Below are 57,671 nucleotides of genomic sequence, written 5' to 3'. Positions count from 1 at the left end.
CGTTGCCGGAGGTTCCTTTGGCCTGAAGAGTTGCCTTACTTTTTTAGGCTTTTGACACCTGGGTATTTGGTGTATGTTCAATGGTTATGGACTGTTGATCGGAGGTTATGAATAACACCCGTCAGACAAGGAGCCGAGCATGAAGCTGGTGACGTGGTTGAAAAACGGTGATGAAGCAGCCCTTGGGGCGTTGACCGGAGACGATGATATCGTGGACCTGAAGGCCGCGGCCACTCTCTTCGGCGTATCGGATGAACCCTTTGAGAGCATGCTCTCTTTGATACGGAGCGGAGAGGGCGCCCTTGACGCGGCGCGTCATGTGATGGTTCGGGTGAGCGAGGAGGGAGCAGCGGAGCTGTGCACGCCCATGGCTTCGGCAAGGCTTCTGGCCCCCTTGCCGGTTCCCGAGTCCGTGCGGGATGCCATGGCCTTTGAAGACCATATCATCAACTGCATCCGGGTTCTGGGCTTGAAGCAGCTGGGCCTGCTGGATGAAAAGATTGAGAGGCGATGGGGCCGCCGCTTTACCCTTGCCCGGCTTATCAACAGGGCCTGGTACGATCGGCCTGTGTACTACAAAAGCAACCGTTTTTCCGTGGTGGGCCATGGTGCGGAGGTGCCCATTCCGTCATACTGCAGGCGTTTTGATTACGAGCTGGAGCTTGGCATCGTCATCGGGAAGGCCGGTGCCGATATCCCGGCGGCCCGGGCGGAGGAGCACATTTTCGGGTACACCCTCTTCAATGATTTTTCCGCCCGGGACGAGCAGATGCGGGAGATGAAGGGGCGACTGGGACCGGCCAAGGGAAAGGATTTCAACGGCGGCAACGCCATGGGGCCGGTGCTGGTGACCCGGGACGAAATCCTTGATCCCCGGAGCATCACCCTGACAGCCCGTGTCAACGGCCAGGAGTGGTCCCGGGGGTCCACCGCGGACATGCACTGGAGCTTTGAAGAGATTATCCAGGCGGTCTCCCGGGATGAAACCCTGTATCCCGGCGAGTTTATCGGCTCAGGAACATGCTCGGGAAAAGAGGGCAGGGGGTGCGGCCTTGAGATGGGGCGTTTTCTCTCCTCCGGGGATACGGTGGAGCTCTCCGCCGATGGAATCGGGACCTTGAGAAATCGGGTGATCTGATCCCCTTTGCTCCGGCCGAAGGCCCGTATGGGGCTGGAATCCGGAGTCACCGGGGGGCGGGCTGTGGTTTCCCTCTTGACACCCATCCTTTAATAATGAATAAATCCAAGCGTCGTGCCTTGATTGACGCGGGATTCTGCATTATCTTGCGTCCGGCTGCGGCTTGTAAGGCTGTTGGAAATAAATAGTTATACACTATCTTGCCAGAATGCCGCTGGGATTTGCCCCGAGGGACAAGGGGGAAATCCCAGCGGAAATGTGCTTTCAAGGTGGCATACCTATCCGCCGGAGGCATTGTTTTTTGTGCTTTTATTTTTTTCTGCGCCCTGAACGACTGAAACAGGTGACGAGGACGGCACCTTGCTGGTCATAATTTTCTCATGTGTACTGTGGATACTGATTAAAAGGAGAGACTATGGATTCCGCGAAAACCTTTTCCAAGCGGGCATTGTTATGGATTTTTCTGGTGATGGCGCTCTTTGTTCTTGCCGTGGACGTGGCCATCTACTTTGGTGCCAGCGTGGCGGCCATGAAAGCCGTTCATACCGCCGCCGATCCCGATGCCGCCAAGGCCTTCTCCTTTGTGTTTGAGAATTTTTCCCAGGTGGTGGTGCCCGTCTCCGTGGGTGCGGGCCTTGTGTTTGCCCTGCTCCTCTGGATGATTATCCGGGGCCTCTATGTCAACGCCGGGGTCCCCGAGGTTGCAGCGGCCCCCAAAGATGAAGGGCCCGTCGTCGACCCCGAGGTGGAGAAGCGAAACACCAGGCGGACCTTTCTCCATCTTGTTTCCGCCCTTCAAAAGGAGGGACGCCTCATTGACTTTTTCAATGAAGACCTCTCCATTTACAGCGACGACCAGATCGGGGCTGCCGTGCGGGGAATCCATGAAAACTGCGTAAAGACCCTGGGCAAATACGTCTCCTGCGGCCCCGTGGTGGATACCCCGGAAGGGGAGAGCATCACCGTGGAAGCCGGTTTCAACCCCGAGGAGATCCGTCTCACCGGCAATGTCTCCGGGGAGCCCCCCTTCACCGGCATCGTGCGCCATAAAGGCTGGAAAGCCACCAAGACCGAAGTGCCCACCCTTTCCGAAGAGTCCAACCCCGATGTGCTGGCTCCGGCTGAGGTGGAGCTGGGCTGATGGAGAAAGTGATGAGTTCATACATTGTCGGTATCGACCTTGGCACCACCAACAGCGTGGTGGCCTATACCGAGAGACCCGAAGACGGGGCGGCCGACGCTTCGGATATCCGCCTGTTCCGCATTCCGCAGCTTGTGGATGCCGGTGTGGTGGAGAAGCGTGAGATGCTTCCCTCCTTTATTTTTCTTCCCGAAGCCCATGATGTGGGCCGCGGGGCCACGGCCCTGCCGTGGGATGCGGAGCCCGACGCCGTGGTGGGGGAGTTTGCCAGAAAACGCGGGGGCGAGTTGCCCCAGCGCCTCATCTCTTCGGCCAAGAGCTGGCTCTGCAACACCATGGTGGACCGCAAGGCCGAAAACCTGCCGTGGAAGGGGCCACAGGAGGTCTCCAAGATGTCTGCGGTGACGGCCTCGGCTGCCATCCTGCGCCATATGCGCGACGCCTGGAACCACGAGATGGCAGCCGATGACCCGGCCCTTCGCCTGGAAAACCAGGAGATTTACCTCACCGTTCCCGCCTCCTTTGACGCCGTGGCCCGGGAGCTCACCGTCCAGGCGGCAGCCCTTTCGGGCCTTGCCCATGTGACCCTTTTGGAAGAGCCCCAGGCAGCTCTCTATGCCTGGATCGAGTCCATGGGGGATGACTGGCGAAGCAAGGTAAAAAAAGGGGAGACCCTCCTGGTCTGCGATATCGGCGGGGGCACCTCGGACTTCAGCCTCATCGGCATCTCCGAAGAGGACGGGGAACTCTCCCTGGAGCGTATTGCCGTGGGCGATCACCTCCTCGTGGGCGGGGACAACATGGACCTGGCCCTGGCCTGGTACGTAAAATCCAAGATGGACGCCAAAGGGCAGAAACTCGATGACTGGCAGATGCGGGGCCTCGGCCACTCCATCCGAAGCGTCAAGGAGAAGATCCTGTCCGGGGGCACCAACGGCCCCGAGCCCGTAACCATCCTGGGGCGCGGCTCCGGTCTTATCGGGGGCACCCTCAAAAGCGAGATGGACGAAAAAGAGGTGGACCAGGTGATCCTGGAGGGCTTTTTGCCCCTGTGCTCCGTGGGCGAGCGGCCCGTGCAGAAGCGCCGGAGCGGCCTGCGCGAGATGGGCCTGGTCTACGAGCAGGACCCCTCTATTTCCCGGCACATGGCGTGGTTCCTTGCCCGCCAGGGCGGCGACGGCTGGCAGAACGCCTGCATTCCCGACGCCGTGCTCTTTAACGGCGGCATCATGAAATCGGCGGCCGTTCGGGAGCGTATCCTGGGCGTGGTGGATTATTTCCGGGAAGAGGTGGGCAACGACACCCCGGTGCGTGAAGTGGAAGCAGGCGATTACGATCTCTCCGTTGCCCGGGGAGCGGCCTATTACGGCCTGGCTCGTCTGGGCAGGGGCATCCGTATCCGTGGCGGCCTTTCCCGTTCGTACTACGTCTCCGTGGAAGCGGCCATGCCGGCCATTCCGGGGATGCCCGCCCCCATGAAGGCCCTGTGCGTTGCCCCCATGGGCATGGAGGAGGGCACGGAAGAGCGCGTGGCCTCCGAAGAGTTTGTCCTGTATGTGGGCGAGCCCGTGGCCTTTGACATCATGGCTTCGGCCTCCCGCCGGGACGACGCCCCCGGGGACGTCATCGATTCCTGGGCCGACGGGGAGATGGAAGATTTAACCTCCATCGAGACCACCCTGGAAGGGGAGTGGGGCACCGCCATCCCTGTTCAGTTCGAGATCCGGGTGACGGAGATCGGCACCCTGGAGTTCTGGTGTGTCGCCACAGAGGGCGACAAGAGATGGAAACTCGAATTCAACGTACGCGAGAGGGATGATGCGGGATACTGAAACACTGAGATACATCATCGGGATCGACCTGGGGACCACCAACTCCGCGATCTCTTACGTGGATCTGGAACAGCCGGAGACAGCCAAGGGCCGCAAGAATATTCAACTTTTTCGCGTGCCCCAGCTCACCCGGGAGGGGGAGGTGTCACCCATGTCGGTGCTGCCCTCCTTTCTCTACATCCCCGGAACCTACGACATTCCCGATGAGTCGGTGATTCAGCCGTGGAACCCCATGGAGAAACGCTTTGCAGGCCTTTTCGCCCGGGAGCACGGGAGCAAGGTCCCCTCGCGCCTGGTGGTGTCGGCCAAGAGTTGGCTGTGCCACGACAAAGCAGACCGCAAGGCCAAAATCCTGCCCTGGGGAGCCGGCGCCGATGTGGGCAAGGTCTCCCCTGTGGAGGCCACGGCCTTCTACCTGGAGCACCTCAGGAAGGCGTGGAACAAACACATGGGAGGCGACGACGAGGGTGCCTTCCTCGAAAACCAGTTTGTGGTGATCACGGTGCCCGCCTCCTTTGATGAGGTGGCCCGGGACCTCACCGTGGAAGCTGCGGCACTTGCGGGCCTCAAACATGTGACCCTTCTGGAAGAGCCCCTGGCCGCCTTCTACAGCTGGTTGATCCGCCATGAGAAGAGCTGGGAAGAGCACGTCAAACCCGGGGAGCTGATCCTCGTCTGCGACGTAGGCGGCGGCACCACGGACTTCACCCTCATTACTTTGAAAGAGAGCAAGGGCACCCCGCGCTTTGAGCGCCTCGCCGTGGGGGATCACCTGATCCTCGGCGGGGACAACATCGACCTGGCCCTGGCCCGCAAAGCCGAATCCCTGTTCAAGGGCAACGCCAAAAACCTGTCGTCGGACAAATGGAAGACCCTCTGTCACCTCTCGCGCAAAGCCAAAGAGAAGGTCCTGGGCGAAGGCATGGAGACCGAGCGTATCATCATGACGGGCTCCGGCAGCAGCCTCATCGGCGGCACCCTGTCGGCCACCCTGACCCGGGAGATGGTGGAAGAGATCGTGTTGGACGGTTTTTTCCCAGACGTCACCAAAGAGGAGGCCCGGGAGAGGACGCGGCGCAAGGGGATCAGCGAATTCGGCCTCCCCTACGAGCAGGAACCGGCCATTACCCGCCATATCGGGTGGTTCCTGGAAAATCACAAAGAGGCCGTGGCAGATCTTTTGGGCTCCGATCACGCCCCGGACCACATCCTTTTCAACGGCGGCTCCTTAAAACCTACCGTGATCCGGCGCAAGATCAAGGGCGCTGTCCGGCACTGGTTCAACGAGCCCGATGCCTCCTTTCCCCGGGAGATGGACAACCCGGATCCGGACCTTGCCGTGGCCCTGGGCGCCTCTTATTACGGTCTTGCCAAGATCGGCAAAGGCGTGCGGGTGGGAAGCGGAAGCCCCCGGAGCTACTACCTTGGCGTGGGCTCCACCAACGGGGATGCCCACAAAGCGGTCTGCATCGTGGAGCGCGGTCTGGACGAAGGGGAGACCATCGAGCTCACCGACAAGAAGTTTACGGTCATTGCCAACCGCCCGGCAGAGTTTCCTGTCTATAGCTCCAGCTTTCGTTCCGGGGACCGGGCAGGGGACGTCATCACCATCGACGACACCCTCACCGAGCTGCCTCCCATGGCCTCGGTGATCAAGTACGGTAAAAAAGGCAACGAAGAGTCCATCCCCGTTCATATCAAGGCCCAGTACACCGAGGTGGGGACCCTGGTCATCGGATGCCATTCCCAGATCAGTGACCATCACTGGCGCCTGAATTTTCAGCTGCGGCGGGATACCGACCCCATGGCCGTGGCCGAAGGGGAAGTCCTGGACGATGGCCTGACCCAGGCCGCCCGCACCGTTGTGAAAGATGTCTTTTCAGGGGATAAAACCGGTCTCACCGGGGTGGTGAAGGCCATCTCGTCTGCCGTGGATATCCAGAAGAATTCGTGGCCCCTCTCTTTTATCCGGGATCTCTCCGACATCCTCCTTGACGAGAAAGCACACAGGGAACGCGCCGCAGAGTTCGAGGCCCGATGGCTCAACCTCACCGGATACTGCCTGCGTCCCGGCAGCGGCCACGGCATGGATGAGCAGCGCATGAAAAAGGTGTGGAAGCTCTTTCGAGGCGGGCCGGTGTTTGACAGGAACAACCAGGTGCGCGGCGAGTGGTGGATCCTCTGGCGTCGCCTTGCCGCAGGCCTGAACCCCGGCCAGCAGCGTCAGTTTTTCCAGGAGGTGTCTCCCCTGGTCTTTCCCGCCCGGGGCAACGGCGTGAAGATGACTCCCCAGGAACAGGTGGAGCTCTGGATGGCCCTTGCTAACATGGAGCGCCTCATCACCAAGGACAAGGTGCGCCTGGGCAATCAACTCGTGAAAGCCCTCTCCCCGAAAAAATCGCCCTCCCAGATGATCTGGGCCCTTTCCCGAATCGGTCAGCGCGAGCCCCTGTACGGCTCCGTGGATCGCGTGGTGGCCCCCAAGGACGCCTGGCCCTGGATCCAAAAACTCCTCACCGGATCATGGAAAGACCCGAAGGCCGTGGTCAACGCCCTGGTCATCATGGGCCGCAGGACCGGCGACCGCATGCGCGACCTGGACGACGACCAGCGCGAACAGGTCATCGCCCGTGTCCAGGCTTTAGGCGGCGGGAAGAAGGCGATCAAACCTCTCTCCGAGGTGGTGACCCTCTCCACCGGCGACGAAAAAGTGATCTACGGAGAATCGCTGCCCACGGGTATTGTGCTGCATGAATAAGTAAAAAGCGAAAAAGCAAAAAACGCCTCCGGCGGCCAGGGGATGATCCCCTGGACCCCAGGTTTTTAAATCACGGGCCTGAAATGATTGCAGATCATTTCCGGCCTGTGGTGTTTTTGGGGGCCGGGCTTGCGGTCCACACGGTTACCAATTCCCGGCCGACCACGCGGACTGTAGGGTGCGGCTCCCGCACCACCTGATGGAACGCGAGCCACCGGCCCTGCATTGCCCGTGAGCATCCCGAACGTCCTCAACATGAAACCGGTGATGGGATTCGATACGCTATGCGGTGCGCACGGCGCACCCGACAAAACCCCGATCGGCTTCGTGGATTGCCCTACCCGACCCCGCACCATAAAACCGCTCCCTATCTCCTTTGTCCTATCACCTATCTTCTATCCTCCTATGACCTTTTTTCTATCCTGCACCTCGCATCCAACGCAAGCACCCCCGATCCGTCTTCCAGAACCCGCACGGGATTGAGGTCCAGCTCCTGGATCTGCGGGAACTGGGCCATGAGGTGGGTGACGCGGTGGATGAGGTCGATGTAACCGCTTATGTCCCCACCGGCTTTGCCGCGTGTCCCGGCAAGGATTTTGGCTGATTTCAGGCGGGTGATTTTGGTTTCGATCTCATCCGGGGACGAGGGGCACAGCACGGTCTGGGCGTCTTGGAAGACCTCGATGTAGATGCCTCCGTAGCCGAAGAGGGCAACCGGGCCGAAGGAGTCGTCCACGCTGCCGCCCACGAACATGTCGTGGCCACTTCCTGCCATGGCCATGAGGCGCACGCCGTCGAAGCGGGCGTCTTTTTTGTAGGCCTCCAGGTTGGCCCAAATGGTATCGAAGCCATTTCGAACATCACTGGCGTCGTTGAGGCCCATAAGGACCCCGCCCGCTTCGGACTTGTGGACGGCATCGGGGCTGATGACCTTCATGACCACGGGGTAGCCGATGGCCTCGGCGGCGGCCACGGCCTCATCGGGGGTGGTGGCGGTCTGGTTTTTTGCCACGGGGATGCCGAAGGCGGTGAGCAGCTCCAGGGCCTCTTCACCGTGGGTGCCGGTGTGGGAGCGCACCCACGAGGCTGCGGCGTCCATGTCGATGCCGTGGGGCAGGGCGGTGGTGAAGGCGGGTTCGGCCTGCTTGGCATGGTAGCGCTGCTGGAGCTTCATGATGCGGATCATGGACTCCGGGGTGTTGAAGATGGGCACGTTGACGTTTTGTTTGACCCGGTTGATGGTTTTTGACGGGCCGTACAGGCAGGAGGCCATGGGTTTTCCCGAGGAGCGGATGGCACCGGTGACCTCTTTGGAGATGTCGGTCTTGAACATTTTGTTGAAGACGTCATCGTTTTTGGGCATCTGGGGGTTCTGGGTGAGGTAGACGGCCCCGTCCACTTTGTCGTTATGAAGGACAAGGTTGATGACGCTGGCCGTTGAGGACGGGTCGTAGATGTCTCCGAGGTCCAATGGGTTGGAGAGGGTGATGACCCCCGCGTTGGTGAACTCTGCGATCTCTTTGTAAAAGGCTTCTCCGGGGTCGGCAAACTCGAAGCCCGCTTTTTCGCAGAGGTCGGCCATGAGCACGGTGAACCCTCCTGCAGGGCTCATGACCATGATGCGGTTGCCTCGCATGGGGGGCAGCTCAAAGATTTTTGCGGCGCCGATGAAGTCGTCGAACTCTTCAATGCGGAGGATGCCGGCGCGTTCAAAGGCGGCATCGATGATCTCCTCGTTGTTGCTGATGGCCGCCGTGTGGCTCATGGCGGCTTTGCTGCCGGCCTGGGTGGTGTTGGCTTTGTAGATGATTACCGGCTTGCCGGCCTCGGAGGCGGCCTCCATGAGCTGCCTGCCGTCGGTGATGCTCTCCAGGTACAGGCAGATCACCTTGGTCTCGGGATCTTCTCCGAAGTACCGGATACAATCCACTTCGCTGACGTTGAGTTTGTTGCCGATGCTGGCGAACTTGGCCAGCCCGATGTTCTCGTCGGCCATGAGGTGCCAGAGGAAGAGGCCCATGCCTCCGCTCTGGGTAATCAGGCTCATGCCGCCCCGGGGGGTTTTGAAGGTGGGGGTGAAGGGGAGGCAGAGGCCGTTTGCGGTGTTTGCCACGGTGAGGCCGTTGGGACCGATGAACCGGATACCGAAGTCGTCGGCCACGGCCATGAGCTCCTCGGCCAGCTTTTCCCCTTCGGCACCGGATTCGTTGAAGCCCCCGGAGAGGATGGCAGCCCGGCGTACCCCGAACTCACCGGCCTCGCGAAGGGCCCCGGGGATGAGGCGCGCGGGAAGCAGAAAGACTGCCAGGTCGGGCTGTTGGGGGAGATCCTTAATGCTTTTGTACATCTTGACCCCGTCCACGTGTTTCTCATCACCCTTGGGGTGAATGCCGAACAGGCGGCCCTCGTAACCCCAGCGAATCAGGTTTTCAAGCATCAGCCTGGGGATGTTGTTTTCACGATTGGACAGTCCCCAGATGGCAATGGATTCGGGATAGAAAATTTTTTCCATGGTCCTCCGCAGTTCATCTCTTGTTGGTGATGCGTGTTATGTTTTGGGTACGATGTTTATGGTCGGATGTGATGTGTCTCATGTTTACGTTAACGTAAACTTTATAGGTGAAAGTGCCGGGGGTGTCAAGGGCGGGGAGCAGTTGCCCGGAAAAATTCGGTTTATCGAAGGGGCCGTAAGGCCCATGGGGTGGTAGGCAGTCCTTGACAAGAGCCCGTGCAGCGCATATGTAACGACGGAGTTCTCGCAGGGTTGACGCCGGTTTGTTGCGAGTCCATGATAAAAAGAGAGCAGACTAAGACGCCTTCCTGTTCGCCAGAGCAGGCGGGGTGATGAATAATCCAGGAGATCCTTGCATTGAAGCGCCAGGGCAAAGAAATATACTACACCATCTCGGATTTGGCCCGCGAGTTTGACATCAGCACCCGATCCATCCGGTTTTACGAAGAAAAGAACCTCATCTCTCCCCGCAGAACCGAAGGCAATCAACGCATCTACAGCCGCAGGGACCATGTGCGCCTGAAACTGATCCTGCGCGGCAAGCGGTTCGGATACTCCCTGGAGGAGATTTCCGAGATCATCGGCCTTACGGATTTCGACATCGATGAGGTGGAGCAGATCCGCAAGACCCTGGCCATGGGCCAGAAGAAGATCACCGACGTGCGGGAGCGCATCAACGACCTGAAGCTTCTGGAAGAAGAGCTTGTGTCGTTTCAGGCGAAGATGGATGCCCGCCTTCGGGAGCTGACCACTGACGAGTGAATGCCCCATGCCCCTTCGTTTTCTCTTCCTGGAACCCCATTTCAGCGGATCCCACAAAGCGTTTGCCGAAGGGCTCAAAGCCCACAGCCGTCATGATATCGACCTGTTGACCCTGCCCGGTGTGAACTGGAAATGGCGCATGCGGTCATCGGCTCTCCATTACGCCGGTGTGCTGTGCGATTTGAAAGGCGTTGACGGCCTCATCGTCTCCAACATGGTGGACCTTGCCCGGCTCAAAGGGTTGGTGACGGACTGCCCTCCGACTCTCGTCTACATGCATGAGAGCCAGCTCACCTATCCCCCGCCCAAGGGGAGCACCGTTGAGGTGGACCTGGTGATGCAGGAGATTTTTACGGTCTGTGCCGCGGATCGCGTGGTGTTTAATTCCAGCCATCACCGGGAGCTGTTTATCAACAGCCTGTCCCCGTTTCTATCCCGTTTCCCCGATGTTCTCCCAGAGGGCCTGGAAGAGGCCGTGGCCGAAAAGTCTCGGGTGATCTATCCGGGCTGCAGCCTCCCGAAGGCGTTGCCGGCCGTGGAAGAGAAGCAGACAGCTCCTCCCCTGATCATCTGGAACCACCGCTGGAGCTACGACAAGAATTTTCCCGCCATGCTCCACGTGCTGGAGAAAGTTGCCGCAGAAGGCGTTCCGTTTCAGGTGGCCCTTCTGGGAGAGTCTGCGGGCGGCAAGGCCGAGGCCCCGTTTCATCAGGCCCTGAAGACGCTGGGGGATCGGGTGGTCCATTTTGGGTACTGTGAAACAGCCGAGGTTTATCGGTCCTGGCTGACGCGCGGGGCCATCGTGGTGAGCTCCGCCGTACAGGAGAACTTCGGCATCTCCGTGGTGGAGGCCATGGCCTATGGCTGTCTGCCCCTTTTGCCGTCACGGCTGGCCTATCCCGAGGTGCTCCCCGAGGCGTTCCATGGCGATCATCTCTACACCAGCCGTCAGGACGCCATTTCCAAGCTTTGTGCTCTTTTGCGGGGCTGCGCCGAGCAGGGGACAAGCGTCTCCGCACTGGCACGGCACATGATGCCCCATGACTGGGAGCACCGCATAAAAACTTGCGATGAGACCCTTTCTTCCTTGATCCCACCCTCCTGATATTGCACGGTAAATCCGGAATTGTGCCGGGTTGACATTTCCCGGTGAATATGTCCTACTGAATTATCCGACATGCCCTGCCCATGAGCCATTCCTGTCCCTTTGAGAGGACAGGCATGTGGTGCATCCCACCTGCATCAAATCCCTTTGTCTTTTTTCCTGTTTTGTAACGGTTCAGGTTATGCCTCCGGCGGCCCCGCCGGGGGACACATTTTTGCCTGATTTAAAAAAACGGTTTAACAAACAGGTTTTAAAAAATCTTCTTGAATGAATTTTACTTTAAAGGCGGATGTGATTTGACCCGAGGAACGAGGGGCAAAACGCATCCGCAACCTGCTTTCAAGGTGGCACACCTTGCCGCCGGAGGCTTTTTTTGTGGTTCATTCAACTTTGTATGATCCCGTAAGGAGGCGGAACATCCATGGCGATTCATGGCAACCGGGTGGCTGTTGTGGACGGCTGCCGCATCCCGTTTCAGAAGTCCGGGACCGGCTACGCGTCCCTTATGGGGTGGCAGCTGGGGCAGCTTGCCGTCAAGGGGCTCATGGCCCGCACCGGGCTTTCCGGCATGGATGTGGATCAGGTGATCATGGGGTGCGTGGCCACGGACATTGCCACCACCAACATCGCACGGGAGATTGCCCTGGGGGCGGGGATCCCCCGGACGGTTCCCGCCCACACCTGCACCGTTGCCTGCATTTCAGCCAATCAGGCCATCACCAACGGGGTGGCCCTTATCGCCTCGGGGCAGGCTGATGCCGTCATCGCAGGCGGTGTGGAGACCTTTTCCGATGCGGATATCCGCGTGTCAAAGAAATACCGTAAATTCCTGATGGACCTTACCCTGCACAAACGCCCCAAGACCCTGCGGGGGAAGCTGTCGCTTTTGAAATCCATGAGACCCCTTGATTTTATCGTCCCTGAGTATCCGGCCATGGCGGAGTACTCCACGGGCATGACCATGGGCAAGGACGCGGACCGGCTGGCGAACCGCCTGGGGATTTCCCGGCAAGACCAGGACCGGTATGCCGAGATGTCCCATGGCCGGGCCCTTGAGGGTTGGGCCTCGGAGGTGCTCAAGGAGGAGGTGGTGCCTGTTGTGGTGCCGGAAAGCGGTGAGCTCTTGAGTTGTGACAACGGGCCGCGACGGGACGCGGATGTGGCGACCCTGTCGCGGCTCAGGCCCGCCTTTGCAAAGGGGTGCGGGACGGTCACTGCGGGAAACGCCTCGTTTTTGACGGACGGCGCCGCAGCGGTGCTGCTGATGCACGAGGAGAAGGCCCTTGCCATGGGGCTTATCCCCCTGGCCACGGTCCGTGATTTTTATTACAGCGCCCAGGATCCTACGGAGGAACTGCTGCTGGGACCGGCCTTCGCCATCCCCGGTGTGCTGGACCGGGCGGGGATTTCCTTGGACGAGATCGGGGTTCTGGAGGTTCATGAGGCCTTTTCCGCCCAGATGATCGCCAATATTCGCTGTCTTGCGTCCCGGACATTTGCCCGGAATCATCTGGGGCGAGACAAGGCGGTGGGCCGCCTTTCCCTGGATCGGTTGAACCGCAACGGAGGATCCCTCTCTCTGGGGCATCCCTTCGGTGCCACGGGGGCGCGCCTGGTGACCACCTGCTGCCGCCGCATGGTCCGGGAGCAGAGCCGTTATGGCCTTGTGGCGGGATGCGCCGCAGGGGCCATGGGCAGTGCCATTCTAATGGAGCGCACATGAACTCCGCCCGCTGCCCCTCACCCGAGGCACGCAGGGCAGGAGCCTGTCGCCATTTGATAAGGAGGCGAGGATGAGACACCTTCGTCTGGAGAAGAGGCCCGAAGAGGTGGCTGTGCTCACCATCGATTGCCCCGGGCGTTCGGTCAACACCTTTTCCTCTGCCTTTTTTGATGAGGTGGAGGCGCTCATGGACACCCTTGAGGAGGACAGCGGGCTTAAAGGGGCGGTGATCATGAGTGCCAAGGAAAGCTCCTTTGTGGCCGGGGCGGACCTTGTGGAGTTGGGGCGCATGGGGGATGAGTCGGAGATAACGGCTTTTCTCACCCGGGGCAACGCCCTGTTGAATCGCTTGTCGGGATGGTCCAAACCCGTGGTGTGTGCCATACATGGCGACTGCCTGGGCGGTGGCCTCGAACTGGCCCTGGCCGCAGACTACCGGGTGGCATCGGATGATGCGGTCACGCGGTTTGCACTGCCCGAGGTGAGGCTGGGGCTCGTGCCCGCCGCCGGGGGAACCCACCGGTTGCCCCGGCTTATCGGGTTGCCCGAGGCGCTGCCCCTGATGCTTACCGGCAGGGAGGTGAGGGTAAGGGAAGCCAAGAAACTGGGTTTGGTGGATGCGGTGGTTTCCCGGTACAGCCTCCAGCATGCCGCCGTGCAGGTTGCCCTGAAACTGGCTGACGGGACCATGCCGCGGTCGGGGAAGCGGCGACGACCCCTTCATTACCGTTTGCTGGACAAGGCGGCATTGGGACGCTCTTTGTTGCTGTCGCGGGCAGAGAAACAGGTGCGGAAGCAGACACGCGGTCACTATCCGGCGCCCATGGCGATCCTCGAATCGGTGCGCCACGGGTATGACCACGGCATCGCAGAGGGGATCCGTCAGGATATCTTTCGGTTCGGGCGTGTGGCCCTGACCCCGGGGTCGCGGTCCCTTGCCACCCTCTTTTTTGCCATGAACAGCCGCAAGGCCCATGCGGGCAGGGCACGGGCCGTGCCGGTCAAGAAGCTGGGAATCCTGGGAAGCGGTCTTATGGGGAGCGGCATTGCCGAGGTGTCGGCGGAGCTCACCGAGACCCTGCTCCTGAAAGACCTCACCCTGGAGGCGGCGGCAAAGGGGGTACGGGAGGTGATGAAGGGCCTTGAGGCCCAAAGTCGAACAGGTGCCATCACTGCCTTTGAGCGCGATGCGTTTTGTGCGCGGGTGCTTCCCTGTACCGATTACAAAGCCTTTAAAAACAGCGATCTGGTGGTGGAGGCTGCCTTTGAGGATCTCGCCCTGAAACGGACCCTGCTCCGCGAGGTGGAGGAGGCCACCTGTGACCGGGCCATCTTTGCCTCCAATACCTCGTCCATTCCCATCTCGGCCATTGCCGAGGGGTGCCGTCGCCCGGAGAACGTCATCGGGATGCACTATTTTTCTCCGGTGCGCCGCATGCCCCTGCTGGAGATTATCACCACGGACCAGACGGCGGACTGGGTGACGGCAACGGCCCTTGATTTCGGTATCCGGCAGAAAAAGACCTGTATTGTGGTCAAAGACGGACCGGCCTTTTACACCACGCGAATCCTTTCCGTCATGCTCAATGAGGTGATGCTGCTTCTGGAAGAGGGGGTCTCTCCCCACATTCTGGACGATGCCATGACCCGTTTCGGCTATCCCGTGGGGCCGGTTGCCCTGGTGGATGCCGTGGGGATCGATGTGGGCATGCATGTGGCCGGGGTGATGAAGGCCCCGTGCGCGGCCCGGAACATCCGGATGTCGACCCTTCTTGGGAGACTCCATACCCGGGGATGCCTGGGGCGGAAAAGCGGCAAGGGGTTCTACGATTACACCAAGGGCAGGAGAGGGGGGCAAAGGCGGGTGAACTCGGTGTTGTCCCACCTTGTGGTTGCCCGGCCGTCGTCCCGGGTGGACCGGGAAGAGCTGCAGAATCGCATGGGCCTGATGCTGGTCAACGAAGCGATTCTCTGTCTGGAGGAGGGCATCATCGCATCCCCGGAAGACGGGGACGTGGGAGCGGTCCTGGGGCTGGGCTTCCCGCCTTTTCTCGGCGGTCCGTTCCGGTATGCCGACGCCATGGGGGCCCCTGCCTTGCTGGAACGCATGGCGTCCCTTGAAATACGCCACGGAGAGCGGTTCAGTCCCGCAGGGCTCCTGCGGGACATGGCCGCTTCGGGGGGCTCGTTTTACGCCTGACCCGGGCCATCTGGCGGGGTCTATTTGTGAATGCTCGCCACCTTGGCCCCGGTGGCAGCGATGAGATCTTCGGGGGAGAGCTCGATCTCAAGGCCCCGCTTGCCCCCGCTGACCATGATGGTGGGGTGCTCCATGGCCAGGGCGTCCAGGAGCAGGGGAATGCGTTTTTTGTGGCCCACAGGGCTGATACCGCCGGTGATGTAGCCGGTGGCCCGTTCCGCCTCTTTGGGGTCGGCCATGGCCGCTTTTTTGGCCCCGGCAGCCTTGGCCACGTGTTTCAGGTCGGTGAGCCCGGTGACAGGGACGATGGCGCCGCAGAGGTTTTTGGGCGTGCCGTCCAGGGCGACGATGATGGTCTTAAAGACGCGCTCGGCAGGAAAACCCAGTTTTTCCACCACCTCGTCGCCGTAGGCTCCGGCGCTGGGGTCGTGTTTGAAGCTGTGGACGGTATGCTTTATTTTCTTTTTTTTCAGAAGATTAATTCCGGGTGTCAATGCAGTACTCCAGGTGTGTTTTGTAATTTCTTGATATGTTATGTTTTTTTACACAATATAGTTTGTGACTATTCAGCTTATGCCTCCGGCGGCCCTGCCGGGGGCTAAACTTTTAAAAAGTTTAACAAACAGGTCTTAAAAAAAACTGCTTGAATGAATTTCGTTTTAAAAGCGTATCCGCAACCTGCTTTCAAGGTGGTACACCTTGCCGCCGGAGGCTGCTTTTTGGAGCTGAATAGTTACATATGTTTTTTGTATATGCTGTGGGCGCCCCAGGCAATGGCCGCGGCCATCAGCAGGATTCCCACCCCTTTGAACCCTCCGGCGATGACGTGGTCTTTGTCCAGGAGTCCTGTCTCCGTCAGGATAAATTGCCAGTCATGGAACCCGTACGGCGAGGAGTGTCCGACGTTGCCACCCAGCAAGGGCAGCGAAAGGCGCCGGGCGTCGTCCACGTACGGGGCGATGTCGAGGCAGTTCTCCCCGATCCACCAGAGGCAGATCGACGCGCCAAAAGGGTCGCGTTGCTTTACCAGCAGGGCCACCAGGCAGATCAGGGGCATGAGAAGCTGTCCCAGGGTGCCGCCCAGGGAGTGGATCACCCGTCCGAAGGGCTTGAACAGAAGATGCCCCGCTTCATGGAACGGGAGATTCACGTTGTGGAGAAACGAGTTGCCGGCTCCCCCGTCCACGAGGGGGATGGCTGCCAGTTTGAAACCCCACAACGCAAGCAGGATCAGCAGCCCTCCCTTGATCACCACCATGAAAATCCCTTCAGATGTCTCTTCCCGCTCGTAAAATGTGATGCGGGTGTCCTCACCATAGGCTTGGTGCCCTGTGGGCGTGTCGGGCCTTTTTGGAGGGTTCTGCGGCGTATTCCGGTCTGCGTTCAGCTTCGCAAAGATGACCCCGCACCGCAGGCACTCCGGGGCGTCGGCCGGGTTTTCGAATCCGCATTTCGTGCAGGCCGTGCTTGCTTCCATGGGTCGGGGGGGCTCCTCTTTTGTTTTCACAGCATCACACCGTGGCGGTCTTCGGAAGGGACGGTGCGTACGGCTCACCCTACGGGCCTCGGTGCTTCAGGCCGTGTCGGGTTTTGCTTCATGCCGCTGCTTGGAACGTAACGCAGGCTTTCTCGATGGCCCGGACGATTCCCTATCCTGTAGGGTGCACTCTGTGCACCATGGCGGTAGCCCTAAGGCCGACATGGTGCCGTCGGCGCTGGCTCAGCGTTTCGCTTCGGTTTTGGTGCATGGATGCACCCTACGGGACGCCGTGTTTCGTGCGTGTCCCTATACCCGTTTTTTCCACTCACCACTCACTATTTCCTATCTCCTATGACCTGTCTTCCATCCCCACAACCTCCGCCATAACCGAGGTAAGGGTGTTCAAATCCTTCGGTTCCATGATGAACGGCGGCATGACGTAGACGAGCTTGCCGAAGGGACGGACCCAGACGCCCCGCTCCACGAAGCGGGCCTGGGTGACGGCCATGTCCACGGGTTGGTTGAGCTCCACCACGCCGATGGCGCCCAGGACCCGGACGTCGGTCACCTGGGGCAGGTCGGCAAGGGGCAGGAGCCCTTCTTTGAGGCCGTTTTCAATGCCCTTTACACGCGTTTCCCAGGGAGAGTCGAGGAGCATGCGGGTGCTGGCAAGGGCCACGGCGCAGGCCAGGGGGTTGCCCATGAAGGTGGGGCCATGCATGAAGTTGGGCGGGTTGCCGCTGCTGATGGTCTCGGCCACTTCGGCGGTGGCCAGGGTGGCGGCCAGGGTCATGTACCCGCCGGTGAGGGCTTTGCCCAGGCAGAGGATATCCGGGACCACCGCGGGGTGTTCAAGGGCGAAGAGCTTACCGGTTCGCCCGAAGTTGGTGGCGATCTCGTCGAAGATGAGGAGAAAGCCGTAGCGGTCGCAGAGCTCCCGGAGTTTGTTCAGGAAGACAGGGGAGTAGATGCGCATGCCGCCGGCCCCCTGGACCACCGGTTCGATGATCACCGCAGCGATCTCCTCTTTGTGGCTCTCCATGAGGGTTTCAAGGGCCTGGAGCTCTTCGGCCGAGGGCTCTTCATCAAAGCGCGCCCCGGGAGCCTTGGCGAACAGGTGTTTGGGCAGGACCCCTGCAAAGATGTCGTGCATGCCGTTGACGGGGTCGCAGACGCTCATGGCCCCGAAGGTGTCTCCGTGGTAGCCGTTCATGAAGCTCAGGATGCGGTTTTTACCTGTTTTCCCCTTGGCCATCCAGTACTGAAAGGCCATTTTAAGGGCCACCTCCACGGAGACGGAGCCGGAGTCGCAGAAAAAGATGCGCTCCAAAGGATCCGGGGTGATGGAAAGAAGGAGCCGGGCCAGCTCCACCGCGGGCTGGTGGGTGATGCCGCCGAACATCACATGGGCCATTTTCTGGGACTGGGCGGCGAGCACCTGGTTGAGGACCGGGTGGTTGTAGCCGTGGATTACCGCCCACCAGGAGGACATGCCGTCGATGAGCTCCCGGCCGTCGGAAAGGGTCAGCCGGACGCCGTCGGCCGAGGCCACTTCGTAGGCGGGAAGGGGGTCTTGCATGGACGTGTAGGGGTGCCAGATATGCCTGCGGTCAAATTCGATAGAATCCATATGATTATCCACAATTCCTAAGGGTTGGTGCTCGTTTTTCTTCTGCTTGATTTAAGGCTTGCCAGCCGTATCGGCCACGTGTGTGGGCCGCATGGTGCCGAGCCTCGAAATTGTGTAGTATCGCACATCACGTCCGGGCAGAAAAGACGAAACAAACAGCGCCTTCCCCCAACCCCGGCCCACCTTTTACCTGCCGGTGACAACGACGCCCCACAGCAAGAACGTTTCAGCCCTTTTGCAAACGCAAACCGCCCTTCACGCGGGGCGTGAAGGGCGGCTTGTAACTCACTTATATATCAAAGAGACTATACGTCTTTTTTAGGTCGCATCTGGTACCGCATCTGCTGGGAGAGGATGGTCTTTCTCAGGCGGATGGAGACGGGGGTGATCTCCACCATTTCGTCATCGCGGATGAAGTTGATGGCCTGCTCCAGGGTGAGGGGTTTTACCGGGGAACAGACGGTGTTCTCATCTTTGCCGGAGGCGCGCATGTTGCTGAGTTTTTTCTCTTTGCAGGCGTTGACGTTGATGTCGCCTTCTTTGTTGTGCTCACCGATGATCATGCCTTCGTATACGGGAACCGAGGGAGGGATGATCATGCGGCCGCGGGGCTCCAGGTTGAACAGGGCGTAGGGCACGGACTGGCCTTTTCGGTCACAGACGATGGAGCCTGTGTAGCGGGTGGGGAAGCTGCCCCTGTAGGGCTCGTATCCCTGGAAGATGGAGTTCATGATACCGGTGCCCTTGGTATCGGTGAGGAACTCGTCCCGGTAGCCGATGAGGGAGCGGGAGGGGATGGAGAACTCCATGTTCACGCGGCCTCGGCCGTTGTTGGTGAGGTTGATCAGCTTGCCCTTCCTGAGGGAGAGCTTTTCGGTGATGACCCCCATGAAGTTTTCATCGCAGTCCACGTAGACGTTTTCGATGGGCTCGGTGCGGACGCCGTCCTCTTCCTTGAAGATGACCTCGGGGCGACCGACGCAGAGTTCGAAGCCCTCACGGCGCATGGTCTCAATGAGGATAGCCATCTGAAATTCGCCGCGTCCCTTGACCATGAAGCACTCACGGTCCTCGGTGAGATCCACCTTCATGGAGACGTTTTTCATGGACTCCTTCTGGAGGCGGTCAAGGATCTTGCTGGACTGAACGATTTTGCCTTCCTGGCCGGCCAGGGGCGAGGTGTTGATGGTAAAGCGCATGGCCACGGTGGGCTCATCTACGGTGACCCGGGGAAGGGCCACGGCGTTGTCCATCTCGCAGACGGTGTCCCCGATCTGGATCTCTTCGATGCCCGAGATGACGGCAATGTCACCGGCGGCTACGGTTTCGGCTTCGCTGATGGTGAGTCCGTCGTAGACCTGGACTTTGGTGACCTTGATGCGGACGGGTTTGCCCTCTTCATTGATGTAGACCAGGGGCGTTTTGGTGGACAGGGGCCTGTTGAAGACCCTGCCGATGGCCAGGCGACCGAGGTAATCGGAGTACCCGAGGTCTGAGATGAGGATCTGCAGGGGTTTTTCCGAGTCGATTTCCGGAGCCGGCAGGTCGTTGACAATTTTGGTGAAGAGGGGGGTGAGGTCTGTACCCTTCTCTTCCAGGGTCTCCTGGGCGATGCCGTCCCTGCCGATGGCATACAGGACGGGGAAGTCGAGCTGCTCGTCGGTGGCGTCCAGGTCGATGAAGAGGTCGTAGATCTCGTCGAGCACCTCGTCGGGGCGGGCATCGGCGCGGTCGATTTTGTTGATGGCCACAATGACTTTAAGGCCCGCCTCCAGGGTTTTTTTCAGGACAAAGCGGGTCTGGGGAAGGGGGCCTTCGGAGGCGTCCACCAGCAGGATGGCACCGTCCACCATGGAGAGGGCACGTTCTACCTCGCCGCTGAAGTCGGCGTGGCCGGGGGTGTCGAGGATGTTGATACGGGTCCCCCCCCAGTTGACGGAGCAGTTTTTGGCGGAGATGGTGATGCCGCGTTCCCGCTCCAGGTCCATGCTGTCCATGAGCCGGTCTTCCACTTCCTGGTCTTCGCGGAACAGGCCGCTCTGACGGAACATGGCGTCCACGAGGGTGGTTTTGCCGTGGTCGACGTGGGCAATGATGGCGATGTTTCTGATGGTGTTACAGACTGTCATGTGTGGGTCTTCCTCTTGGTTGATGGTTCTTCACAATGCCAACGCTACGATGCTTCGCCTCCAGATGAAATCTACCGGAGACCTCTTTGGGGGGTGTTACGGAACCATCATATTTCAAGCCGAAACCGGCTGTTGGGCATGGGGTCGCCCTGGTATCGGGGGTGAGCCTGTGGAGGCATAGCCGAGATCCGGGGTTTTTTTAGAATACACAGATATTCAAACAATTGCGGCTCATCACATACTCATATTTTGCCATAGAAACAACCGAAAAAGCGATGGCGACCTATTTTTTCAGGGGCTGTGCGCCATAAAAAGAGGGGGGCGTGTGCACGGTGCGGGGGGCCTGACAGGGGCCCAAAGGTGCTGAACATGTGCTTTTTCCGGGCCGGGGGACGCGTCTGCACAGTTGAAAATAGTGAAGTGATGCTCTATATTCTTTTTTTCTCGGTTTGAATCCCCGGATATGCCGCAAAAGGGTTTTCCGGGGCTTGTGTTGAACTGTTAGATACGGAGTGGTGAAAAATGGATTTTGCACGTACCGCCGATGAACTCGAGGCCCTGGTGGAGGCCAACCCCAACCGATTTCCCACGGAATTCATTGAGGAAGGCACCTTTGCCGACGCTCTGATGAAAAAACACACATACAAAGAGCTGGCCACCATGGTCCAGATGCCGGCAAATCCCGGCCAGATGGAAGAGTGGAACCTGACGGAGGACCAGTGGACCGAACAGGTGACCCTTGCATGGCTTGCATTCAAACATGAGCATTCCCTTTAACCGTTGTTCAGAAGGATTCGTCGGATTGTGAAAAAGACGGAAAAGAAGAGAGAGTGTGAGGCCGGTGCGCCGTTCTGGGAGAGCACGCCCCTGTCCGGTATGAGCCGGAAGCAGTGGGAGTCCCTCTGTGACGGGTGCGGCCTCTGCTGCATGGAGAAGCTTGAAGACGCCGATACCGGTGCTGTTTATGTGACGTCTGTGGCCTGCCAGTACCTGGACCTTGAAAGCTGCAGGTGTCGTATTTACGAGAACCGCACGTACATCAACGATGTGTGTGTGGAGCTGACCCCCGCCTCCATCTCCAAGTACCGGTGGCTCCCTGAAACCTGTGCGTACAGGAGGGTCCTTGCGGGCAAGCCCCTTCCTTCCTGGCATCCCCTTCTCTGCGGGAGCGCCAAGAAAATGAAGAAAGCCGGTGCCACCGCCTGCGACCGGGCCATTTCCGGCGAATCCATCCATCCCGACGACCTGCATCGGTTCATCGATTATGAAGTGCCGCCTGAGTGATTTTCGAGCCGATGCGTCCCCCATGGGGCGACGCGTCGGCTTTCCACTTTTTCTCGCCTGTCGTCTGCTTTTTTTCCTTGCATCCCGATAATTTGTGACTAATTTATGCCATGGGAAATCTTTTGCTTTCCCGAAGAAACACCATGGCAGTGACGGTGCGGCTGGTACAACAGGGTCAGGGCATGCGCCGTTTCCGCCTCTGTTTGACAGGCAGGTGGGTATGATGGCGCGTGTGAAAGAACGGCAAAACAGCATCAGTTTTGTAAAATCAACGACAGCAGCATGGGCTTTGGCGTCCTTGCTGCTTTTTTTGGCCCATATTCTGGGGGGGGCGCTTTTTTCCATTCCGGCTGCGGTGGGGGGGGCTGTTGGCCTACCATCTGACGCCGAGGCTTTCCCCGGCGGTGGTGCTGCGGTTTTACAGAGGGATTCGGGTGACGGATTTCCAGATGCCGGGGCTGCATCGCCTGGTACGGGATCTGTCCGTGAATGCGGGTATCACAAACGTCCCTGAGGTCTGGATCCTGCCGAGCTCACGCTCCATCGCCTTTGTGACCGGGGACCGGCGCAGCTCCGCCATTGCCTTGTCCCGTGGTATCCTTGAAACCCTCGAAAGTGACGAGATGGCCGGTGTGGTGGCCCATGAACTGAGCCATATCGCCCACAATGACGGCCGCATCATGTGGTTTTCGGAAATCACGGTGAAGATGGTCAATGTGCTCTCCATCATCGGGCAGCTGATGGTGCTCATCAATCTCCCTTCCATCTTTGCCGGGGAGCGTGAGTTGTCCCTGGTCCTCCTGGCTGTTGTGGTGGCAGCCCCGGTGGTGGCGCTTCTGCTTCAGCTGCACCTGCTGAGGACCCGGGAGTTCGCAGCCGATACGGGCTCCGCCGAGCTCATAGGTTCTCCCCGGCCCCTTATCAAAGCGTTGAGAAAGCTCGAAGGCGGGCGGTCCCCCCTTTTCATGCGCTGGGTGGCAGGACGCCGGGAGCAGCGAGGCCACACCCTGCTGCGCACCCATCCCCCCGTTCGGGAGCGCATCTGTCGCCTGAAGCGACTGGAGTCGGATCCCCGGTGGCAAAGGACCTACACCCCCGTAACGGAACAGGAGCTCGTTGAAATGCTCCTGCCGGGGCATGGGACGGAGGTGGTTGTGGTGAGGGGGGAGCGTGAATAGTGAATGGTGAATAGAAATCTCGGCTACCCGCAGGTTTCACAGGTGGGGATCCTTATGGTTCGCGTAACAGCCCCCGTCAGCTCAACCGAAAACCCGGCGAGGCACCGAGTCCTGTAGGGTGCACTCCGTGCACCAGAACGACGCTCACCCATTTCTCCAGATATTCAGTTAACGCCGAGACCTTTGGTTTTGCGGACATGGTGCACAGAGTGCACCCTACGAGCTGAAGGCTACCCACAGGTTTCAGGTGGTGATCCTTATGGTTCGCGGAAAAGGTCCTGTGGGCTCAACCGGAAACCCGGCGAGGCACCGAGGCCTGTAGGGTGCACTCCGTGCACCAGAACGACGCCGCCCATTTTTTCAGATATTCAGTTAACGCCGAGACCTTTGGCTTTTCAAATATGGTGATTAAAAACCCCTTTGCTCTTGACAGAGATCAGGCACCCACTTCACCATTCACTAAAAAACCCAATCCCCGTCCCTGGTCAACTCCCGCCAGTATGCCATGGCCCCATGGTCTGAAAAGGCGATGGGAAACATCTCGTCTGCGTGGGGGGCCATGGATTCCTGCCAAGCCTGGAGGGCTTCGGTGTCCGGTGCATCAATGACCGCGCCATCTGCGTCATTCAGGTCTTCCAACGCATCACGTGTGGGGAGGGCATCGCCATAAAACCGTTTCAGGCTGCGCCCCATGGGGACGGGCAGGGGGTGTGGATCCGTGCTGACAAGTGTGCACAGGATGGCCCGGTTGCCCGGACGGTGGTCTAAAAGGGCAAGCTCGTTGTCCAGAAAATGGGGCCGGAAAAGGGGGAGTTCGGCCACAATCCGAACGGCGTCCGGAAGGGAGTCGGGCTCGACCCAGATGATCTCACATGGGGTGTGCGGGTTCCGGGAGACACATTCTGCAAGGATGCGGAAGACCGATTCGTCATCCGTGGCTTCGGGGGTGATGACCACCTGGTAGGGGTATGAGAGTCGGGCGGCTGCATGGCGTGCGTCGTCTTGTGTCGTTTCATTTGTCACCACGAAGGTGGCCATGAGTTCCCGGTCCTCCGGGGTGACGCTTCGGTGGGCGGGAAGCCCTTCCGTTTTCCAGGAGAGATTCACCTCGGGCGGGCTCATCAGGTCCATGTCCAGAAGGGATTCTGTCCAGTCCATGGCCAGGGTGATCTCATCGGGGCTGAACCCGGGGGTTTCGATGATGGTGTACGGGGGCTTCTCCTGGAATCGAAGTCCCAGGCTTTCACTCTCCTGCCGGAAGGCGGTACCGGGAAGCAGGGCCAGGGGGAAGACCTGCACGTCGTCGTCCAGCCCGTTTTCCTTTACGAACCTCAGGGAACTGGAAAAGCTGGTGAGGTCATCGCCGGGCAGGCCAATGATGAGGTCCACCGTGGAGAGGATGCCATGGTCCTTCAGGTGGCTCACCCCCTCGACAAATCGCGTGAGGTCTGTGTTGCGGCCCATGAGTTTTTGCGCCTTCCGGCATGTGGACTGAAGGCCGATTTCAAAGACAGTGAACCCTGCTGCGGCAAAGAGTTCAGCTGCTTCGGCGTCGATCCATTCGGCTCGGATTTCGCTGCGAAGGGCAAGGGCTCCGTGGGGGTTGATTTTTGCAATCTCTTTGAGCAGGTCCTTCAGGCCGGGGCGGGCGTTGAGGGAGGGGTCGAGAAGGTAAAGCTCCTTGACCCCGCTGCACACTGCCCATCGGATCCCTTCGAGTACCTTTTCATCGGAGAGAAAGGTGAGCCCTTTCCGGGCTTTGTTGTAATAACAGAACTTGCATCCGTAGGGGCACCCCCGCTGGGTCTCAAGGAGCATGATCTCTTCTGGACCCGGATCGAGAATGTTTTCAATGTATGGGTTTTTCCCATGCATGAAAAATTCAGGGGCGCACCCGGAGGCCTCCCCCTGGTCCCAGAGCCCGGGTTCTTTCAAAAGCTTGACAAAGACCTCTTCCCCTTCGCCGTACACAAGAAAATCGATGGCCGGATGACGGGTCAGGGGGTTGTCGACCGTCACCTCGGGGCCCCCGGCCACAATGCGGGCCCCGCACCTTTTCTTGACCTCCTCTGCAAGATGGAGGGATCGCTCCACGTTCCAGCAGGTGAGGGTGAGCCCCAGGATGTCCGGGCGTTTTTTACAGATCTCCTCTAAAATAGCGGCATCCCCTCCGTGGGTGGCCAGGGTTTCGGGGAATATTTCCACGCTGGCATCGGTGTGGGTTTCGGCAGCGAGCTTCAGGCAGGCTGGACCGAGGGGGATGTTTCCGCTTTTGGCACCGACCTGGTGCCTGGGAACGGGAAGTTGCAAAAGAAGGGTATGGGGCATGAAAAAGCCTTGGGAACCTGGGTTAAAAAAATAACATATCCGGCATTTTGTCGTTCTGATACGACAGTGGGGTTTCTATCAGAATCCGGGGATGCTATAAAGAGCGTTTTTTATCCTAAGATTGCGTAATCAGGAGTTGTATGAAAACAGAGCAGATTTCCATTGTGCTGGTGGAGCCCCAGGGCCCCTTGAATATAGGCTCGGTGTCTCGCGCCATGATGAATTTTGGTTTTAGCCGCCTGGTGCTCGTGAACCCCCAGTGCGATCATTTGTCCCTGGATGCCTTGAGGATGGCGGTAAAAACAAAGCGTCTCCTTGAGGAAGCCGTGGTGGTGGATACCCTTGCCGAAGCCCTGGAAGGGGTCCACTACGCCTTTGGCACCACTCGGCGTTTCGGGAAATACCGAAATGTTTTCTTCACCCCCGATGAGCTTTCGGAAAAGCTTCATCCCATGGGTGATGAGGTCAACGCCGCCCTGGTCTTCGGCCGGGAAGACAAAGGCCTGAAAACCGAAGAGCTGGATCTCTGCCAGTACTTTATTACCCTGCCCACCGACGAAGCCTACCCCTCCATGAACCTTGCCCAGGCAGCCACCGTCTGCATGTACGAGGTCAGAAAACGGTTTGCCGGCCCCACCCCTGAGGGGATCGAGACCCGGGTCCCCGCCACCAACGAATCCCTTGAGCGCATGCTCCGCCACATGCAGAAGACCCTCCTTGACATCGAATACCTGGACCCCTTGAGCCCGGATCACCTCCTGCGAACCTACCGCCGGATTTTCGGGCAGAGCGACATCACCGAACGAGAGGTGAGTATTCTCCAGGGCCTCTGGAGCCGTATCGATTGGACGGAGAGTGAGCGGATCAAGTGGAAGAAGAGGGTGGAAGAGGAAAAGTAGGGGGGGGACAGGTCATAGGAAAATAGGTCATAGGTCATGACACCGTGCCGCGAGGCCCTCAGCCTGTAGGGAGAATTCTGGGGGGCCCTGTTCGTGGGATAAAAGCATAGATTTCTCTGGATATCAGGGGGGATCGAAAGCCGTCATTTTGGTGCACGGAGTGCACCCTACAGTCTTCGGTGTTTCGAGCATTTTTGGTTGGGTGTGGGAACGCTTCACGAGCAATTCCACGAAACCGGGGGCATGCCCACACCCCGTAGGGTGCACTCTGTGCACCAGGTTCGGGGAACAAAAGCCTTGGTCTTTATGGATATCAGGGTGGACAGCCGTTGTCTGATCCATAAGGATAAATCCCGTGACACCTGCGTGATATTCTTTTCACCGCTTGCCATAATCGTGTGCCGCATTCACAGAATAATCCCGCCCCCAATCCTGCGGATAAATGCTTTGCCGTGCATAGCTGTGAAAGGTCGACCAGGGCCAGTCGCTGACTCGGGAGACAAGGTTGTGCTTAACGGGGTTGTAGTGGAGATAGTCCATGTGCCGCTCTAAATCATGGCTGTCACGTATCTGGTGCTCCCAGAAACGGCGTTGCCAGATGGTCGATTCGTGTCTGCGTTTTTTGGACTCGCCCATCCACTCGTTACGTTGCCGTGTTGCTCCGCATGTTTTTGTCACGAAACGTTTGATTATTGCCCACCGGAGGCTGAAGTTTGCATCTCCTTCGGGCAGCGTCCAGATACAGTGAAGGTGATCGGGAAGCAACACCCAGGCATCGATGGTGAAAGGATGGTTGTGCCGGGCATGATTGATGCCGTCTCGCAAAGCATTTCGAACATCTTCTGCGCATAAGATGGGCTGACGCCTGTAGGTGAGCACCGTAAAAAAATACGTACCTCCGGCTTCCTTTGCGCGGCGATAGTCGGACATAACAGTTTAGCTCCTCTCTTCGGTAAGGAACTGCTGAACAGCGTGGGCGTGGGGGTGCGCCTTACGAATAACCCCATAAAACCAAGGGTATCTGCGCACCCCGCAGGGCATATTCGGTGAATAAAGGCCTTGGTTTCTCTGGATTCAGTGGGGGGGGCAAAGCCGTCGTTTTGGTGCACGGAGTGCACCCTACAGTCTTCGGTGTTTCGAGCGCTTTTGGTTTTTTTGTGGGAACGCCTCAAGAACAATTTCATGAAATCAGAGGCATGTCCACACCCCGTAGGGTGCACTCTGTGCACCATGTTCGGTGAATAAAAGCCTTGGTCTCTCTGGATATAGGGGGGATCGAAAGCCGTCATTTTGGTGCACAGAGTGCACCCTACAGTCTTCGGTGTTTCGAGCGTTTTTGGTTTTTTCGTGGAAACGCCTCAAGAACAATTCCATGAAATCAGAGGCATGCCCACACCCCGTAGGGTGCACTTTGTGCACCATGTTCGGTGAAAAAAAGCCGCTGGAGAGCCTCCAGCGGCTTTTGGGGTTGCGATATGATTTACCTATGGCCCATGCCCTATAACCTGTCCCTGCTACGCTTTCTCACACGCTGCCACTGTGTGCTTGCACAGCACCGATGTGGTCACCGAGCCGACCCCTGCGGGGACTGGGGAGATGCGGGACACGATGGGCTCCACGTTGGCGTAGTCCACGTCACCGCAGTATTTTCCGGGGTTTTCCGGGTCGGCGTTGATGCCGACGTCGATGAAGGTCTGGCCTGCGGTGGCGGCATCGGCTTTGACAAGGCGGGGGACACCTGCGGCGGCTACGATGACGTCCGCTTCCTTGCAGATCTCAGGGGTGGTGACGCCTTGAAGGCGTTTGGCAAGTTCCATGGAGCCGCCTTTTAGGGCCAGTTCGTCCACGCACAGGGTGCCGGTTTCGTCGATGTAGACGGTGGTGACGGCGGCTCCGGCTTTAAGGAGCAGGTAGGAGACGGGCTTTCCAACCACGGCGCCCTGCCCGATGACCACACATTTATGTCCCTGGAGCGGCACATTGTAGTGGGCGAGCATATCCATGCAGGCCGTGGGTGTGCAGGGGGGAAAGCCGGAGCCGTTGCCTGCAAAGAGTTTGTCGGCGCTGATGGGGCTGAGGCAGTCCACGTCTTTTTCCACGGGGATCAGGCTTTTGATCTTGTTTTCGTCCAGATGGGAGGGCAGGGGCGCGAACATGAGGATGCCGTGGATGTCGCTGCGTGCGCCTACCTCGGTGACGGCCTTTTCAAGGTCGGCTTCGGTGATGGCTTCGTCGTGCTCAAATACCTCATACTCCATGCCCACGGCGGTGCAGGTTTTTTTTGCGCCGCCTTCATAAAACAGGTCGTCGGGGCGCGCGCCCACACGGATAATCCCAAGTTTCGGGGTGGTTCCTTTGGCTTTGAGAGCGGTCACTTTGTCCGTCAGGGAGGCCTTAATCGCATCGGCCACGGGTTTGCCAGTTAAACGTTCAGCCATGTCTGTCGTCCTTTCCGGTCTCCAGAAATGAAGGAGCCCATATGAAATTGATTCCTGTGATATCTCGTTGACACCCGCTGTGTTATTTCGTCAGCTTTTCCATCACGATTTCAAGGGTGTCATCCGCCTCAACCGTTCCCTGCTCCATGAGGATATCCATTTCGTTGCGGGTGGCCGCAAGGTAGTCTTCATCTTTAATGGAGTTCAGGTTGATAATGACGTTGAGCTGGGCGGAGATGAGGGCGGCTTTGAGAAAAACCACGCCGCAGCCCACATCGGAGACCGCCATGACGGTGCCGATTTCCCCCATGCGCTTGTGGATGGCGATGCCTTCGCAGGCTTTTCGCATGATCTGCATGGGAACGCTGCACGCTGTTTTGCAGCAGGCCTCGATGGTTTCGGCCTTGGTCTGGGCCTCTTCCGGGGTGCCCTTGGGCAGGCTGTAAGCCTTGGCAAGGGGTTTGAACACCTCGGCGTCGGCATCGATGAGGGCCAGAAGCTCCCGGATGACCACGTCGCCTTTTTTGAGGAGTTCCAGCACTTCCTCTTCCACGTCCTGATATTTCTTTTTGCCTGTGGTCAGGTTGCCGACCATGTTGGAGAGGGCCATGCCGACGGCACCGCCCAGGGCTGCGGCTCCACCGCCACCGGGGATCGGGGCTTTGGATGCAAGTTGAGAGAGAAATTCTTTGGATGAGAGTTCGGCCATGGACATAACGGCAGGTTACCTCCCTGAGTGTGAAGGGGTTCAGGGGCCTCGGAAGTAGTACCTCATACAATCGCAGGGCTCGCTTGTGACGGCGATGAACCGTTATGTCGGTATGCGGATTGCAACACCTTAGTAACGCAAGCAATTGTTTGTTTCCACGGCCCGTAAGAAAACCCTTATGGAAGAAATAAGAGTTAGTATATGGCAGTCAAGTTATCTGGTGATTCTCAACCTGTCTTGTGAAGCTGGATCGTATTTGGATAGAGGGTTATTGCTGACTGATTATTGGGCATACTATCCATGAACCGGACAGGATAAAGTTAATTTGATATACCTGCTGTGCCAGTATTTGTCAAAAAAAATATATCTAAATAAGGAAAAAACGGTTTGACGTAAATAAAGGGATTTGGCCTTTTTCCGGTGGCCGCTTTCTCTTTTTATTTTTCCGCAGAATTGAAGGAAAGGGCGTGTCGACGTGGCCCACCGAAGGGGGCAGCGGCTGGTTCCATACCCTGACGGGAAGGTTTCGCGGCCCCCTTTATTGATCGCTGTTTGTGACGGATCAGGGGTGGGGTGTCAAACGCTCCTGATGGATTTTCCTGATGCGCTGGAGAAGCGGCGGGTGGGAGTGATTCAGGGCCACATGCAGCGGGTGGGGGTTGAGGTTGGACAGGCTGGTTTTGTGAAGCGTTTTAAGGGAGGAGACCAGAGCCTCAGATAGACCGGAGGTCTGAACCGCATAGGCATCCGCCTGGTATTCGTTGGCCCGGGACCATGCCTGAAGCGGAAATCCGAGAAGGAATTCCACCGGGGTGTAGAGAAGGGAGAAGAAGATCAGGCCGGCGTACACCTCGATGGTGGGCATGAAAAACGCCGCATGCAGGGGCTTCAGGGTCAATGCCAGGGAGAGGAAGTAAAAGAGAATACCCGTGTGGGCAATGGCGATGAAGAGCCCGTTTCGGATATGCCGAAGCTTGAAGTGCCCCATTTCATGGGCGAGGACCGCAAGGACTTCCTCAGTGGACTGATTGTTGACCAGGGTGTCGTAGAGGACAATGCGCCGGAATTTTCCGAACCCGGAGAAAAAGGCGTTGGCCTTGGTGGACCGACGGGAGCCGTCCATGACGAAGATTTTCTGCAGGGGAAACCCGATGGTATCCGCATACGCCATGATGCGTGATTTCAGGTCTCCTTCTTCCAGGGGGGTAAAGGTGTTGAACAGGGGCATGATCCAGGTGGGCACGATGATGTTGACCCCCAGCATGAACAGGGTAACCACCGCCCAGCACATCACCCAGGCCCCGCTTCCCGCATGCTGGAAAAAGGCGAGGATACCTGCCAGAAGAGGCGTGCCGATGGCAACGCCTACCAGCATGCCCTTGATTCGATCCAGGATAAAGGTTTTCAAGGTGGTTCGATTGAACCCGAACCGCTCTTCAATGACAAAGGTGCCGTAGAGAGCAAAGGGAAGGTTGAACAGAGATTTTAACGCCCCGAGAAGGGCAAAGGCCACAAGTCCCGTAAGGACCGGTCCGAATCCGAATCCCTTGGCGAGGCCATCGAGAAACGGGAACCCTTTTAAAAACCAGAAAAGAAGAAAGAGGCCGAGGGAGAGGGTGCTTTCGATCCATCCCACCTGGGTTTTGGCTTTCAGGTAGGCTTTTGCTTTTTGCCCTTCCTCGGTGGAGTAGAGGTCATCAAGCTCCGGTGGAATGACTTCGGCGCCGCGAAGGTTGAGGGCATCGGCTGTCATATGGGTCAGGGTTTGGGCCAGCAGGGCAGTCAGTATAATCCAGGCAATCCAGTTCAAGGCGGCATCCGTTGGTTTGTAAAATGGTGAATAGTGAGTCGTGAATGGTGAATAGGTTAAAACAAAAGCGTTCCTTGGTCCTGGCTTGAGGGACGGGCTTCGCTTGTGTCGATTAATAAAATAACCGAAGCTTTGGGTAGCGGTATTTATGGCAATCTGACGCGAGGCACCCAGCCTGTAGGGCACCAAACAATTCGAAATTTCCCCCGCGGTGTCGCCCCTCAAAATAGGCGGGGGCTAATGATGCCCGCCCGAAAGGCCTCCAGCCTGTAGGGTGCACTCCGTGCACCATGTCCGGGTACCCCCAAGACCTTCGGTTTTACCAAGGCGTCAGGGGCCTTTTGGGCATTCGTTTTGGTGCACGGAGTGCACCCTACGGATTCCGGTCGTTTCATGATGTCAGGTTTGCATTGCCTGTTTCGCCACCCATCAAAAATGGTTTTGTTTTATAATCAGCGGTTTATGTTTTGTTGTCCATGGCCGGTGTCTCCTGCCGGAGCGAAGCGACTCCGCCACGGCTCCCTGTTTACCATTCACCACTCACTGGCAAAGCCTATTTTTCCAAAAGCCTCGCAAAGTCGGAGACCACATAGGCGCACTCTTCGAGGAGGGTGTCGTCGTCATCCTCCTCTTCGTCCTCTGAGTCGTTTTTCTCTTCGTTTTCCGCTTTGCGTGCTGCAGTCATGGCTTCGTAGTCTTTGTAGGGTTTTTCCCCCTGGGCCACGCGCAGGTCGTTTTCAAGGCCGAGGAAAAAGGTTTCGTTGGCCTCTTTTTCTTCCTTGCGGACCTTTTCATTCAGGGCGATGCGGTCTTTTTGCCGGAGGGTTTCCACGTAGGCGTTGTAGCCCTTGAGGAATGTAAATTCCGCCGACGCATCGGACCGCTTGTCATGAAGCTCTTTTATGCGGGTCACAATGGGGGTGAAGCTTGCCTGGTGATAGGGCTTGTAGCGTATGGGGCGGATGGTGTCCCAGGGAAGGGCTTCCGGCAGGGAGCTTTCCCCGGTCTCTTCCAGGTTGTACTCGGACGGGAAGGCCACGTCGGGGTGCACGCCGCGGTGTTGGGTGCTGGCTCCGGACACCCTGTAGAATTTGGCGATGGTGAGTTTCAGCTGCCCGTTATCCCGGTTCAGGTTCAGCAGGGACTGCACCGTTCCCTTGCCGAAGGTCTGGGTGCCGACGATGAGGCCGCGACGGTAGTCTTTGATGGCCCCTGCAAAAATTTCTGATGCCGAAGCGCTCATGCGGTTGACCAGAACGGCCATGGGGCCGTCATAGATAATGCCGGGTTCCGGATCGGGGTAGGACTCCACGCGGTTTCTGCGTCCGCGTACCAGTACGGTGGGGCCCTTGTCGATGAACAGGCCGGTGAGGGCTGCAGCTTCGGTGAGGGCTCCGCCCCCGTTGTCGCGCAGGTCGATGACCAGGCCGTCGATGTTTTCTTTTTTCAGCTTTTCAAGCAGGCGGCGCACGTCCCGTGTGGTGCTTTTGTAGTCCGGGGCCCCTGCCTGGTGGGCATTGAAATCCGCATAAAAAGCCGGAATGGTAACCACGCCGATGCGGTGGGTGCCTCCGTCAGCCAGGGGGATGTCCAGGATCTTGCTGCTGGCGGCCTGGTCTTCCAGTTTGACGGTGTTGCGGGTGATGGGGATCACCTTGCTCATGGCGGAGTCGGCGCTGTCTGCGGGGATGATGCGCAGGCGGACCACCGTGCCCTTGGGACCGCGGATGAGCTGAACCACATCATCGAGGCGCCAGCCGACCACGTCGACGATCTCTTCGTTCTCCTGGCCGACGCCGATGATGCGGTCACCGGGTTTCAGGAGGTTGGATTTTTCGGCCGGACCCGCTTTCACCAGGCTCACCACCTTGGTGTATTCGTTGTCCATCTGGAGCAGGGCGCCGATCCCTTCCAGGGAGAGGCTCATGTGGATGTTGAAGTCTTCGGAAGCCCTCGGGGGAAGGTACTGGGTGTGGGGATCGTAGAGTTCGGTGAAGGTGTTGATGAAAATGCGGTGAACATCCCTGCTCTTCATCTGGCGTGACCGGTTCAGGCTGTTGGTGTATTTTTTAAGCAGGTTCTCTTCCACCTTGTCCGTGTCGGTTTCAGACAAGCGCCTTGTGATGAGTTCGTTTTTGAGCCTGCGTCGCCACAGGTCGTCCAGGGCTTTTTTATCTGAGAACCAGGGGCTCTCTTCCCGGTCCCTCAAGAGGGTCTCGTCCCGGGTAAAGTCCAGGGTATCCACCTTTGAGCTGAGGAAATTTGCCATGAAGGCAAACCGTTCCACGGTTCGGTGCTGGTAGAGGTTGAAGATGTCAAAGGCGGGCTGGAGGTTTCCCTGGGCAAGGGCGTTGTCCAGAATGTATCGGTACCGCTGCATGGCAGCGATGTCGGCTGCGGTGAAGTAGGCTCTCCCTTTGTCCAGGGAGTCAATATAGTTGTCGAATATCCTGCTCGACAGTTCGTCGTTCAGTGTCAGTTCCTGATAGTGATGCCGCTTGAGGTTTGCAATGATGCTTACGCAGGTCTGCTTGAATTCCGGCAGCGGCGCAAGGGTGATATAATAGTCCTCTGGCGAAATGGGCGCCTTGCTCTGCTCGGAGAAAACCGGCGTTACAAACAGAAAGGACAGGGCAATGCAGGGGATCACCGCAAGGAAACGTTTTTTCATGGTTGCAGGGTATCCTTCGTCTGGGGGTCTGACAGGTAAGGGTGCGCCACACGAAGGTGGCGCATGGGTGTTTAGGTTGATGGCTGCGATGGGAAAATGTCTTCAACCGCCAGTCCCTGAATTTTGGACAGGCAGTCTTCCAGTGCCTCATCCTGTGTATCGCCGACACCTTGATACTCGGATGACGCAAGAATCATCACGAGGTTGGGGACAGCCAGAAAGCGCCCGATAAGGGTTCCTTCAATCAATTCATGGACATCTATAAACAGCGATTTTCCGTTTCGCATCAGGTTGTAACGGGTGACGCGGGTTAACACATCTCCGGTATTTAATGAATGCATAGTGCCTCCTTGAAAATCATAATTAACACAAAAAGGGGGCTCGGAGCGAGTTTTTTTGACTGAAAAGGCCCGGGGGAGACGGTTAATGGAGAATCCTGGGTAAAAGGAAATCGAGGAACTCTTAAGGAACGATCGGGACGGTGTGTCGTCGCCTTACCTGAGTTGTATGTAAGTTCCAGTATACATCTTTGACTGCATGATTGGAATGATTCATCAACCCGGCGACGTGATAACCTGTTGACTGTCTTTTTAATCCTGCTGTCGCCCCTTGCTCACGTATTGTTAATTGATGCCCTGTTGAACGCGTTGTGCTATACTGATCACCTACACAAAACAAAATTCAGACAAAATAAGGGGATTGCATCTCCTGATGGGATCGGGACAGGACACGTGGCTGCAATAGATACCATTAAGACGGATCATCTCATCGGCATGGAAGTGGGATCATCCACCATTGTTCGGGAGCTGGCGCGGGGTGGGATGGCGGTTATTTTCATTGCATACCAGCGGACACTCAAGCGGCGCATTGCTTTAAAGGTACTTCCCAAGAGCCTGATTACCCCGTCTGCATCGGATTTGTTTCAGCGTGAAGCCGAATCGGCGGCTGTTCTCTACCATCCGAATATCATCCCTGTCTATGAGGTGGGCGAAACCGATGCGTTTCTCTACTTTTCCATGCAGCTGGTGGAAGGGGAGTCCCTGCTTCATGTGATGAAGACCGCCAGGAAAAATATTCTGCCGTCAAAGCGGACCCTTCCCGTAAAAACCGCCTTGAAAACAGGGCTTCAGATCCTTGACGCGCTGGACTACGCCCATTCCGAGGGGATCGTTCACCGGGACATCAAGCCGGGCAACATTCTCATGGAAAAGCGAAGCGGACGGCCCATTGTCCTGGACTTCGGTGTGGCCAAGGTGTTGAAGGAGGACGTAAAAACCCGGCGCGTGATCCAGGGGACGCCGATATACATGTCCCCGGAGCAGATTGTGGGCCGAAACGTCGACGGGCGGTCCGACATGTATGCCTTTGGGGTGACCATGAGCCAGTTGCTGGTTCCTTCTCTGCCTTTTCCAAAGGTCAAGGGGCCGGTGGAGCTGATGCGTGAAAAGGTGAAACGCAAAGAGGGGATTTTTACCCGCCCCCTTTCCGCGTTGAATCCGCAGCTTGATGAGCGCTTCGATGCCATGATTCAAAAGGCCATGGCCTATGACCCGGAGGATCGGTATGCGTCCTGCGGGGAGCTCAAAGAGGAGATGGCGGCCTATCTTTCAGGGTTTTAGCCACAAGGGTGAGAAAATCACGCATTACATTTTGTGCCGTAGACATATCTAAAATCTCCGCAGTAACCAATTGTAATAAACTCCTATTGCTTTGCTGTGATCATTTTTTATGAAATATCCGGGTTAGGACAGGTAGGGGCGACAGGGTCGAGAACCGGGAATTCACGGACCAGGCAGGGTGACGAATGAAACGAAAAAATCCACAGAAAAAACAGGTTGCCGATAAGGTAGGACGCAGCTTTTCTCTCCTTTTCAACCGGGCCCATATGTACAAGACCAACCACCCCACCACGGTTCAGTCGGCCGGGGACTTCCATCGCGTGCTCCGTGCTGAGCTCAGCAAAGTCTCCCCCATTGCCATCGTGTTCCACCGGGGAGCCCTGTACGTGGATGAAGAGGCCCTGGACCCGAAGATCAATATTTCCAAAATTGCTGCCAGTTTTAAAGAGACCGGTGTGGAGTCCATCTCCTTTGCCGCCGAGATTACCCTGGATGACGTGAACCTCCTGCTGGACATCCTCACCGATGCCAAACGGTTTCCCAATGCCGCGTCCATGAAAAATGCTCTGAAAAATCAGGGCGTCACAAGTATCTCTGTGAACCACATCGTCTACCGGAAAATAACCGAGGAAGAGACGGTGGTATCAAAGTCAGATGCCGAAGGGACCTTGGGCGGCACCTCTCCTTTTCAGAAGTATCTCATTGAGCGGTTGATCGAATCGGACACGGCAGGATCGGGCACCGGTCTTTTTCGGGAGGTCTTCGGAGCCACCGAGGGGTGGGCCACCGATGTTTTTGCCGGCGGGCTGGACAGGTTGGAGGGGGAGCTGGGGCAGCAGCTGGGGGGGATGGACAACCAGGCCGTTGAAAAGCTGTTGAAAGGGTTGCACCATTTAAAAAGAGAACTTCGCGACCGCGTGGCGTCACGCCAGGCAACCGGAGTGGAAGGGGCCCTTGAACACGGGCTTCTGGATAAAGCCGATTCGGTGACCGACAAGGTGATGCTGGACCTGATTCGCCGGGAGTACGGCAAAGGGAGCATCAGCGTGGAGCGCCTTGCCCAGATTATCCAGCGGATCCTTCCCGATCCGGATGAGCTGGTCCGGCTCCTGCCTCGAATTGAGCGGATGCTGTTGCAAGAAGGCATGCCCCTCACCGAGTTTGTCCTGCTCTCGGAGATGCTTCAGGGATATGAAGCTGGGAGGGAGGTGATGGACGCCATCGCCGAAGGGGCCGAATCCATCGGGCTCCAGGGCAAGGAACTCCTCAATGAGATCACCGACGATCCCCGCGGTGCCGCTGAGTTGATCTATCTGGCCTCGGAGATCCGTAAAGCCCGGGGGGACGACGGCACACTTACCGAAGTGCTTGTGGAGTACATCGAGCGCATCGGAGGCAAGATGGCCCTGGATGCCATCGGGGAAGACGGCAAGGAAGGCGATGAGCACCTTCAGGGTGTCATTTCCCGCCTGGAGCAGGATATCGTCCAGAATCTAAGGGGGCGAGGGATCTCGTCCGAGGTGATGGATTCCGTTGTGAACCGTTTGAACGGGCGTCTTGAAGGGTGCCTGAAAAAGCTGGAGTCCGACTGGGAACTCCGCACCTTTCCGTCGGTGGGAGGTTTCAAAGGGGACGCCACCAATGTGCTTTCCTATTTTGAAGAGACCATCGACAGCATGGAGGACCTTCAGTTCGTCCTTCAAAAGGCCAGGGAGTCGGTTCAGGAGATGCGGGCAAGCGACGTCAAAGAGCAGCAGGTCGCGGCCCCCGCCGATGTCAAAGAGCCCGCCCCCGAAGCCCCGCAGTCTCTGCCCAAAGGGGTTTTGGGAAAGAAAAATGCCCTGTACTTTATCGAAAAGGAGTTGCAGCGCGCGTATCGGTATAAAACCCCCTTTACCATTGCCCTGTTTGAAGTGATCAGTGCCAAGGTCTCGAAACCGGTGAAGAAGGGGACAGTTAAAGCCATGGACATCACAACCGCGGTCCTTGCTTCGTTCCGGGGTATCGTCCGGGATACGGATTCTTTAGGCCTTATCGGAAACAAGCGGTTTGTGGTCCTGATGCCCATGACGGACGACGAGGACGCCCGCACCGCCCTGCGTCGGCTCCTCAAGGAGTTGCAGCTCATGGATGTCTCCGTGGGCGATGTCGCCGTGGATGCCACCTTTGCCGGAGCCGTTACCTCATACGATGTGGAGGAGGCCCCGGACCTGCGCAAGTATATCGGCACCGCTGAAAACGCCCTGGAGGAGATGACAGCCCGCTTGCGGAACATTCAATCGCTTCTATAGCAAATGGCAGGTGGTGAGTGGTGAAAACGTGTGGCCCTTGTTGCATCCATCCCCCATGCTTTGGAGCGCCGCACTCCAGTGCGGCACGAATGCCAACGCCCTCCCCAAAAAAAGCCAAACCGGCTTGCAACGTTTTCTATACCCCTGCCGTAAAGCGTTCCCAAACCAAAAACGCCCGAAACACCGGAGACTGTAGGGTGCACTCCGTGCACCAAAACGACGCCCTTCAATCCCCCTTGATATTCGGTAACGCCGAGGCCTTTTGTTCCCCGAACATGGTGCACAGAGTGCACCCTACGGGGTGTTGGTATACCCCAGATTTCGTGGAATTGTTCGTAAGGCGTTCCCAATCCCAGACCAAAAACGCCCGAAACACCTGAGGCTGTAGGGTGCACTCCGTGCACCAAAACGACGCCCTTCAATCCCCCCTGATATTCGGTAACGCCGAGGCCTTTTACTCTCCGAACATGGTGCACAGAGTTCACCCTACGGGGTTGTAGGCCTGCCCCAGGTTTCGTGAAATTGTTCGTAAGGAGTTCCCAATCCCAGACCAAAAACGCCCGAAGCACCAGAGACTGTAGGGTGCACTCCGTGCACCAAAATGACGCCCTTCAATCCCCCCTGATATTCGGTAACGCCGAGGCCTTTTGTTCCCCGAACATGGTGCACAGAGTGCACCCTACGGGGTGTGGGTATACCCCAGATTTCGTGGAATTGTTGGTAAGGCGTTCCCCACCGTTTTTCATGTTTTGGAGCGCCGCACTCCCGTGCGGCACGAATGCCGATGCCCTTTCAAAAAGCCAAACCCATTCGCAGCATCTCGGTTCGGCTTATTTCATGCCGTTCCCAAACAAGGCATTCACTATATTAATGATGGAGCCACAGCCAACACCATGCCCCCCATCCTTTTTTTCCGCTCCCTCCTCCATAGCACGTATCCTTCATTACAATGCGCCTATGGCCTATGGCCTATGACCTACTTCACCTATCACCTGCTTTACCTGTTTTCCCTCCTTCATCCTGCGCTGCTCTTCCCTGTAGATTTCAGCGATCCTGTCGATTTTCCGATACTGCCTTTCCAGCAGGTCTTCTGTGATGGTTCTGATCCCCCATTTTTTAAAATCGAGTTGAAGCCCATTGCCATTGGAGTCCTCGGCTCCTTCAAATTCGGTCAGGAACTCCCCGACGGATTTGAGAAGCCTGTGGATATCTTTGATGGCATCACACAGGGCCGGAATTTCAGTCCCTGAGAATATATCGGTAGTATGCTGGGATTCCGTGGTGTTCATGGTTGGTCTCCTCTTCGGGCATCGTGTGCATCCGGCAGCCAATGTGCTGGCGAGGCCCGTTTGTAAAAAAGAGTGGCAGGAAGTTCGATTGTTGGCCGGTAAGCAGGCATGCCGCGCAGGGTAGGGGAGAGGGACACGAAGAAAAACGCAGGAAGAAGTAGAGGGTGTTTGTCAGGAAAATAGAAGTCGCTTCGTGTCCCTCGTGGCACATAGACCGGCTCGCACGGAGGGTGAGAAAACCGTGATTGAACGTTTTCTCGTGAAATCTCCGGGGGAGCCTTACCAGCCGTGCTTTACGCGCAGATGTCCATCGACGGTATGTCCGATCCATTCAGCAGGCCAGTCAGGGAGCGCAAGACGCGTAAACGGGTTTTGCTTCTCTTGTTAACCTTGCTGATGGCGGATTCCGGGCGAACGTGCCTCTGTGAGCCTGGCAGGATATTCCTTCGTGAAAGTGAAACCGAAGGAAAGTACCAGATGCATCGGCACCCAAAGGCACGCCTTTCCGTTATCCGGCGATCAGGAAATAAACGGTAACGGCCATTTGAAGCGGCAGTAAAGCCGGGTGAGTGATTGCGGGGTTTCGCGTGATGAGGAAAATACGACTTGAAATGGATCTGGGGGTGGTGTAAAAAATCGCTTAGCCATGACGACCTCCGCTAAAGGTTGTTTTGGTGAGGCCTGGCAGGATGTTCCCGCATCCTGTCGGGTCGCTACTTATACCGAATAATAACTAGTTATTAGTCCCAACGATAAAACCATCCTTTCCGTATGTCAATAGTTTTTTATCTGAGAATTCCATCTGTTATTCCCTCCCGGCCATAAATTGCCTACTCCTGCGCCATGGAACCGATGAAAGCCAGAGTCCCAGCGCCTGATTGGTTTATTAATTGACAGGCAGAGCGACATAGCCCTTCGTCCCTCGAATTATGGATGACACAGGTCAATTCCTCCATGGGTCACTCATTATTGTCCAGCAGTGCATGGATGATGACGAGGCAAATATCCTTTATAAAGGATGGCTTCCGAAGATAGCTTTAGCCACCTTTACGCGCTTGCAAAAGCTTATTGAAGGATAATTTATTTTTGTGTTGACAGAAAAGAATAAAAACGAGACAACAATACTTCAAATTGGTTTGGTGGATCAATTATGACGCGCACCTCGCGTCGCTTTATCAGCGTAATCATAGAATAATTTTTGGCGAAATTGAGAAATATGAATTTCGCAACAGCCCGACTGATTTATATTCGGGTTGCTTTAATCAGCACAGGCAGTGGTGTCTTTTTCTGGAGAACAATGTTTTTTGCCTTTCTTGTACAAGGCACGGGACGTGTGTCTCCTTTCCCCCCTTTTATGGAAAAGACTCCAAGGGCGCCTTACAGGCCCTGAAGAAGTTCCCAGCGATATTGTTGTACTTGTTACAGGCAATACCCGTCGTACCCCTTGTAGTACCAGATACAAGCAGTGCCCGTCGTACCCCATAGTTGTGCCCCTAATGATGCTGTGTTCCGATTCATGTTTTTATCGTGAACGAGACTATAGCCCGGATATTTCACGAGTCGAGTGCACCCATATTCAAGGCATCAGAGCTGCAGATGTAGTGGTTTACCTCAAAGCTCTGATAACGCAGAAGATGGGTGCACTCGGATCGCCCGAAGGGTGAGAAAAGCGAGCAGAAATCCGTGAGTTAGATTTTGTATTTTAAAAAAGTCTAAATTTTTCACAGTAACCAACTGTAATGACCTCTTATTACTTTTGCGTGGTCGTTTGCTCATGAAATATCCTGGGTAGTGCAGGACTCTATCTGTATGCCGAGCATTATCTCATTGCCCTTACGGCGATTCGTGATTCCCTATTTCTGCGTTTTATTTAAACAGGTGGATGTAACCTGAGGGGCGGAGCTATGCGAAGTGGGGCTAAAGGCTAAAAGTAATAAGGCAAAAGGCTTAAGGGCTAAAGACGGGACAGATTGAACAGTTGTCACTTTAATATTTCGTCCGAGATGTTTGGTATCTATTTAAATTCAAAATGAATAGGCCTGCTGATTGGTGTGGGACTCTTCCGCTATGAACTTTCAAAAGCTTAAAGTTTGGCAGAAGTCAAAGGCGCTGGCAGTCTATATCTATAAAGTAACGTCGCAAAGAGACTTTCACCGCGACTTGGGGCTTCGCGATCAAATTCAACGGGCAGTTGTATCAATACCAAGCAATATCGCTGAGGGAGACGAGTTAAATACTGATAAGCAGGCTGTGAGGCATTTTTATATTGCCAAGGGGTCTGCTGCTGAAGTGTTATCACAAGCCATCATTGCATTTGAAATAGGTTACCTTGATCAAGTTCACTATTCACATATTGAAATGGAATGCCACAACATAGCCGGGATGCTTCAACGATTAATTCATGCGCGGACTAATAAACGATGATATTGATTTGACATTCGGCTCCATTATGTTTTTAAGCCCTTAGCCCTTAGCCCTTAGCCCTTAGCCCTTAGCCCTTAGCCCTTAGCCCTTAGCCCTTAGCCCTTAGCCCTTAAGCCCCTATTATGCCCTATTCCCTGACGCACTTGGGAGGCGAATGTTCCGTCACCGGCTCCGCCCACCTCCTCCAAATCAAGTCCGGTCCCATCATTCTCGTGGATTGCGGCTTGTCCATGGGGAACGACCCCAGTGTGCCGTTTTCTGAGTGGCCGGTGGAGCCTGCGGACATCGATTATCTGTTTCTGACCCATGCCCATATCGATCACATCGGCCGGGTTCCAGATTTAATTGATGCGGGGTTTACAGGGGAGATCCTCTGCTCACATCCCACCAAGGCCCTTCTGGTTCCGATGCTCCACGACGCCATGGGGTTTTCGAATCGGTCCAAAGACGAGGGCAGGCGGCTTGAGTCCGTTATCGAAGAGCTTTCCTGGGGGTTTGAGTATCAGCAGTCATTTCGCCTGAACAAGGGAGTACGGTTCAAATTGGGCCGTGCCGGGCATATCCTTGGTTCCTGCTTTATCCATTTTACCATTCCCGGAGAGCCCAAACCTTGTCGGATTCTTTTTTCAGGGGATTTGGGCTGCAGGAATTCTCCCATTCTCTGTGATCCGGACCCACCCGATGCCTGCGACCTGCTCATCATGGAGTCCACCTATGGTGATCGTAACCATGAAGCAAGGGATGACCGCATCGAGCGTCTGGAAACGGCGCTGAACAGAGCATTGGCTGATGGGGGGAAGGTGTTTATCCCAGCCTTTTCCCTGGGAAGAACCCAGGAGCTGATCTATGAGATCGACCGGATACTCTCAGCTCAAGGGTTGCGTGATACGGCAGGGCAGGGGAGTGCACTGCAACAAATTCCGGTTTTTGTGGATTCGCCCCTGGGGCTTGAGATCACCAACATTTACAGCTCCCTCAGCGAATTTTGGGATCAGGAGTCAAAAAGCCTGTTTAAAGAAGGCGATCATCCCATCGACTTTAAAACCCTTTTTGCGGTAAAGTCCTACAGGGACCATCAAAAAGCCCTCACCATCCCAGGGCCTTCCGTGGTCATCGCAGGGAGCGGGATGTGCACCGGGGGCCGGATCATAGATCACCTCGAAGCGGGCCTGGCTGACGCGAAAAATGATGTCTTTTTTGTGGGGTACCAGGCCAAAGGCACGCTCGGTCGCCAGATTTTAAAATACGGCCCTCGTGCAAACGGCTACGCTTGGATCAACGGAGAGAAAGTCTATATCAACGCCAAGCTTTACAAGCTCGGAGGCTATTCTGCCCACGCCGATCAACACGAACTGGTGCAGTGGGTGGAGGAGATGCCGGAGAAACCGGGCATGATAAAGTTGGTACACGGGGAAGAGGAGGCAAGGTCGGCGTTACAGAAAGTGCTGGAAGATCGTGGGTATCGGTTATAAGAAACAGGTGAAAGGTGCTTGGTTCTTCGTGCTGTGTTGAAAATTTGTTTCACGCCATTGACGGTAATCGTCCCGGTGGTGTGAACATCTCGGATGGAACATGCGTTGTTGTCACTTGCCAAGTGTCCAGTATCGTATCGTATTCATGAAGCGAAGAATCAGAAACGACCAACCAAGAACATTTTTATAACGGAACCAAGACAATGATAAATAATCCAGTCATCGCCATCATCGGTTTAGGCTATGTAGGCCTTCCATTGGCCCTTGAATTTGGAAAGCAATACGAGACCATCGGTTTTGATATCAAAGCCTCTCTGGTTGAAAATTGCCGCAACGGTGTGGACAACACCGGCGAGGTGGACTCCGCCGATTTCAAGGCTGCCGTGAAGTTTACGCCTACCAGCGACCCCACGATGATCGGAAACGCCGATTTTATCATTGTGGCCGTTCCGACCCCCATCAATGAAGCCCACCAGCCCGATTTTACGCCGCTGATTTCATCCTCCGAGACCGTCGGGCGTCACATGAGCAAAGGGGCCGTCGTGATTTACGAGTCCACGGTTTTCCCCGGGGCGACAGAAGACATCTGTGTCCCGATTCTGGAAAAAGAATCGGGTAAAACCTGGAAAAAGGATTTTAATGTCGGTTATTCTCCCGAGCGCATCAACCCGGGTGACAAAGTCCGAACCCTCACCACCATCACCAAGGTTGTTTCAGGGGACACCCCCGAGACCCTTGATAAGGTAAAAGATCTTTACGGCTCCATCATCACCGCCGGTGTTCATCCCACAACAACCATCAAAGAAGCCGAAGCCGCAAAAGTCATTGAAAACACCCAAAGGGATCTCAACATCGCCCTCATCAATGAGCTGGCCATCATCTTCGATACCCTGAACATCGATACCCTTAACGTTCTGGAAGCCGCAGGCACCAAGTGGAATTTTCTCCCCTTCAGGCCCGGTCTCGTCGGCGGCCACTGCATCGGCGTGGATCCTTATTATCTCACTTACAAGGCCCAGATCGAAGGGTACCACCCGGAAGTCATCCTCTCCGGTCGCAAACGAAACGACTCCATGGGCAAGTACATCGCCCAGACCACCGTCAAGCGTCTCATGAAAAACGGCTGCTTGAACAACGGTTCTTCCGTAGCTGTTCTCGGGCTCACCTTCAAGGAAGATTGCCCGGATCTGCGCAACACCCGCGTCGTGGACATCGTCGAAGAGTTTCAATCCTACGGCATCCATGTCCATGTCCATGACTCCCAGGTAGATCCCCTGGAAGCCAAGCGCCACTACGGCATCGAGCTGACCTCCTTCGATGACATTCAAGCCGTTGACGCCGTTGTGATAGCAACCGCCCACCGTGAGTACAAAGAGATGCCTTTGGATGCATTTACAGAAAAAATTAAAGCCAATGGATCTTTGATTGATGTGAAGAGTGTTTTGGACCCGGATGAGATGAAGGCGTGGGGGGGGGATTTCTGGAGGTTGTAAAAGTGGGGCCGGGTGCATCGCTCCGCAATATTAGGTAGATACACCAATAAGATCGAAATGCACCCGGAATGATGTTTTATTAAGGATCATGATGTGTTTCAGGGGTCTTACTTGACAAGCACGTCAATCGCGAATGATTCAAGGCTTTTCTCGATTGTAAACCTTGTGAACACCCTCGGAAAACCACGATATAAAGGCAGCTTTCCCTGCGAGATACCATGCTGTAAGCGTAGCCAACAGAAACCCTCCATGGTATTACTAATGGGGTCAAAACCTACCCGACATAAGTGCTTGCATATTTCAGATTTGGTTCTTTGAAAAAGTTTTTTGATTTATGAGGCATTTTCTGAAGAGATCTCAAGACGGAGTAGACCTTCTTTTTGAGCTGGTCAGGCCCGGTAATTTTCACTTTTCCAAGTTTATAATGCTTAAGATAACTCCATACCAGTTCATCAGGGTTAAGATGTGGTGAATACGGTGGGAGAAGAAAGAGTTTCAACATTCCATCTGTTTATTCGACATACTTTTTGACAGCACTGGATTTGTGGACCGGGTGTCCATCAACAATCAAATAAATCGGATTAGTGGCGCCATGGCGAAGACTTTTCAAAAAATCGATAAATTTCGAAGCGTTCATTTTTCCATTTATTGCTTTAAAACGTAAAGAGCCCTTTGGACTTATTGCCGAGATCATGTTGACGCTGAACCTGGCTCCAGTGGTCTCGACAACAGGTGTTTTGCCTTTAGGAGCCCACGTTGTACCACTGTGATAATCGGATCGAATTGTAGATTCATCACCGAAATAAATGGTCGCTTTTTCCTGTTTGGCCATAGCACGAATTTTTGGATAGTCCTCATTTCGCCATTTGGTCACAAGCTCTTCATTACGCTGATAGGCTTTTCTTAAGGGCTTTTGGGGGGTGAGCCCAAGTTTTTTCAAGAGTCGCCCGACAGAGACTAAACTCATAGAAACTTTGAATTCTTTATCTATAAGCTCTTGGATCATCTCACGTGTCCAAAGAGCGAATGCAAATTTATATTGCAAGGGGTCTTTATCAACAATCATATGGTAAAGCTTGCATAAGTCTTCTGCTTTGAATTTAGTCGGGCGCCCTGTAATTTTTTTGGTTTTAAGGGCTTCAATACCCCCTGCATTGTATTTGGCAAGCCACTCATATATGCAAGATCGATGATAGCCCAGCGATTTAATGACTTGTTCTGGACTCTCCCCGGCCTCGACACGTTGGATTGCTCGAATTCGAATGGCTTCTCTTGTTTTATGATCTAATTGCCTGGCATCTGATTTCTTCATACCATTGCTATATCATATGTCGGGTAATTAATGAACTCATTAGTACCTTGCGAGCCTTCATACGTCTCGTCCCATGCAACCTCGGAACCATCCACATAAAGAGCAAATTCATCGCCAGGGCCATAAATATCCCAAACCTTGACATAAGACATGATGGAATCGACATCGACTGAAATCTGCCACCCAAATTGCATATAATCTCCCCCGACACTGTCGATCATTCCCAAGCCATCACTCCATGCGAACTTTCCATACCACCCGAATGACGGGTCTATGGGGGTTGCTTCCAAAGACCCTACCATTCCGAACACTAAAAAGCATAATACACATAAAATCTTTTTCATCGTAAGCATTCCTTTGCTCTTTCTCCAAGAGCAACCCGGCCGTCTCCCCATGAGACCCGTAGGCTTTCCGTCCCTGACTCACGTCAGGTTTGGCTTTTTCTTAGTTTAAGTAAAGGAACAGCAAAAAACATACTGCCCCCATATATAGCCCAGACAACACAACAAACAACACCATATTGTGCACAAACCACCACTATGGAAGTCGTTGTTATACTACTATGTAATTCATGTAATATTGCTATACATATAGCCACCCCAAAAGCGACACGCATCGAAACCCCAGGTAAAACATGCCATGCGCACGGACTGGCTACAGGGAAGCCCTGACCCGTCTCAATCCAGACTCGTTGCAGATTGACCACGCACGATTCTCAGAGGGGGTGGGGACCCGGGGTAAACACGTTGTCCGGCTCCCCATAGCTTTTAATACCTGTGACGCTGCAACGTCAGGGTGTAATCAGTCCGTGTATCACACATTTTAATTGGGCAGTTTTCAGAATTTTTGTTACACTTACCGTATATTAAAATCAGGTTGGTAAAATAACGGCCCCAGATACCAGCTAAAAGCATTATCGAATAATATGAACAAGAAATAAACGATTTGAAAACATAACGTTCATGCAATTTTTATGGTAACCCGCCATCTTGCGACAAACACATTTATGCTTTTCGTCGTATCATACACCTGATCGTTTTTTCACTTGTCGCGATGACATTGGCAAAGGAATGATCTCGTCATGCCCATCACCTTCAGGACCATTGTGTTCATCGTCTCAATTCTCATCTCTTTGACTGGTTTTTGCCAGGCAGAAGTGAAAACCCTGTCTGAAAACCAACTGGATTCATGCATCGCGGCTGAAGGAATTCGCAATGCCAGGTTTGTGGACAGCGAAAGGTCCCAAAATCCACCTGAACTAAACAACGATTTACCCATCGGCAGTACTCCGTCTCACATACACCATGGTACTGTCGGTTCCAAAATCAAGCCTCCTGAACCAATGCCACCGGAGTCAGGCCATATTGCCATCTCACATCACACCATAGAACAACCGACACAAGCCCCGATACATCTGCCGGACAAATTGTCCGTCATAGTAAACCATGAATCGTATTCTCCTGCGATGCCCCATTACCCGCCTTCCACCGGTGGGATGTCCGGGGTTTCGGCCGTCGACTGAGTCACACATTGGCCGTAGGATGTGAACAGGTCAAAGCTGAATCAATACCACTCAATCCTATTCACCATTCACTGAACGTTCAGGTTCCCAAAAAGAACAAGGTGACAGCATGCCCAAAAAATATTCACGGCTGCGACTCATCCTCGGTGATCAGCTTAATCCCAGCCATTCCTGGTACAGGCAAAAAGACGATAACACCTTGTATGTCATTGCAGAGCTGCACCAGGAAGCGTCGTATGTATGCCACCATGTGCAGAAGCTCTGTGCGTTTTTTGCTGCAATGGAACAGTTTGCCGACACGCTCCGCAGCGCCGGTCACCAGATGCTGCATTTGTCTCTGGATGACACCGCAGCCTTTTCAAACTTGCCTGAGCTGCTCACCCATTTGCTCGAAAAACACCTGGCAACACAATTTCAATACCAACTGCCGGATGAGTACCGCCTGCGAGAGCAACTCGCCGAATTTTGTCAATCCGCGGAGATGAAAGCCGTGGGCACCATGGTTTGTGATACCGAGCATTTTTATCTTTCAGACGCGGAGCTCCATCGCACATTCAGCCGGGGCAAACGGCATCGACTGGAAGCCTTTTACCGAAAAATGCGGGTACGATTTCACATCCTCATGGATGGAGAGGAGCCCGAAGGGGGCCGCTGGAATTATGATGCACAAAACCGCAACAAACTGAAAGCCGATGACCTGAAGCTGGTGCCCGAACCGTTGCTGTTCGCAAACGATGTCCGGGATATCCTGGCGCGAATCAAACGGCACGGCATCCACACCATAGGAAAAGAAGCGCCCCACCTGATTTGGCCGATCAATACCCAGCAGGCATCAGAGCTGCTTGATTATTTTTGCCACCACGGGATAGAGCACTTCGGTCGGTTCCAGGATGCGATGACCGGCAAACTTGGCCCCACAGACATCAAAAAGCAATGGGGGCTGTTTCATTCCAGGTTGTCTTTTGCTCTAAACAGCAAAATGCTCAGCCCGCAACACGTGATCAACACGGTCATTGAGCACTACCACACCAGACAACCCAGGATGGACCTGGCACAGGTGGAAGGGTTTGTGAGGCAAATCCTTGGATGGCGGGAGTTCATTCGTGGTATTTACTGGGCCAACATGCCCGAATACGGATCCTGTAACGGCTTGGCTGCGACTCGCCGACTGCCTTCCTGGTTCTGGACCGGAGAGACCCGGATGCATTGCCTCCGACAGGCCATCACCCAATCCCTTGAGGTGGCCTATGCCCACCACATCCAGCGCCTGATGATCACGGGTAATTTCTGCCTTCTCGCCGGAATAGACCCCGATCAGGTCGACAGTTGGTACCTGGGCATCTACATCGACGCCATCCAATGGGTGGAGCTGCCGAATACCAGGGGCATGAGCCAATTTGCCGATAATGGCATCGTGGGCTCCAAAGCCTACGCAGCCAGCGGCAACTACGTCAAAAAAATGAGCGACTACTGCAGCGATTGCCACTACCGTGTGGCGGAGGCAACGACCCCGGACGCCTGCCCCCTCAATGGCCTCTACTGGCGCTTTATGCACGACAACCAAGTCGCTTTTGCCCCCAACCCCAGAAACAAGATGGTGTATGCGGTGTGGAACAAAAAATCCGAAGACCAGCGGCAGGCGATACTCGAACAGGCTACGACCTTTCTGGCCGATATCGAGAGGCTTTGAAGGCCTCCATTGCCATGGCCAACAGACCATTCCCCCAGGCATCGACCCTTTCCAGAAACGCCCTCCCCTACCTCATTCGTTCACCTCGAAAAATAAATTTAGGTACATGTTTGACCTAATTCCAACCCCTGTGTTAAATTTCGGATTTCCATCTGACACCACTAAAGCGTGGACCTGTTGGGAATCAGTCCCTTGGTTTAAAAAAATGACCGGTGCAAAGGAATATTGTTTATGAACGGCCTGGAACTCTGTGAAGCATACTACAATGAATGCGCAAAAGAGATTTTCGAGCAGACATTCAAATCCCTGATGGAACGAGTCGCCATCGGGCTCGTTGGCCCCGGCTCCGAGTGCTTTGGATTTGATGATGAATACTCACGTGATCATGACTGGGGGCCCTCCTTTTGCCTGTGGGTTACCCGAGAAGATTTCCAGCGCTACGGCAAAGAGCTTCAGGCCTGTTACAATGCCCTGCCCAAAGAATACCTGGGATTTGGCCCGCGGGTAGTGAGCCCGGGTGAAGAGGGCCGCGTAGGCGTCATGGACATCAGCAGTTTTTACGCTCGCTATACAGGGTTGGATAAAAGACCGTTCTCCATGAGAGATTGGCATATTTCATCTGAAAATTTGGCACTTTGCACCAACGGCAGAGTCTTTTCAGACCCCTTGGGGGAATTTTCCTCATGGCGGACGACCCTTCTTGAGTTTTATCCTGAAGACCTCCGGCTAAAAAAAATCGCGGACTGCTGCATGCTTGCGGGCCAAGCCGGTCAATACAACTGGCAACGGGGTATTTTAAGAAACGACCCCTATGTAACACATACCGCCACGGTAAAATTCTGCACAGAGATCATGCACCTGGTTTACCTTCTGAACAAAACCTATGCGCCCTTTTACAAGTGGCTGTTCAGAGGCGTTGCCCAGTTGCCGATACTTGGGGCAGAACTCTCCCCCCTGATTGCACAGGTTCTGACCGGGCAGGGTGGAACGACGTCCCAAAATGAAGGATGGAAACAGCAACAGGACACCATGGAGATGATTTGCCGGAAAGTCATCTCCGAGCTTCAGGCTCTCGGACTCACCGATCACAACAGTCCCTTTTTAGCAGATCACGTCCCATCCATCCTCGGCCGCATCAAAGACCCAGAATTCAAAAACACTCTGTGGGGCGTGAAAAAAAAGACGTCCGATAAAAAAGAGATCATCAAACAAATTCTGGAAATCGAATGGAAGATGTTTTCCACCGTTAACGACAAGGCCGCTTCAGACCCACGGAACCAGGGCCAACCCACCTGCCGGGACTTCCCTGACGAATTCAAACTCCACAGGACGGCAAAATTCCTGGCCTGGCCCGAGACCACCCTCCTCAGTTACCTGCAGGATCTCAAAGAGGCAAAACAAACCAATCGCAACCTGATGACTTATAAATATGCCAGGATGGACAACCTGATCCCCAGTGAAAACAACAGCCCCTATGTTGATAAAATTACGGGGGTCATGGTTCAGTGGCAAAAAGAGTTTATGGCCAAGTACCCGCGCATCATGGCCGGAGGCCGTGCTTTGACCGGCGGAGAGGCGGGCATCGACTGGGCATCTTTTGAGAACTATCTGAGGTGCGAACTGGAGTCCTACTCCGAAAACACACTGAAATCTCTTTTCCTTCACACGGAAACATTGAAAGGTTCCGGCAAAAGCATGTCCGAAGAGATCTATAAAACGCTGGTTCGGGACAAAGGATACAACAGTTTGGAGGAGGCGGAGGGGAAGCAGTCTAATTAGGGATCAGGCCTGCACAGTCGACAAAATTATTTTTGCCAGTAATGTCCGGTTAGATTTTTGCAAGTCGCTTTTTGTTTTTTTTAGCTTTTCTCCTTACATTTCCCTTTGAATCGGATAATGCGCACAGCTCATTGAGAATTATTGTCCGAAGCTCTCTGATCCTTTTGATGGAAACTTTTTCGCCATACTCCTCGTGGCGTATATAGCCATCAAAAGGTATGAAATCAGCCCAGCAAGAATCTGGATCAGGAGGGCATACTCGCCACGTGCTATTAAGTGGTATACTTTCAAATGGTTTTTCCATCATTTGAAAAAAGACTCGATAGTCCACCTCAGTTTGTAAACTTCTGCAACTTGATGAGTGGTAAAGTCAAATCGATCAGTGGCAACGTAATACTCTTTGCCATCAACATTATATACAACAACCCGTACAGGCTTTTTGGTTTCGTTGATACCTGTAGTTCCGAGAAGAACTTTCGCATCGGAAAAAACAAAGTCATCTTCAGCTATCTGATATTTTTCAAGAACCGTTCTGGTTGTAAAAGATTTGATACGACATACAAATCATTTTTCCTCTTCTTGAAGGAGATCAAAATCATCATGGCACTGTATCCACGGTCCATGCCCCCTGTTCGGCCAGGGGAAAGGATAGTTGTTACAAATGGGCGTTCAGCTCCTTTTCCGTCTGCCAGAAAAATTTGTGTCGGGATACCTTGATTAGTGGAAAAACCAAAATGACCCTTGGCCTTCTTTGAGCCTTTTCTGTAATCGGCCCAGTACATTGAAAGGCATGCGTCAATGAGGCTTCCATCAATAGCTATAAGCTCTCCAAACTTCGAAAATTCCTTGGGAAGTATACGACCAGCTTTCTTTGTCAACTCTTTGAAAACGAATTGAAGTTTTTCAAGACCTCGGTTGTTGACCGCCTCTGAAATACTGCTACGGCTGATGCCCCCCTCAGCTGCGATACACTGCTTTGCAAATTCATTTTCAGAGAGATCTTGTATAAGCTCTCTTCCAGACTCGTGTTCGTAAAGGTGAAAGTATAGTAATGCATGCAGCTAATTTTCAAAGATCAATTTCAACGGACGACCTCCTCGTGATTTTTGCTCTGGGAAATTTTCCAAAATAGACTTCACGGGAGTGACATATCGGTTATACCGACGGGAGTCGTTTTTTTCTTTGGCAATAACGGAAATTTCATTGGCGTCTAAATCCTTGTATTTATGGCGGTGATCAACACAAGGCGCGACGCGCGTTAATTACTTAATTTGTCAACAAAAAAATATCCTGCTCAAAAAAACATAAATGCAAGATTTTAACCGGACACTACTGAGATCGATCAGGAGATCAATGGAATTTGGTCGCGCTTTAGTGGATGTCAGGGTATTCACGTATTCCCTCTTTTGATTGTTGTTTTAGTTTGTTAGCACATACTGTTTACACAATCATTAGAGGCTTTTCAATTTTTCAAAAGCCAAAAAAACAATATATCATTTAAAATCAGATCATTGCCCTCAAGTCCAAAACTTAAGAGCCCACGTTATCGTTGTACGAATCGATGTGTTATTTACATTAACAGGGGTGGGTCAAAATTGGGTTGTCGAAGGGGGGCTGTTTTGGGTTATCGTTATCATATGTACTCAATGGAAGTATTTGAGTGGTACAGTCGTTATGTTCTGGATTGGGGAATTTCCAACACTTTGAAAAGCACATTTTGCGTACCAGCCCTTCAAAAGGGAGACTGTCAAATAAACTGCCCTCTCGGAGAGGTTCACTACAAGGTATCAAGGTTGTCAACTATCACGTCATCATCAGAATCTTTCTGAGAGTTTGAACAGCCACTTGCATCAACCATTTCACCTTCAGGCGTTGCACCACAGATATCAAAATAGTCAGCTACACCGTCATCATCGCTGTCTCTTTGGGTCGCGGAACAACCGCTGTCATCGACAATCTCCCCATCAAGTGTATTCAAGCAGATATCCAAATTGTAGGGCACACCATCATAGTCCAAATCTACTTGGCTATCTGAGCAACCATAGCTATCAACCCTCGCTTCTGGCGGCGTCTCTAAACATAAATCTAAATGGTCATAGACACAATCCATATCGGCGTCAATGGGGTCAAGGTCAACTATCAACGGTATTGTGGATATAGACGAATTGGCATCTATTTCACCGCAACCATTTTTACCCCACCCGTATAACGTTCCGTCCGCTTTCAATGCCAAGGCATAATTAGGCCCTGCCGAAATGTAAACCCAGTCATTCTCATCACCTATCCGGGTCGGCACCATCGTGTCTGTCAAGGCAGAATACCCCAACTGACCAAACTGCCCCTCTCCCCATGAAAAAAGAGCTCCATTCTCATCAAGTGCAAAAGAACAATTTTCTCCAGATGCAACAAAAACCCAATTAACACTTGAGCCAATTTGAGAAGGAAAGGCCCGATCATTTCGTGTTCCATCCCCCAATTGTCCATGGTTATTTGCTCCCCAAGTGAAAAGTGCCCCATCTTTGATGGCCAACGTGTGATTCAACCCTGCTGAAACATCTTCCCAATTGCCCTCATTTTCAATTAGTCCAGGTTCATACTTTGCGTATACGTCTCCATAGCCCAACTGCCCACACGTGTTGAGACCCCAACTGTAAAGATAGCCATTTTTTTTGATACCAAGTGAATGATTTTTACCAGTTGAAATCTTGATCCAATCCTGCTCTGCACCAACTCGAATAGGCACTAATGAATTATCATTATTGAATCCATTTCCCAATTGCCCGTATGAGTTATCTCCCCATGCATAAAGGGCACCATTTTCCCTTAATGCTAAAGTATGGTTTCCCCCTGCAGAAATGTATTGCCAGTCTATCTCAGTCCCAACCTGCTTGGGTCTATAGTCAGCATGGGTGGTACCATCTCCCAACTGCCCGGATGAATTTTTACCCCAACAAAACAGAGAGCCATCTTCTGATATTGCTACAGAATGTTCAATGCCAACATCAACACGGGCCCAACGTCTTTTTGAATGAATTTGGCAAGGATATTTGATGGACACTTCATCAAATGTTGAGGTCATGCCATCAATAACACCATTATAATAATCACCCCATGTATAAAGAGATCCGTCTGCCTTAAGCCCAATACTGTAAGCCGATCCGGGAGCAAACTGAACCCAGTCCCTGTCACGGTTGATCCTTGTTGGTTTATATCGATCGGCAAAACTCCCCCGCCCCAGCTGCCCAGATTCGTTGCTCCCAAACGAATAAATAATATTATTCTCAGCCAACGCTGCTGTATGATGCTGACCCGTAGAAACATATTTCCAACTCACCCCATGGCCAACCTGTATGGGGGTGTAATGTTTATGAATCGTCCCATCCCCAAGTTGCCCATAATCATTCCGTCCCCAGGCGAACAGAGACCCGTCTTTCTGAATGGCAAGAGTGCTGCCTTTGCTTGCAGTTATGGCCACCCAGTTATTTTTCGAACCAATCCTAACGGGGTGAAATCGTCTCTTAGAAGTATCATCCCCCAGTTGTCCTAAAAAATTGTGCCCCCATCCGTAAAGAGATCGATCCGTTTTTATGGCCATGGTATGATAATGACCAGCAACAGCTATAAACCAATCATTGCTGCTCCCAATTTGGATAGGGGAAACTTTGTCGAACATTGATCCATCTCCCAATTCCCCATCTTCATTTTCACCCCATGCAAAGAGTCGACCGTCATATTTCACGGCCACGGAGTGGTTACAGCCTGCAGAAACCCATGCCCAATCTGACTCTGTGCCAACTTGAACCGGAGATCTTCTTGAATTGCGCGTGCCGTCTCCAAGCTCGCCATTGCCATTTTTACCCCACGCATACAAAGTGCCATCATTTTTAATTGCCAACGTGTGCCCAAGCCCTGTGGCAACAAATTTCCAATCACTATCAGCACCAATCCTCACAGGCGATTCTCTTGTAATGAGTGTTCCATCACCAAGTTGGCCGTAATAGTTGTCCCCCCAGCCGTATAACGTCCCATCGGTTCTTAAGCCAATCGTATGCTTGGCTGACGCAACAACCGCTTTCCAATTATTATCCATTCCAATCCGAACGGGATCTTTCTTATTTTCAGTCGTTCCATCCCCAAGTTGACCATTGCTATTTTTCCCGAACGAATATAGGTATCCGTCCATTGATATAAACGCTGTATGTCCACCTCCCGCAGCAACCTTGAACCAGTCATTACCAATCTCATACTCGGAACACCCTTGTGAATTTACCGAATCTACCGTAGGCGTATTTGGACATAAATCAATATCATCTGAGACACCATCGCCATCCGTATCCCTTTGTGAGACCGAACACCCATTAATATCAACATTTACCCCGGGTAATGTATCTGGACAAAGGTCGTATTCATACAGGACGTCATCCCCATCAGGATCTCTTTGAAAAGTCGTGCACCCATGAGAATCGACCCATTCATCCCCAAAAGAATCCGGGCATATATCAAGATTATCTGTGACACCATCTAAATCTGAGTCATCAAGTTTAAAACTAACTAAACCTGGTTTTAATCTCCAGGCAGAACCATCACCAACCCCCCCCGATTCGTTATATCCCCATGCATAAAGAGTACCATCTATGGAGATCCCCAACGAGTGGCCCATCCCTGCTTCAACAGAAAACCATTTTAGTGGCGTACGTACTTGCAAGGGGATTTCGCTTGATCGTATATCACCGTTACCAAGCCCCCCTTGGCTCCCCCTACCCCATGAGAACAAGGCTCCGTCTTCTCTCAAGGCTAAACAAAAAAGCACCCCTGATGAGAACGTACTGCTCCAGTTTTGATCGAAACCAATTTGGGCAGGGGTTAACTGAAAACCGCTTCCCCCTGTCCCTAACTGGTCACGCCAATTATTCCCCCAACCATAAAGAGTTCCATTTTCCTTCAGTGCAAAGGCACAACGTCCCTCACCGATTTCAATCGCAGCCCAATCACTACTTTGCCCGATCTGCATCGGTAAATGCGAGTCGGTACGACTACCAATTCCAAGCTGTCCGTCTGAGTTGCATCCCCAAGAATAAAGCCTTCCATCGTTTTTCAATGCAAGAGTAAAATTCTCACCTGCAGCCACCGCTTTCCAGTCATTATCGGCCCCCAATTGTACGGGTATTTTTTCGACAGAATAATCTGATGTTGCATCACCGTTACCCAATTGCCCATAACGGTTTTCCCCCCACGTATAAATGCTACCATCTTTTTTTAAAGCGATAGTATGATTGATGCTTGAATCTACATATACCCAATCTGAATCCAAACCAATTTGTGTGGGAAAACACCTTCCATCATTTGTACCATCCCCGAGCAGCCCTCCATTCATCCCCCAACCGTATAGCCTCCCATCACGCTTTATGGCATAGGCCCTTTGGGCACAAGCCTCGACGAACGCCCAGTCGTTTTCATATCCTACCTTCTGAGGTACTTGCCGGCAATACCTTGTCCCATCTCCAAGTGTCCCCCAAGAATTCGCCCCCCAAGAGTACAATTCACCATTCTCAGTAATCGCCAATGAATACCATGAGCAAGAGATTCCAATCCATTTGGTATCTGTATCCAATTCAATTTTAACCGGGAAGTCTTTCGATCCTCCAATTCCAATCCCCAATTCGCCAAAAGGATTCCCCCCCCATGCATAGCAATTACCATGCGAGTCAATACCAAAAGTTCTATGCCTACCACAGGAAACATATGTCCATCCCAATGAATGATCAACGTTCACAGGATACTGTTTGGACACAATTGTTCCGTCTCCTATCTGGCCTCGACTATTATTACCCCAGACAAAAAGTCCTCCCTCAGAATTAATTGCTGCTGAATGCTCATCCCCGCAACTTATTGAGACCCAGTTACTTTCTGAGCCTACTTGAACTGGTGTACTCTTTTTTTGCTGAGTGCCATCCCCCAATTGACCATATAAATTACTGCCCCATGTAAAAAGTCTTCCATCTTTCGTAAGGGCAATATTATGAGATGAATGACTTGCTATAGCCAACCATTGATTATCAGTTCCAACTTGACCTGGGCGTAACCTGTCAAAATCTTGTCCACTTCCCAGCTGCCCCATTCCATTGTACCCCCAAGAATACAACTCCCCATTCTCCTTTATTGCCAGCGTATGGTAGAAGCCGGCTGCAATGGATACCCACTTGGCATTACGACCCACGTTTGTGGGAGATACCCTGGTTTCAACAGTTGAGTCGCCAACTTGACCATTGCGATTCGCACCCCAGGCATAGAGTGTCCCGTCATCTTTGAGAGCTACCGTATGAGCATAACCAGCAACTACTTTTTTCCAGTTATTGTCGTTACCGATTCTGGTAGGCTTTGTCTTCTTGACTGTTGTTCCGTCACCGAGCTGCCCTGCATCGTTATTCCCCCAACCATACAATGAGCCATCAGATCGGATGGCTAATCTATGGCTGTAACCTGCGGTGACAGTGACCCAATCCGTATACTCGCTTATCTGTACCGGTGAAAATTGATCTAAACCCCATTCATACAAACGGCCCGTTTCAGAAATGGCAACAGTGTAATTATAACCTGAAACAACCTTTAACCATTTTTCATTTAGCTGAAGCACCGAGCAACCTGTTGAGTCAACTTCCTCGTTGTTTGGTGTCAACGGGCATACGTCAAACTTATCAGAGACACCGTCTCCGTCAGTATCATTTTGAGAACCAGAACAACCATAAACATCAACTGCTTCACCTAAAGGTGTAACGGCACACATATCCATATCGTCCGTCACGCCATCGCCGTCCGTATCCTTTTGTGAATCAGAGCACCCATTGGCATCTACGGCTTCGCCTTCAGACGTTTCACCACAGGTATCAAGGTTATCCGTTACCCCGTCGCCGTCAGAATCTTTCTGAGAATCAGAACACCCACTGGAATCGACCGTTTCGCCTTCAGGCGTCAAACCACAGATATCAAGATTATCCGTCACGCCATCGCCATCCGAATCCTTTTGTGAATCAGAGCATCCATTGGCATCTACGG

35 protein-coding genes, 2 pseudogenes and 1 riboswitch are annotated in these 57,671 nt (G+C 54.5%); of the genes and pseudogenes, 20 read left to right on the top strand and 17 right to left on the bottom strand.

All coding sequences use genetic code 11. The features are described from left to right. Positions 1-139: 139 nt before the first annotated feature. The 4 genes from BLQ12_RS07260 to BLQ12_RS07245 all read left to right on the top strand — a co-directional run bounded on the left by BLQ12_RS07260 (position 140) and on the right by BLQ12_RS07245 (position 6,869). Positions 140-1,138: a fumarylacetoacetate hydrolase family protein gene (locus BLQ12_RS07260; RefSeq protein ID WP_092209763.1), complete on the top strand. Its 999-nt coding sequence runs from the start codon at positions 140-142 to the stop codon at positions 1,136-1,138. Positions 1,139-1,553: 415 nt separating this feature from the next. Next, positions 1,554-2,279, top strand: coding sequence for a DUF2760 domain-containing protein (locus BLQ12_RS07255; RefSeq protein WP_092209761.1), 726 nt, complete (start codon positions 1,554-1,556; stop codon positions 2,277-2,279). An 11-nt stretch (positions 2,280-2,290) separates the two neighbouring features. Further along, on the top strand, positions 2,291-4,111 hold the full coding sequence (locus tag BLQ12_RS07250) for an Hsp70 family protein (RefSeq protein WP_092210134.1): 1,821 nt from the start codon (positions 2,291-2,293) through the stop codon (positions 4,109-4,111). After that, the gene (locus BLQ12_RS07245; RefSeq protein WP_092209760.1) at positions 4,095-6,869 is read left to right on the top strand and encodes an Hsp70 family protein; all 2,775 of its coding nucleotides are present in this window, start codon (positions 4,095-4,097) and stop codon (positions 6,867-6,869) included. The genes BLQ12_RS07250 and BLQ12_RS07245 overlap by 17 nt, the downstream gene beginning before the upstream one ends. Positions 6,870-7,272: 403 nt before the next feature. Here BLQ12_RS07245 and BLQ12_RS07240 read toward each other — a convergent pair whose 3' ends face one another. Continuing rightward, positions 7,273-9,381: an acetate--CoA ligase family protein gene (locus BLQ12_RS07240; protein WP_092209758.1), complete on the bottom strand. Its 2,109-nt coding sequence runs from the start codon at positions 9,379-9,381 to the stop codon at positions 7,273-7,275. A 357-nt stretch (positions 9,382-9,738) separates the two neighbouring features. On the opposite strand from BLQ12_RS07240, the gene BLQ12_RS28170 reads away from it, so the two are divergent. From BLQ12_RS28170 to BLQ12_RS07220, 4 genes are all read left to right on the top strand, one after another. Further along, entirely contained in the window at positions 9,739-10,143 is a 405-nt protein-coding gene (locus BLQ12_RS28170) for a MerR family transcriptional regulator (RefSeq protein ID WP_264294132.1), read from the top strand. A 7-nt stretch (positions 10,144-10,150) separates the two neighbouring features. Then, positions 10,151-11,248 (top strand): tRNA-queuosine alpha-mannosyltransferase domain-containing protein, encoded by a 1,098-nt coding sequence (locus BLQ12_RS07230; RefSeq protein WP_092209756.1) that lies wholly within the window; start codon positions 10,151-10,153, stop codon positions 11,246-11,248. 421 nt (positions 11,249-11,669) lie between these two features. After that, complete coding sequence (locus BLQ12_RS07225; protein ID WP_092209754.1) at positions 11,670-12,971, top strand: acetyl-CoA C-acyltransferase; 1,302 nt, start codon at positions 11,670-11,672, stop codon at positions 12,969-12,971. A gap of 70 nt (positions 12,972-13,041) precedes the next feature. Continuing rightward, positions 13,042-15,171, top strand: a complete 2,130-nt coding sequence (locus BLQ12_RS07220; protein WP_092209752.1) for a 3-hydroxyacyl-CoA dehydrogenase NAD-binding domain-containing protein — start codon at positions 13,042-13,044, stop codon at positions 15,169-15,171. Positions 15,172-15,191: 20 nt separating this feature from the next. Here BLQ12_RS07220 and ybaK read toward each other — a convergent pair whose 3' ends face one another. From ybaK to typA, 4 genes are all read right to left on the bottom strand, one after another. Beyond that, positions 15,192-15,665 (bottom strand): Cys-tRNA(Pro) deacylase, encoded by a 474-nt coding sequence (gene ybaK / locus BLQ12_RS07215; RefSeq protein ID WP_092209750.1) that lies wholly within the window; start codon positions 15,663-15,665, stop codon positions 15,192-15,194. 239 nt (positions 15,666-15,904) lie between these two features. Beyond that, positions 15,905-16,648: a zinc finger Ran-binding domain-containing protein gene (locus BLQ12_RS07210; protein ID WP_092210131.1), complete on the bottom strand. Its 744-nt coding sequence runs from the start codon at positions 16,646-16,648 to the stop codon at positions 15,905-15,907. A 352-nt stretch (positions 16,649-17,000) separates the two neighbouring features. Further along, a complete protein-coding gene (gene bioA, locus BLQ12_RS07205; RefSeq protein WP_092209748.1) occupies positions 17,001-18,281 on the bottom strand; it encodes an adenosylmethionine--8-amino-7-oxononanoate transaminase in 1,281 nt (426 codons plus the stop codon). Positions 18,282-18,586: 305 nt separating this feature from the next. Continuing rightward, positions 18,587-20,410 (bottom strand): translational GTPase TypA, encoded by a 1,824-nt coding sequence (gene typA / locus BLQ12_RS07200; RefSeq protein ID WP_092209746.1) that lies wholly within the window; start codon positions 20,408-20,410, stop codon positions 18,587-18,589. Positions 20,411-20,932: 522 nt separating this feature from the next. On the opposite strand from typA, the gene BLQ12_RS07195 reads away from it, so the two are divergent. The 3 genes from BLQ12_RS07195 to BLQ12_RS07185 all read left to right on the top strand — a co-directional run bounded on the left by BLQ12_RS07195 (position 20,933) and on the right by BLQ12_RS07185 (position 22,872). Beyond that, a complete protein-coding gene (locus tag BLQ12_RS07195) occupies positions 20,933-21,187 on the top strand; it encodes a hypothetical protein (protein ID WP_092209744.1) in 255 nt (84 codons plus the stop codon). A 27-nt stretch (positions 21,188-21,214) separates the two neighbouring features. Beyond that, a complete protein-coding gene (locus BLQ12_RS07190; protein ID WP_254782016.1) occupies positions 21,215-21,694 on the top strand; it encodes a YcgN family cysteine cluster protein in 480 nt (159 codons plus the stop codon). A gap of 368 nt (positions 21,695-22,062) precedes the next feature. Further along, on the top strand, positions 22,063-22,872 hold the full coding sequence (locus tag BLQ12_RS07185; RefSeq protein ID WP_139163889.1) for a M48 family metalloprotease: 810 nt from the start codon (positions 22,063-22,065) through the stop codon (positions 22,870-22,872). 459 nt (positions 22,873-23,331) lie between these two features. Here BLQ12_RS07185 and BLQ12_RS07180 read toward each other — a convergent pair whose 3' ends face one another. Then, positions 23,332-25,200 (bottom strand): B12-binding domain-containing radical SAM protein, encoded by a 1,869-nt coding sequence (locus tag BLQ12_RS07180; protein WP_092209741.1) that lies wholly within the window; start codon positions 25,198-25,200, stop codon positions 23,332-23,334. A 140-nt stretch (positions 25,201-25,340) separates the two neighbouring features. Between BLQ12_RS07180 and BLQ12_RS07175 the strand changes: the two genes are divergently transcribed. Next, positions 25,341-26,099 (top strand): RNA methyltransferase, encoded by a 759-nt coding sequence (locus BLQ12_RS07175; RefSeq protein ID WP_092209739.1) that lies wholly within the window; start codon positions 25,341-25,343, stop codon positions 26,097-26,099. A gap of 378 nt (positions 26,100-26,477) precedes the next feature. Here BLQ12_RS07175 and BLQ12_RS07170 read toward each other — a convergent pair whose 3' ends face one another. The 6 genes from BLQ12_RS07170 to BLQ12_RS07145 all read right to left on the bottom strand — a co-directional run bounded on the left by BLQ12_RS07170 (position 26,478) and on the right by BLQ12_RS07145 (position 34,068). Beyond that, positions 26,478-27,029 carry an REP-associated tyrosine transposase gene (locus BLQ12_RS07170; protein WP_092209737.1) on the bottom strand — a complete coding sequence of 184 codons (552 nt, stop codon included), beginning with the start codon at positions 27,027-27,029 and terminating at the stop codon, positions 26,478-26,480. Positions 27,030-27,613: 584 nt separating this feature from the next. Next, positions 27,614-28,537 (bottom strand): bifunctional 5,10-methylenetetrahydrofolate dehydrogenase/5,10-methenyltetrahydrofolate cyclohydrolase, encoded by a 924-nt coding sequence (locus tag BLQ12_RS07165; RefSeq protein WP_092209736.1) that lies wholly within the window; start codon positions 28,535-28,537, stop codon positions 27,614-27,616. A gap of 82 nt (positions 28,538-28,619) precedes the next feature. Beyond that, positions 28,620-29,252 (bottom strand): cyclodeaminase/cyclohydrolase family protein, encoded by a 633-nt coding sequence (locus tag BLQ12_RS07160; RefSeq protein ID WP_092209734.1) that lies wholly within the window; start codon positions 29,250-29,252, stop codon positions 28,620-28,622. Positions 29,253-29,808: 556 nt separating this feature from the next. Then, the gene (locus BLQ12_RS07155) at positions 29,809-31,056 is read right to left on the bottom strand and encodes a M48 family metallopeptidase (protein WP_092209732.1); all 1,248 of its coding nucleotides are present in this window, start codon (positions 31,054-31,056) and stop codon (positions 29,809-29,811) included. Between the two features lie 553 nt (positions 31,057-31,609). Beyond that, positions 31,610-33,727: a carboxy terminal-processing peptidase gene (locus tag BLQ12_RS07150; RefSeq protein WP_092209730.1), complete on the bottom strand. Its 2,118-nt coding sequence runs from the start codon at positions 33,725-33,727 to the stop codon at positions 31,610-31,612. A 71-nt stretch (positions 33,728-33,798) separates the two neighbouring features. After that, the gene (locus tag BLQ12_RS07145) at positions 33,799-34,068 is read right to left on the bottom strand and encodes a hypothetical protein (protein ID WP_092209728.1); all 270 of its coding nucleotides are present in this window, start codon (positions 34,066-34,068) and stop codon (positions 33,799-33,801) included. Between the two features lie 390 nt (positions 34,069-34,458). Here BLQ12_RS07145 and BLQ12_RS07140 point away from each other — a divergent pair, with 390 nt between their 5' ends. Together BLQ12_RS07140 and BLQ12_RS07135 are read left to right on the top strand one after the other, a co-directional pair. Beyond that, the gene (locus tag BLQ12_RS07140) at positions 34,459-35,346 is read left to right on the top strand and encodes a serine/threonine protein kinase (RefSeq protein ID WP_139163888.1); all 888 of its coding nucleotides are present in this window, start codon (positions 34,459-34,461) and stop codon (positions 35,344-35,346) included. A 185-nt stretch (positions 35,347-35,531) separates the two neighbouring features. Continuing rightward, positions 35,532-37,637, top strand: a complete 2,106-nt coding sequence (locus BLQ12_RS07135) for a nucleotidyl cyclase domain-containing protein (protein WP_092209725.1) — start codon at positions 35,532-35,534, stop codon at positions 37,635-37,637. 962 nt (positions 37,638-38,599) lie between these two features. Here BLQ12_RS07135 and BLQ12_RS07130 read toward each other — a convergent pair. After that, positions 38,600-38,926: a hypothetical protein gene (locus BLQ12_RS07130; RefSeq protein WP_092209723.1), complete on the bottom strand. Its 327-nt coding sequence runs from the start codon at positions 38,924-38,926 to the stop codon at positions 38,600-38,602. Positions 38,927-40,993: 2,067 nt separating this feature from the next. Here BLQ12_RS07130 and BLQ12_RS07125 point away from each other — a divergent pair. The 3 genes from BLQ12_RS07125 (at position 40,994) to BLQ12_RS07115 (ending at position 44,315) form a co-directional block, all read left to right on the top strand. Then, positions 40,994-41,350, top strand: a complete 357-nt coding sequence (locus BLQ12_RS07125; protein WP_092209721.1) for a four helix bundle protein — start codon at positions 40,994-40,996, stop codon at positions 41,348-41,350. 122 nt (positions 41,351-41,472) lie between these two features. Further along, positions 41,473-42,822: an MBL fold metallo-hydrolase gene (locus tag BLQ12_RS07120; RefSeq protein ID WP_092209719.1), complete on the top strand. Its 1,350-nt coding sequence runs from the start codon at positions 41,473-41,475 to the stop codon at positions 42,820-42,822. A 203-nt stretch (positions 42,823-43,025) separates the two neighbouring features. After that, positions 43,026-44,315, top strand: coding sequence for a nucleotide sugar dehydrogenase (locus BLQ12_RS07115; protein WP_092209717.1), 1,290 nt, complete (start codon positions 43,026-43,028; stop codon positions 44,313-44,315). Positions 44,316-44,589: 274 nt separating this feature from the next. On the opposite strand, the pseudogene BLQ12_RS07110 reads toward BLQ12_RS07115, so the two are convergent. Together BLQ12_RS07110 and BLQ12_RS07105 are read right to left on the bottom strand one after the other, a co-directional pair. Continuing rightward, positions 44,590-45,627, bottom strand: a pseudogene (locus tag BLQ12_RS07110) (IS630 family transposase). Then, positions 45,624-45,971, bottom strand: coding sequence for a hypothetical protein (locus BLQ12_RS07105; protein ID WP_092209715.1), 348 nt, complete (start codon positions 45,969-45,971; stop codon positions 45,624-45,626). Before BLQ12_RS07105 ends, BLQ12_RS07110 begins: the two are co-directional and overlap by 4 nt. A 26-nt stretch (positions 45,972-45,997) precedes the next feature. After that, positions 45,998-46,075, bottom strand: a riboswitch (cyclic di-GMP riboswitch). A 633-nt stretch (positions 46,076-46,708) separates the two neighbouring features. Between BLQ12_RS07105 and BLQ12_RS26915 the strand changes: the two genes are divergently transcribed. From BLQ12_RS26915 to BLQ12_RS07090, 3 genes are all read left to right on the top strand, one after another. Then, the gene (locus tag BLQ12_RS26915) at positions 46,709-47,149 is read left to right on the top strand and encodes a hypothetical protein (protein WP_139163887.1); all 441 of its coding nucleotides are present in this window, start codon (positions 46,709-46,711) and stop codon (positions 47,147-47,149) included. A gap of 109 nt (positions 47,150-47,258) precedes the next feature. Then, positions 47,259-48,839 carry a cryptochrome/photolyase family protein gene (locus BLQ12_RS07095; RefSeq protein WP_092209711.1) on the top strand — a complete coding sequence of 527 codons (1,581 nt, stop codon included), beginning with the start codon at positions 47,259-47,261 and terminating at the stop codon, positions 48,837-48,839. A gap of 231 nt (positions 48,840-49,070) precedes the next feature. Next, the gene (locus tag BLQ12_RS07090; protein WP_092209709.1) at positions 49,071-50,618 is read left to right on the top strand and encodes a DUF4125 family protein; all 1,548 of its coding nucleotides are present in this window, start codon (positions 49,071-49,073) and stop codon (positions 50,616-50,618) included. Between the two features lie 49 nt (positions 50,619-50,667). Here BLQ12_RS07090 and BLQ12_RS28485 read toward each other — a convergent pair. Together BLQ12_RS28485 and BLQ12_RS07080 are read right to left on the bottom strand one after the other, a co-directional pair. Continuing rightward, a pseudogene (locus BLQ12_RS28485) lies at positions 50,668-51,817 on the bottom strand (IS4 family transposase). Positions 51,818-52,395: 578 nt separating this feature from the next. After that, the gene (locus BLQ12_RS07080) at positions 52,396-57,618 is read right to left on the bottom strand and encodes an RCC1 domain-containing protein (RefSeq protein ID WP_092209707.1); all 5,223 of its coding nucleotides are present in this window, start codon (positions 57,616-57,618) and stop codon (positions 52,396-52,398) included. Positions 57,619-57,671 lie beyond the last annotated feature (53 nt).

It is taken from the genome of Desulfoluna spongiiphila, assembly GCF_900101345.1.
GTDB classification, from domain to species: domain Bacteria; phylum Desulfobacterota; class Desulfobacteria; order Desulfobacterales; family Desulfolunaceae; genus Desulfoluna; species Desulfoluna spongiiphila.
The sequence above is the reverse complement of the archived record's forward strand: the minus strand, read 5'-3'. Positions and strand labels throughout refer to the sequence as shown.

Bases quoted from the DNA above. Each gene is read 5' to 3' on its own strand.
- BLQ12_RS07225 (WP_092209754.1), top strand. From the start codon at position 11,670: ATGGCGATTCATGGCAACCGGGTGGCTGTTGTGGACGGCTGCCGCATC.
- BLQ12_RS26915 (WP_139163887.1), top strand. From the start codon at position 46,709: ATGCCCATCACCTTCAGGACCATTGTGTTCATCGTCTCAATTCTCATC.
- BLQ12_RS07170 (WP_092209737.1), bottom strand. From the start codon at position 27,029: ATGTCCGACTATCGCCGCGCAAAGGAAGCCGGAGGTACGTATTTTTTT.
- BLQ12_RS07115 (WP_092209717.1), top strand. From the start codon at position 43,026: ATGATAAATAATCCAGTCATCGCCATCATCGGTTTAGGCTATGTAGGC.
- BLQ12_RS07145 (WP_092209728.1), bottom strand. From the start codon at position 34,068: ATGCATTCATTAAATACCGGAGATGTGTTAACCCGCGTCACCCGTTAC.
- BLQ12_RS07255 (WP_092209761.1), top strand. From the start codon at position 1,554: ATGGATTCCGCGAAAACCTTTTCCAAGCGGGCATTGTTATGGATTTTT.
- BLQ12_RS07165 (WP_092209736.1), bottom strand. From the start codon at position 28,537: ATGGCTGAACGTTTAACTGGCAAACCCGTGGCCGATGCGATTAAGGCC.
- BLQ12_RS07245 (WP_092209760.1), top strand. From the start codon at position 4,095: ATGATGCGGGATACTGAAACACTGAGATACATCATCGGGATCGACCTG.
- BLQ12_RS07105 (WP_092209715.1), bottom strand. From the start codon at position 45,971: ATGAAAAAGATTTTATGTGTATTATGCTTTTTAGTGTTCGGAATGGTA.
- BLQ12_RS07175 (WP_092209739.1), top strand. From the start codon at position 25,341: ATGAAAACAGAGCAGATTTCCATTGTGCTGGTGGAGCCCCAGGGCCCC.
- BLQ12_RS07180 (WP_092209741.1), bottom strand. From the start codon at position 25,200: ATGCCCCATACCCTTCTTTTGCAACTTCCCGTTCCCAGGCACCAGGTC.
- BLQ12_RS07125 (WP_092209721.1), top strand. From the start codon at position 40,994: ATGAACTTTCAAAAGCTTAAAGTTTGGCAGAAGTCAAAGGCGCTGGCA.
- BLQ12_RS07250 (WP_092210134.1), top strand. From the start codon at position 2,291: ATGAGTTCATACATTGTCGGTATCGACCTTGGCACCACCAACAGCGTG.
- typA (WP_092209746.1), bottom strand. From the start codon at position 20,410: ATGACAGTCTGTAACACCATCAGAAACATCGCCATCATTGCCCACGTC.
- bioA (WP_092209748.1), bottom strand. From the start codon at position 18,281: ATGGATTCTATCGAATTTGACCGCAGGCATATCTGGCACCCCTACACG.
- BLQ12_RS07160 (WP_092209734.1), bottom strand. From the start codon at position 29,252: ATGTCCATGGCCGAACTCTCATCCAAAGAATTTCTCTCTCAACTTGCA.
- BLQ12_RS07130 (WP_092209723.1), bottom strand. From the start codon at position 38,926: ATGAACACCACGGAATCCCAGCATACTACCGATATATTCTCAGGGACT.
- BLQ12_RS07090 (WP_092209709.1), top strand. From the start codon at position 49,071: ATGAACGGCCTGGAACTCTGTGAAGCATACTACAATGAATGCGCAAAA.
- BLQ12_RS07095 (WP_092209711.1), top strand. From the start codon at position 47,259: ATGCCCAAAAAATATTCACGGCTGCGACTCATCCTCGGTGATCAGCTT.
- BLQ12_RS07120 (WP_092209719.1), top strand. From the start codon at position 41,473: ATGCCCTATTCCCTGACGCACTTGGGAGGCGAATGTTCCGTCACCGGC.
- BLQ12_RS07195 (WP_092209744.1), top strand. From the start codon at position 20,933: ATGGATTTTGCACGTACCGCCGATGAACTCGAGGCCCTGGTGGAGGCC.
- BLQ12_RS07260 (WP_092209763.1), top strand. From the start codon at position 140: ATGAAGCTGGTGACGTGGTTGAAAAACGGTGATGAAGCAGCCCTTGGG.
- BLQ12_RS07220 (WP_092209752.1), top strand. From the start codon at position 13,042: ATGAGACACCTTCGTCTGGAGAAGAGGCCCGAAGAGGTGGCTGTGCTC.
- BLQ12_RS07135 (WP_092209725.1), top strand. From the start codon at position 35,532: ATGAAACGAAAAAATCCACAGAAAAAACAGGTTGCCGATAAGGTAGGA.
- BLQ12_RS07230 (WP_092209756.1), top strand. From the start codon at position 10,151: ATGCCCCTTCGTTTTCTCTTCCTGGAACCCCATTTCAGCGGATCCCAC.
- BLQ12_RS07210 (WP_092210131.1), bottom strand. From the start codon at position 16,648: ATGGAAGCAAGCACGGCCTGCACGAAATGCGGATTCGAAAACCCGGCC.
- BLQ12_RS07150 (WP_092209730.1), bottom strand. From the start codon at position 33,727: ATGAAAAAACGTTTCCTTGCGGTGATCCCCTGCATTGCCCTGTCCTTT.
- BLQ12_RS07240 (WP_092209758.1), bottom strand. From the start codon at position 9,381: ATGGAAAAAATTTTCTATCCCGAATCCATTGCCATCTGGGGACTGTCC.